Annotated in this window: 53 protein-coding genes and 1 tRNA gene (1 of these 54 only partly in view); 23 read left to right on the top strand and 31 right to left on the bottom strand. The window is 68.8% G+C overall.

Annotated features, from left to right (window positions below):
- The 3 genes from K0817_RS02465 to K0817_RS02455 all read right to left on the bottom strand — a co-directional run.
- Positions 1–536: the 5' end (the start) of an amidohydrolase gene (locus tag K0817_RS02465; protein WP_219979777.1), read on the bottom strand. It extends 937 nt beyond the left edge of the window; the window shows 536 of its 1,473 coding nt (coding positions 1–536); the start codon lies at positions 534–536; its stop codon lies beyond the left edge, outside the window.
- Positions 537–546: 10 nt separating this feature from the next.
- Complete coding sequence (locus K0817_RS02460) at positions 547–1,575, bottom strand: ornithine cyclodeaminase (RefSeq protein ID WP_219979776.1); 1,029 nt, start codon at positions 1,573–1,575, stop codon at positions 547–549.
- 65 nt (positions 1,576–1,640) lie between these two features.
- Entirely contained in the window at positions 1,641–5,087 is a 3,447-nt protein-coding gene (locus K0817_RS02455) for a bifunctional proline dehydrogenase/L-glutamate gamma-semialdehyde dehydrogenase (RefSeq protein ID WP_219979775.1), read from the bottom strand.
- Positions 5,088–5,215: 128 nt separating this feature from the next.
- Between K0817_RS02455 and K0817_RS02450 the strand changes: the two genes are divergently transcribed.
- Positions 5,216–6,106 carry a LysR family transcriptional regulator gene (locus K0817_RS02450; RefSeq protein ID WP_219979904.1) on the top strand — a complete coding sequence of 297 codons (891 nt, stop codon included), beginning with the start codon at positions 5,216–5,218 and terminating at the stop codon, positions 6,104–6,106.
- 8 nt (positions 6,107–6,114) lie between these two features.
- On the opposite strand, the gene K0817_RS02445 is transcribed toward K0817_RS02450, so the two are convergent.
- The 4 genes from K0817_RS02445 to K0817_RS02430 are packed head-to-tail and all read right to left on the bottom strand — an operon-like array spanning position 6,115 to position 10,410.
- The gene (locus K0817_RS02445) at positions 6,115–6,933 is read right to left on the bottom strand and encodes a MaoC family dehydratase N-terminal domain-containing protein (RefSeq protein WP_219979774.1); all 819 of its coding nucleotides are present in this window, start codon (positions 6,931–6,933) and stop codon (positions 6,115–6,117) included.
- Complete coding sequence (locus K0817_RS02440) at positions 6,930–8,159, bottom strand: CaiB/BaiF CoA-transferase family protein (RefSeq protein ID WP_219979773.1); 1,230 nt, start codon at positions 8,157–8,159, stop codon at positions 6,930–6,932. Before K0817_RS02440 ends, K0817_RS02445 begins: the two co-directional genes overlap by 4 nt.
- Positions 8,156–9,133 (bottom strand): hydroxymethylglutaryl-CoA lyase, encoded by a 978-nt coding sequence (locus tag K0817_RS02435; RefSeq protein ID WP_253735131.1) that lies wholly within the window; start codon positions 9,131–9,133, stop codon positions 8,156–8,158. Before K0817_RS02435 ends, K0817_RS02440 begins: the two co-directional genes overlap by 4 nt.
- The gene (locus K0817_RS02430) at positions 9,130–10,410 is read right to left on the bottom strand and encodes a hydroxymethylglutaryl-CoA reductase, degradative (protein WP_219979772.1); all 1,281 of its coding nucleotides are present in this window, start codon (positions 10,408–10,410) and stop codon (positions 9,130–9,132) included. The genes K0817_RS02435 and K0817_RS02430 overlap by 4 nt, the downstream gene beginning before the upstream one ends.
- Before the next feature lie 177 nt (positions 10,411–10,587).
- Here K0817_RS02430 and K0817_RS02425 point away from each other — a divergent pair, with 177 nt between their 5' ends.
- The 4 genes from K0817_RS02425 to K0817_RS02410 all read left to right on the top strand — a co-directional run bounded on the left by K0817_RS02425 (position 10,588) and on the right by K0817_RS02410 (position 15,153).
- Positions 10,588–11,442, top strand: coding sequence for an alpha/beta fold hydrolase (locus tag K0817_RS02425; RefSeq protein WP_219979771.1), 855 nt, complete (start codon positions 10,588–10,590; stop codon positions 11,440–11,442).
- 25 nt (positions 11,443–11,467) lie between these two features.
- The gene (locus tag K0817_RS02420; RefSeq protein ID WP_219979770.1) at positions 11,468–13,375 is read left to right on the top strand and encodes a GAF domain-containing protein; all 1,908 of its coding nucleotides are present in this window, start codon (positions 11,468–11,470) and stop codon (positions 13,373–13,375) included.
- A gap of 185 nt (positions 13,376–13,560) precedes the next feature.
- Complete coding sequence (locus K0817_RS02415; protein WP_219979769.1) at positions 13,561–14,208, top strand: MSMEG_1061 family FMN-dependent PPOX-type flavoprotein; 648 nt, start codon at positions 13,561–13,563, stop codon at positions 14,206–14,208.
- Positions 14,209–15,153: a PDR/VanB family oxidoreductase gene (locus K0817_RS02410; protein WP_219979768.1), complete on the top strand. Its 945-nt coding sequence runs from the start codon at positions 14,209–14,211 to the stop codon at positions 15,151–15,153.
- A gap of 30 nt (positions 15,154–15,183) precedes the next feature.
- Here K0817_RS02410 and K0817_RS02405 read toward each other — a convergent pair whose 3' ends face one another.
- Complete coding sequence (locus K0817_RS02405; protein ID WP_219979767.1) at positions 15,184–16,119, bottom strand: LysR family transcriptional regulator; 936 nt, start codon at positions 16,117–16,119, stop codon at positions 15,184–15,186.
- Positions 16,120–16,195: 76 nt separating this feature from the next.
- On the opposite strand from K0817_RS02405, the gene K0817_RS02400 reads away from it, so the two are divergent.
- Entirely contained in the window at positions 16,196–17,929 is a 1,734-nt protein-coding gene (locus tag K0817_RS02400) for an FAD-dependent oxidoreductase (RefSeq protein ID WP_219979766.1), read from the top strand.
- Between the two features lie 52 nt (positions 17,930–17,981).
- Here K0817_RS02400 and K0817_RS02395 read toward each other — a convergent pair whose 3' ends face one another.
- On the bottom strand, positions 17,982–18,947 hold the full coding sequence (locus K0817_RS02395) for a squalene cyclase (RefSeq protein WP_219979765.1): 966 nt from the start codon (positions 18,945–18,947) through the stop codon (positions 17,982–17,984).
- 63 nt (positions 18,948–19,010) lie between these two features.
- Positions 19,011–20,444 carry an MFS transporter gene (locus K0817_RS02390; RefSeq protein ID WP_253735130.1) on the bottom strand — a complete coding sequence of 478 codons (1,434 nt, stop codon included), beginning with the start codon at positions 20,442–20,444 and terminating at the stop codon, positions 19,011–19,013.
- A 93-nt stretch (positions 20,445–20,537) separates the two neighbouring features.
- Here K0817_RS02390 and K0817_RS02385 point away from each other — a divergent pair, with 93 nt between their 5' ends.
- The gene (locus K0817_RS02385) at positions 20,538–20,906 is read left to right on the top strand and encodes a MarR family winged helix-turn-helix transcriptional regulator (protein WP_219979763.1); all 369 of its coding nucleotides are present in this window, start codon (positions 20,538–20,540) and stop codon (positions 20,904–20,906) included.
- A 3-nt stretch (positions 20,907–20,909) separates the two neighbouring features.
- Here K0817_RS02385 and K0817_RS02380 read toward each other — a convergent pair whose 3' ends face one another.
- Genes K0817_RS02380 through K0817_RS02370 form a run of 3 tightly spaced genes read right to left on the bottom strand, consistent with a single transcriptional unit; the run spans position 20,910 to position 22,807 of the window.
- Entirely contained in the window at positions 20,910–21,410 is a 501-nt protein-coding gene (locus K0817_RS02380; protein WP_253735129.1) for a nucleoside deaminase, read from the bottom strand.
- 37 nt (positions 21,411–21,447) lie between these two features.
- Positions 21,448–21,918 carry a MerR family transcriptional regulator gene (locus tag K0817_RS02375; protein ID WP_219979762.1) on the bottom strand — a complete coding sequence of 157 codons (471 nt, stop codon included), beginning with the start codon at positions 21,916–21,918 and terminating at the stop codon, positions 21,448–21,450.
- Between the two features lie 19 nt (positions 21,919–21,937).
- Complete coding sequence (locus K0817_RS02370) at positions 21,938–22,807, bottom strand: SDR family NAD(P)-dependent oxidoreductase (RefSeq protein ID WP_219979761.1); 870 nt, start codon at positions 22,805–22,807, stop codon at positions 21,938–21,940.
- A gap of 145 nt (positions 22,808–22,952) precedes the next feature.
- On the opposite strand from K0817_RS02370, the gene K0817_RS02365 reads away from it, so the two are divergent.
- On the top strand, positions 22,953–24,161 hold the full coding sequence (locus K0817_RS02365) for an MFS transporter (protein ID WP_219979760.1): 1,209 nt from the start codon (positions 22,953–22,955) through the stop codon (positions 24,159–24,161).
- A 42-nt stretch (positions 24,162–24,203) separates the two neighbouring features.
- Positions 24,204–25,121 carry a helix-turn-helix domain-containing protein gene (locus tag K0817_RS02360; protein WP_219979759.1) on the top strand — a complete coding sequence of 306 codons (918 nt, stop codon included), beginning with the start codon at positions 24,204–24,206 and terminating at the stop codon, positions 25,119–25,121.
- Positions 25,122–25,129: 8 nt separating this feature from the next.
- On the opposite strand, the gene K0817_RS02355 is transcribed toward K0817_RS02360, so the two are convergent.
- A complete protein-coding gene (locus tag K0817_RS02355) occupies positions 25,130–26,227 on the bottom strand; it encodes an acyl-CoA desaturase (protein ID WP_219979758.1) in 1,098 nt (365 codons plus the stop codon).
- A 283-nt stretch (positions 26,228–26,510) separates the two neighbouring features.
- Here K0817_RS02355 and K0817_RS02350 point away from each other — a divergent pair, with 283 nt between their 5' ends.
- On the top strand, positions 26,511–27,380 hold the full coding sequence (locus tag K0817_RS02350; protein WP_253735128.1) for a TIGR03620 family F420-dependent LLM class oxidoreductase: 870 nt from the start codon (positions 26,511–26,513) through the stop codon (positions 27,378–27,380).
- Between the two features lie 9 nt (positions 27,381–27,389).
- Positions 27,390–27,581, top strand: a complete 192-nt coding sequence (locus tag K0817_RS02345) for a hypothetical protein (protein WP_253735127.1) — start codon at positions 27,390–27,392, stop codon at positions 27,579–27,581.
- A gap of 20 nt (positions 27,582–27,601) precedes the next feature.
- Here K0817_RS02345 and K0817_RS02340 read toward each other — a convergent pair whose 3' ends face one another.
- Positions 27,602–28,000, bottom strand: coding sequence for a nuclear transport factor 2 family protein (locus K0817_RS02340; RefSeq protein ID WP_219979756.1), 399 nt, complete (start codon positions 27,998–28,000; stop codon positions 27,602–27,604).
- A 75-nt stretch (positions 28,001–28,075) separates the two neighbouring features.
- Here K0817_RS02340 and K0817_RS02335 point away from each other — a divergent pair, with 75 nt between their 5' ends.
- The gene (locus K0817_RS02335) at positions 28,076–28,453 is read left to right on the top strand and encodes a helix-turn-helix domain-containing protein (RefSeq protein ID WP_219979755.1); all 378 of its coding nucleotides are present in this window, start codon (positions 28,076–28,078) and stop codon (positions 28,451–28,453) included.
- Between the two features lie 276 nt (positions 28,454–28,729).
- Here K0817_RS02335 and K0817_RS02325 read toward each other — a convergent pair whose 3' ends face one another.
- The 4 genes from K0817_RS02325 to K0817_RS02310 all read right to left on the bottom strand — a co-directional run bounded on the left by K0817_RS02325 (position 28,730) and on the right by K0817_RS02310 (position 33,975).
- On the bottom strand, positions 28,730–30,583 hold the full coding sequence (locus tag K0817_RS02325) for an ice-binding family protein (protein WP_219979754.1): 1,854 nt from the start codon (positions 30,581–30,583) through the stop codon (positions 28,730–28,732).
- 657 nt (positions 30,584–31,240) lie between these two features.
- Complete coding sequence (locus tag K0817_RS02320) at positions 31,241–31,816, bottom strand: dihydrofolate reductase family protein (RefSeq protein ID WP_219979753.1); 576 nt, start codon at positions 31,814–31,816, stop codon at positions 31,241–31,243.
- A gap of 126 nt (positions 31,817–31,942) precedes the next feature.
- Positions 31,943–32,890 carry an RNA polymerase subunit sigma-70 gene (locus K0817_RS02315; protein WP_219979752.1) on the bottom strand — a complete coding sequence of 316 codons (948 nt, stop codon included), beginning with the start codon at positions 32,888–32,890 and terminating at the stop codon, positions 31,943–31,945.
- Positions 32,891–32,988: 98 nt separating this feature from the next.
- Positions 32,989–33,975, bottom strand: a complete 987-nt coding sequence (locus tag K0817_RS02310) for a LacI family DNA-binding transcriptional regulator (protein ID WP_253735126.1) — start codon at positions 33,973–33,975, stop codon at positions 32,989–32,991.
- Positions 33,976–34,191: 216 nt separating this feature from the next.
- Here K0817_RS02310 and K0817_RS02305 point away from each other — a divergent pair, with 216 nt between their 5' ends.
- From K0817_RS02305 to K0817_RS02295, 3 genes are all read left to right on the top strand, one after another.
- Complete coding sequence (locus K0817_RS02305; RefSeq protein WP_219979750.1) at positions 34,192–35,127, top strand: dihydrodipicolinate synthase family protein; 936 nt, start codon at positions 34,192–34,194, stop codon at positions 35,125–35,127.
- A gap of 118 nt (positions 35,128–35,245) precedes the next feature.
- Complete coding sequence (locus tag K0817_RS02300) at positions 35,246–36,556, top strand: Nramp family divalent metal transporter (protein ID WP_219979749.1); 1,311 nt, start codon at positions 35,246–35,248, stop codon at positions 36,554–36,556.
- Positions 36,557–36,619: 63 nt separating this feature from the next.
- Positions 36,620–36,829: a hypothetical protein gene (locus K0817_RS02295; protein WP_219979748.1), complete on the top strand. Its 210-nt coding sequence runs from the start codon at positions 36,620–36,622 to the stop codon at positions 36,827–36,829.
- A 24-nt stretch (positions 36,830–36,853) separates the two neighbouring features.
- Here the strand turns inward: K0817_RS02295 and K0817_RS18445 are convergent, their stop codons facing one another.
- Positions 36,854–36,982, bottom strand: coding sequence for a hypothetical protein (locus K0817_RS18445; RefSeq protein ID WP_301339624.1), 129 nt, complete (start codon positions 36,980–36,982; stop codon positions 36,854–36,856).
- Between the two features lie 49 nt (positions 36,983–37,031).
- Positions 37,032–37,122, bottom strand: a tRNA-Ser gene (locus K0817_RS02290).
- A 150-nt stretch (positions 37,123–37,272) separates the two neighbouring features.
- Here K0817_RS02290 and K0817_RS02285 point away from each other — a divergent pair.
- The 4 genes from K0817_RS02285 (at position 37,273) to radA (ending at position 42,468) form a co-directional block, all read left to right on the top strand.
- On the top strand, positions 37,273–38,643 hold the full coding sequence (locus K0817_RS02285) for an MFS transporter (protein ID WP_253735148.1): 1,371 nt from the start codon (positions 37,273–37,275) through the stop codon (positions 38,641–38,643).
- Between the two features lie 75 nt (positions 38,644–38,718).
- Positions 38,719–39,672 (top strand): L-lactate dehydrogenase, encoded by a 954-nt coding sequence (locus tag K0817_RS02280; RefSeq protein ID WP_219979746.1) that lies wholly within the window; start codon positions 38,719–38,721, stop codon positions 39,670–39,672.
- 159 nt (positions 39,673–39,831) lie between these two features.
- Complete coding sequence (locus K0817_RS02275) at positions 39,832–41,010, top strand: serine hydrolase domain-containing protein (RefSeq protein WP_219979745.1); 1,179 nt, start codon at positions 39,832–39,834, stop codon at positions 41,008–41,010.
- A gap of 87 nt (positions 41,011–41,097) precedes the next feature.
- Entirely contained in the window at positions 41,098–42,468 is a 1,371-nt protein-coding gene (radA, locus tag K0817_RS02270) for a DNA repair protein RadA (protein WP_219979744.1), read from the top strand.
- A 205-nt stretch (positions 42,469–42,673) separates the two neighbouring features.
- Here the strand turns inward: radA and K0817_RS02265 are convergent, their stop codons facing one another.
- The 6 genes from K0817_RS02265 to K0817_RS02240 all read right to left on the bottom strand — a co-directional run bounded on the left by K0817_RS02265 (position 42,674) and on the right by K0817_RS02240 (position 48,527).
- Positions 42,674–43,078: a dehydrogenase gene (locus K0817_RS02265; RefSeq protein ID WP_219979743.1), complete on the bottom strand. Its 405-nt coding sequence runs from the start codon at positions 43,076–43,078 to the stop codon at positions 42,674–42,676.
- 177 nt (positions 43,079–43,255) lie between these two features.
- Complete coding sequence (locus K0817_RS02260; protein WP_219979742.1) at positions 43,256–43,972, bottom strand: FadR/GntR family transcriptional regulator; 717 nt, start codon at positions 43,970–43,972, stop codon at positions 43,256–43,258.
- Positions 43,973–44,102: 130 nt separating this feature from the next.
- Entirely contained in the window at positions 44,103–44,876 is a 774-nt protein-coding gene (locus K0817_RS02255) for a 3-oxoacyl-ACP reductase (RefSeq protein WP_219979741.1), read from the bottom strand.
- A gap of 123 nt (positions 44,877–44,999) precedes the next feature.
- Positions 45,000–46,376 (bottom strand): aldehyde dehydrogenase, encoded by a 1,377-nt coding sequence (locus tag K0817_RS02250; protein ID WP_219979740.1) that lies wholly within the window; start codon positions 46,374–46,376, stop codon positions 45,000–45,002.
- Positions 46,373–47,104 carry a gamma-glutamyl-gamma-aminobutyrate hydrolase family protein gene (locus K0817_RS02245; RefSeq protein ID WP_219979739.1) on the bottom strand — a complete coding sequence of 244 codons (732 nt, stop codon included), beginning with the start codon at positions 47,102–47,104 and terminating at the stop codon, positions 46,373–46,375. The genes K0817_RS02250 and K0817_RS02245 overlap by 4 nt, the downstream gene beginning before the upstream one ends.
- Before the next feature lie 67 nt (positions 47,105–47,171).
- On the bottom strand, positions 47,172–48,527 hold the full coding sequence (locus K0817_RS02240) for a glutamine synthetase family protein (protein WP_219979738.1): 1,356 nt from the start codon (positions 48,525–48,527) through the stop codon (positions 47,172–47,174).
- 185 nt (positions 48,528–48,712) lie between these two features.
- Between K0817_RS02240 and K0817_RS02235 the strand changes: the two genes are divergently transcribed.
- Entirely contained in the window at positions 48,713–50,281 is a 1,569-nt protein-coding gene (locus K0817_RS02235; protein ID WP_219979737.1) for an amino acid permease, read from the top strand.
- Positions 50,282–50,345: 64 nt separating this feature from the next.
- Here the strand turns inward: K0817_RS02235 and K0817_RS02230 are convergent, their stop codons facing one another.
- Both K0817_RS02230 and K0817_RS02225 read right to left on the bottom strand, forming a co-directional pair.
- Positions 50,346–51,071 carry an SGNH/GDSL hydrolase family protein gene (locus tag K0817_RS02230; protein ID WP_219979736.1) on the bottom strand — a complete coding sequence of 242 codons (726 nt, stop codon included), beginning with the start codon at positions 51,069–51,071 and terminating at the stop codon, positions 50,346–50,348.
- 41 nt (positions 51,072–51,112) lie between these two features.
- Positions 51,113–51,832, bottom strand: coding sequence for a hypothetical protein (locus tag K0817_RS02225; protein WP_219979735.1), 720 nt, complete (start codon positions 51,830–51,832; stop codon positions 51,113–51,115).
- Between the two features lie 116 nt (positions 51,833–51,948).
- Between K0817_RS02225 and K0817_RS02220 the strand changes: the two genes are divergently transcribed.
- Positions 51,949–52,329: a zf-TFIIB domain-containing protein gene (locus K0817_RS02220; RefSeq protein WP_219979734.1), complete on the top strand. Its 381-nt coding sequence runs from the start codon at positions 51,949–51,951 to the stop codon at positions 52,327–52,329.
- A 14-nt stretch (positions 52,330–52,343) separates the two neighbouring features.
- On the opposite strand, the gene K0817_RS02215 is transcribed toward K0817_RS02220, so the two are convergent.
- Together K0817_RS02215 and K0817_RS02210 are read right to left on the bottom strand one after the other, a co-directional pair.
- Positions 52,344–52,847 carry an amino-acid N-acetyltransferase gene (locus K0817_RS02215; protein ID WP_219979733.1) on the bottom strand — a complete coding sequence of 168 codons (504 nt, stop codon included), beginning with the start codon at positions 52,845–52,847 and terminating at the stop codon, positions 52,344–52,346.
- Between the two features lie 81 nt (positions 52,848–52,928).
- Positions 52,929–55,451 carry an ATP-dependent Clp protease ATP-binding subunit gene (locus tag K0817_RS02210; RefSeq protein WP_219979732.1) on the bottom strand — a complete coding sequence of 841 codons (2,523 nt, stop codon included), beginning with the start codon at positions 55,449–55,451 and terminating at the stop codon, positions 52,929–52,931.
- Positions 55,452–55,651: 200 nt separating this feature from the next.
- On the opposite strand from K0817_RS02210, the gene K0817_RS02205 reads away from it, so the two are divergent.
- Positions 55,652–56,278, top strand: a complete 627-nt coding sequence (locus K0817_RS02205) for a hypothetical protein (RefSeq protein ID WP_219979731.1) — start codon at positions 55,652–55,654, stop codon at positions 56,276–56,278.
- Positions 56,275–56,508: a helix-turn-helix transcriptional regulator gene (locus K0817_RS02200; RefSeq protein ID WP_219979730.1), complete on the top strand. Its 234-nt coding sequence runs from the start codon at positions 56,275–56,277 to the stop codon at positions 56,506–56,508. The genes K0817_RS02205 and K0817_RS02200 overlap by 4 nt, the downstream gene beginning before the upstream one ends.
- The last annotated feature ends 60 nt before the right edge of the window (positions 56,509–56,568 follow it).

The following is a 56,568-nucleotide window of genomic DNA, read 5'->3' as shown; positions in this document are numbered from 1 at the left end:
AGCTCGACAGACGCATCGAGCGACTGCAGGAGACTAATCCATGGCCCCTCCCGCAACAGCCCGGTCGCGTCGATCTGGATCCCCAGGCGCCCGGCCGCCGCTCGGTTGATCCACGCGCAATGCAGATCCCCGCTCACGAGGACGACCGGCACGTCACGGATCGCCGCGTCGAGCGATTCCAGCGAGGCCGGCTCGCGCCACAGGGCGTCGCGGAAGCCGTAGCCCATCAGCATCCCCGCGGTCAGCGGCCATCCCGCCGCCCGCGCCTGCACCGTCGCGGCGATGACGTCGGCGGCGCTGCGGGTTGCCGACAGGTCGATACGCCGACGCCGTATGACGTGCTGGGTGAAGTGGACGTGAGCATCCCACAGCCCTGGCCCCACCCATCGCCCTCCGCCGTCGACGACTTCGCCGGCGGCTTCCACCGCGCCAGTAGGCGCCACTCCGGCGATCACACCGGCCTGGATGCGGATGTCGACCGGCTCGCCGGCGCCGTAGGGACGGACGTTTCGCAGTGTCACGGGAGGCGTCGTCATGGAGTACCGATCAGCTGACAGGGACGGGCGACACCGCGAATCCGAACAGATCCTTCGGGTCGTCGGGAGCCGCGATGAGGTCGATGTCATGGGCCAGATCGGTCCCGGCGACGTCGCTACGAAGGTGCCGAAGCGCAGAGAAGTCCTCGATCGCGAAGCCGACCGAGTCGAAGACCGTGATCTGCTCGACCGCCGTGCGACCCGGCGCCAGACCGGCGAGCACCTCCCAGAACTCGGTCACGGGGAAGTCTGCGGGCACATTCTGGATCTCGCCTTCGATCCGGGTCTGGGGGGCGTACTCGACGAACACGGGCCCGCGCTCCAGGATCAGGGGATCCAGCTCGGTCTTGCCGGGGCAGTCGCCGCCGATGGTGTTGATGTGCATTCCCGGCACCACATCGGCATCCTTCAGCACCTGCGCGATCGCCTTGTCGGCCGTGCAGGTGGTGACGATGTCGGCACCGGCCGCCGCCTCGGATGCCGTGTCGCACACCGTGATGTCGAAACCGCGTGCGGCGAGGTTGCGCACGAACTTCGCCGTCGCCATGCGGTCCACATCGAAGACACGCAGGCGCGTGATCCCCATCACCGCCCGGAACGCGAGCGCCTGGAACTCGGCCTGGCTGCCGGCACCGATCATCGCCATGACCTGCGAGTCGGAACGGGCGAGATGCCGCGCCACCATCGCCGACGTGGCTGCGGTGCGCAGGGCGGTGAGCAGCGTCATCTCGGCCAGGAACACCGGATAGCCGTTGTGGACGTCGGCGAGCACGCCGAACGCCGTGACGGTCTGGAACCCTCGCGCGGGGTTGAACGGATGCCCGTTGACGTACTTGAACGCGTAGAGCTCGGCATCGCTGATGGGCATCAGCTCGATGACGCCGAACGGCGTATGGCTGGCCATCCGGTGGGTCTTGTCGAACGACCTCCAGCGGCGGAAGTCGTCCTCGATGGTGTCCGCCATCTCGGCCATGATGGTCTCCGCGCCACGGCGGCCGATCCACCGCACCGTGTCGGAGACGCCGACGAAGGCCGTCACGAGGCCGCCTCCGTGCGTTCGGCATCGCCGCGTAGGTCGTCGGGGATGGGTCTCATCGCTGCCTCCTAGGCCGAAAACGGGGGGATCTCGTAGCGGCGCGGTGTGCCGAACCGGTGGGCCGAGATCGAGACGGCCTGCTCGCGCAGGAAGGTCAGCATCTCGATCCTGCCGGCCGACAGCACCGGGCCGGTGTATATCGCGACCGCAGGGGATCCTCCGGTGCGGGCCGCGGTCTCGTCGGCGCTTCCCCCGACGAGCCGGATCCGGCCGCCGGTGGCGGCCAGGCGCGCGGCGCGGACGCTCCAGGCCGATCCGCCCTCCACGGCGACGTGGACGCCCGCAGAACGCAGCCACGACTGCACTGCCGGCGGCAGGTCTCGCGCCGTGCTCACCGTGAGCGTGGCCCCGCTTCGCAGACCGGCCGCCACCACGCGGATGGCCTCGACGTCGCTCCCCCGCTCCAGGCGGATCGTGACCGGGACGGGCTGGTAGCGCAGGGCGTTCTGCTCCATCTCGAGTCCGGTGACGTCGCGGACGACTCCGAACTCGTCGTGCCAGGCTGCCACGTCGGTGGACAGGGCGCCGGCGAGCCAGCCCAGGTCGGCTGCCGGCAGACCGGCGGCGGCGAGCACCGCACGGGACAGCTCGTCCGCCGGCGGGGATGCGGTCACTGGTGCGTCGTCCCAGTCGGACAGGCCGATGAGATAACTCGGCCCACCTGCCTTGGTGCCGGTGCCCACCGCCGCCTTCTTCCAGCCGCCGAACGGCTGCCGCTGCACGATGGCACCGGTCGTGCCCCGATTGACGTACAGATTGCCGGCCTGAACGGAGGCGAGCCACTGTGCGATCTCGTCATCGTCCAGCGAGTGCAGGCCGGACGTGAGCCCGTACTCGATGGCGTTGACCAGCGCCGTCGCTTCGGCGAGCGTCTTCGCGCTCATGATGCCGAGAACAGGCCCGAAATACTCGGTGAGATGGAACGGGCTCCCCGGCGCGACGCCGTCGCGGATGCCGGGACGCCAGAGCCTGCCCTCGTCGTCGAGCCGCTGCGGCTCGAGCACCCAGGATTCGCCCGGCTCCAGGCTCGTCAGGGCGTGCCGCAGCTTTCCGTCGGCCGGGCCGATGAGCGGCCCGATGCGGCTGGATCCGTCGCTCGGCTCACCGACCTGGTACGCGGTGACGGCATCGACGAGCTGGCGACGGAACCGGTCGCTCGTCGCGACGGTGCCGACGAGGATCACCAGCGAGGCGGCCGAGCACTTCTGGCCCGCGTGACCGAAGGCCGAGTACGCCACGTCCTTGGCCGCCAGGTCGAGGTCTGCGCTGGGAGTGACGATGATGGCGTTCTTGCCGCTCGTCTCGGCCAGCAGCGGAAGGTCCGGCCGGAAGCTGCGGAACAACTCGGCGGTCTCGTACCCGCCGGTGAGGATGACGCGTTCGACGGCCGGATCGCTCACGAGCTGCGCGCCCAGCTCCCGGCCTTCGAGCTGCACGTACTGCAGCACGTCGCGGGGGACACCCGCCTCCCACAGCGCCTCGACGAGAACGGCGCCGCAGCGACGGGCCTGGCGGGCGGGCTTGATGATGACCGGCGAGCCGGCGGCGAGAGCTGCCAAGGCGGAGCCGGCGGGGATGGCGACGGGGAAGTTCCACGGCGGGGTGACGACGGTCAGCCCGACGGGCCGGTGTGCGGCGCCTTCGATCGCCGCCATGTGCTTGGCGCTCTCGGCGTAATAGTGGGCGAAGTCCACGGCCTCGGAGACCTCCGGGTCGCCCTGCTCGAGCACCTTGCCTGCTTCGGACCCCATGACCTCGAGCAGGTCGGCGCGGCGCGCTTCGAGCACGTCGCCCGCTCGGTGGAGAATCGCGGCCCTGCCGTCGGCGCCGAGCGCCTGCCAAGCGTCGCCGGCGGACGTCGCGCGGGCGATGACCTCCCCCAGGCCGGCGGAGTCCGAGACGGTGTGCACCCTGACGGTCTCGAGTCCGAGCTCGGATGCCGACATCCGGGCGCGGATCGCGTCGCCCCAGCTGCGGTTGGCCGCCAGGCTCGGATCGGTGTCGGGTGTGTTGCGGAAGCCATCGAGCGGGGCGGGCGGCTGCGGACGACCGCGATCCTGCGTGCGGTTCGGTCCCGGTACGGCCGATGGCATGGCGGCGATGGAGGCGAGGAATCGATCGCGTTCGCGCTGGAAGAGCGCCGGGTCGGCGTCCAGATCGAACACGGCGGACATGAAGTTCTCGGCGGATGCCCCTTCCTCGAGACGACGGATCAGATAGGCGATCGCGACGTCGAACTCCGCAGGATGGACGACCGGCGTGTACAGCAGGAGCGCGCCGACCGTGCGCCGCACGACCGCCGCCTGGGCGGTCGCCATGCCGAGCAGCATCTCGAACTCGACCGCAGGGCTCGATCCGGTCGACGCGATGCCGCGGCGCGAGGCGAGGAGCCACGCGAGAGCGATGTCGAAGAGGTTGTGGCCCGCGACGCCGATGCGGACAGCGGCGACATGCTCCGGTCGCAGCGCGAAGTCGAGCACCGCCTTGTAGGAGGCATCCGAGGCTTCCTTGCTGTGCCACGTCGCCAGCGGCCAGTCGTGCAGCTCGGCGTCCACCCGCTCCATCGGCAGGTTCGCGCCCTTCACGACTCGCACCTTGATGGGGGCGCCACCGGCGGCGACCCTCGAGGCGGCCCACTCCTGCAGGCGGATCATGGCGCCGAGGGCATCGGGAAGGTAGGCCTGCAGGACGATGCCGGCCTCGAGCGTACGGAACTCCTCGCGATCCAGCAGCACGGTGAAGACGGCGATGGTGAGATCGAGGTCCTTGTACTCCTCCATGTCGAGGTTGATGAACTTCCGGTCCCGCAACGCGATCCGATAGAGCGGCGCGAGCGCCTCGACCGCGTGGCCCACGGCGTCGTCGAACGCCCAGGGGCTGTGCGGGGCGACCGTGGAGGAGACTTTGATCGATACGTAGTCCACGTCGGGACGCTCCAGGAGCCGTCGCGTGCCCGCCAGTCGTCGCGCCGCCTCTTCTTCGCCCAGAATGGCCTCACCCAGCAGGTTCAGGTTCAGCTTCACCCCGTCGGACGCCCGGATGCGCCGGATCGCCTTGCCCAGCTCGGCATCGGTGGCATCCACGATGAGGTGGCGGACCATGCGTCGCAGCACACGCCGGCTTGCCGGCACCACGATTCCGGGAAACAGGGGCGCCAAGGCTCCGCCGAGGCCGATGAGAGCGCGCAGCGGGGCGGGCAGGAATCTCGGGATCAGGGGGACCAGGCCGCGCAGGTTGCGGGCGGCAACCGTCGTATCCTCGGGGCGGACGACGCCGTCGATGAAGCCGACGGTGAAGTCGAGACCGCGCGGGTCGCTGAGGACTCCGGCGAGTCGCCGGGCTGCGGCGTCGATCGGCACCTGGCGGCTCTCCGCCAGCCAGCGCTGCACGAGGGAGACGGCTTCGTCGGCGAGCGCCGCGATCGGAGTGGTGTCGGTGGTGATCGGCTGTGTCATCGTGCTTCCTCACATGAGAGCGCGGCAAGACGGCACGCGCTGGGTTCAGTGTGAGGTCGCGCGACACTTCGCGAAAAGCGAGCGTTTACGATGGATACCGTTCGGGATTCTCGATGAAAGTGATCTGCGTGTTCGAACTGCGACGACTGCGCCTGCTGCATGAGCTGCTCCTGCGCGGCACCATCGCCGAAGTGGCGACCGCTCTCGCCTACAGTCCCTCGACGGTGTCGCAGCAACTGGCGCTGCTCGAACGTGAAGCGGGTGTCGCGCTGCTCGAGCCGGACGGACGCCGGGTGCGGCTCACCGCGCACGGCCGACTGCTCGCCGCGCACGCCGCGCGCGCCCTCGAGCTGGACGAAGCGGTCCGCGCCGAGCTCTCGGGGCTGCAGAGCGAGGCCGGTCCGGTGAAGATCGCCGTCATGCCGACCGCCGCCGAGGCGTTGCTCCCCCCGGCCCTGACACTGCTGGCACGACGACTGCCCGGGCTCCGCGTCGAGGCGGTGGAGATGGCACCGGAGGAGGGTCTGTTCGAGCTGAGGGCGCGCGGCTTCGATCTCGTCGTGGCCGAGCAGTACCCCGGCCACAGCCGCGAACTGCACGACGGCATGGACCGCGTGGTGCTGGGCGGTGATCCGATACGCCTCGCCCTGCCGCCCGGCGACGGGGCGCGGAGCCTCGCAGACCTTCGGGATCGGGCGTGGGTTCTCGAACCAGAGGGCGCCGCGGTTCGGCAATGGGCCGTGCAGCAATGTCGCGCCGCGGGTTTCGAGCCGGACGTGCGCTACGAGGCCACCGATCTGATCGCTCACGCGAGGCTCGTCGCGGCCGGCCATGCCGTCGCGATGCTGCCCGACCTGGTGTGGACGGGAGATCGCTCCACCGTGCGTCTGCTGGATCTGCCTGGAACGCCCGTGCGCGAGATCTTCGCGGCGACGCGCTCGTCGTCGCGCGACGCTGCCGCGATCGCGGCGGTGCTCGCCGCGCTCACCGAGGCTCTTCGCGCGCACCGTCCCCGCTGAACTCGCCGTCACGCCCACGTGATCTCTGCCGTCGTCACCACGACGTCGTCGGGGTCCACGCCGGTCACACGCGTGGTGTCCCCTGCCGTGCGGCCGAAGATGCGCAGCCCGCGGTCGACGAGGACCGGAGCGATCGCCCGGATGTCGAGTCGTCTCGCACGTCGCCCGGGCACATTCCTCCGTGCCGCGTCCATGAGCAGGATGCGGGTGAGCGGGCCGTGGACCAGCAGGTCGGGCAGCCCCTCCACCTCTCGCGCCCACGCGCGGTCGTAGTGGATGAGGTGCGTGTTGAACGTGAGTGCCGAGAACCGGAACAGCTGGCGAGCATCCAGCGTGACCTCCTCGCTCCACTCGGCGCCGGCTGCCGCAGCCGGGTCGGGCCGCGGCGGCCGGGCCGCGGCATCCGGATCTGCCGCCTCCAGGAACACGTCGTGCCACACGCTGCGGATCGCGACCTCTCCCCCGACGGCGAAGTCCCGCTCGATGTCGACGAACACCAGACGTCCGCGCGAGCCGTTCTTCTCGGCGACATCGCCGAGCGACGTCGTCTGCACCACGTCATCGCCCACGTGGACGGGTCTCAGAAACTCCGTGGTCTCTCCCGCGTACATCCGGCGAGGAAGGTCGATCGCCGGGATCACACCGTCGTGCGCCGGTGTGCCGTCGGGCCTCAGATCGGCCAGCGGCGCCGAGAACGGAAACAGCAGCCCCTCCCACGCAGGCGGCAGCTCGGCTCCCGCCGCGCGAACAGGTTCCGAAGCCGCGAACGTGCCGCGGTAGGCCTCGACGGCCGCCGGCGCGACGGGCTCGGTACGCACGACGCTCACGGCAGGGCTCCCGATTCTCGCAGTCGCGCGATCCGGTCGGCGTCATAGCCGGCGAGCTCGGTGAGCACCTGGTCGGCGTGCTCCGCGAAGCGATTGGCCGTGCGAGCGGCAACGGCGGGCGTCGCCGAGAGCTTGATGGGCTGTCCGAACATGCGCAGCTCACCCAGGGCGCCATAGTCGGCGGTGACGATCATCTCCCGTTCCGCCGTGCCCGGATCGTCGACGACCTCGCCGATGTTCTTCACCGCAGTCAGCGGCACGACATCTCCTGCCAGCGCCTCGAGCTCGGCCTTGGTGCGGCCGGCGAGCCAGCCGGCGACGATGGGGTGCACACGACGGCGGTAGATCTCGGGCTGGAACCGCTTGCGCATCGTGTCGATCTCGGGGTCGGCCTTGTGCTGCGGAGTGCCGAACAGATCACAGCTCGCGTTCCAGAGCTTGTCGGTGTAGGCGCCGAAGAACACCTGCCCGTCCGCGCAGTCGAACAGCTCGTACGGCCGCACCCACGCGTGCTCGTTGCCGGCAGGAGAGGCGACCGTGCCGGTGACGGTGTAGTCCACGACGGCGGTCTCGGTCAGCGCCAGGATGCTGTCGACCTGCGCGACGTCGACCAGCTGGCCCTCGCCGGTGGTTTCGGCGTGCCGCAGCGCGGCGAGCGTGCCCACGACGGCGAACAGCGTCGCCGAGAGGTCTCCGATCGTGACGCCCACGCGAACGGGCGGCTGGTCGGGGTACCCGTTCATCGACCACATCCCGCCCGCGGCCTGCGCGGTGTTGTCGAACGCGGGACGCCGGGACCGGGATCCGGTCTGGCCGTAGCCCGAGATGGCGGTGTACACCAGACGAGGGTTGACCTCGTGCAGCACGTCGAAACCGAGGCCCAGCTTCGCCATGGTGCCGGGACGGAAGTTCTCGACGAGGACGTCCGCCGCGCGGACGAGGTCCTTCAGGACCTCCTTGCCGTCTTCCGTCGCAAGGTCGAGGCCGAGGCCGAGCTTTCCGCGGTTGTACTGGGCGTAGTAGGCACTGAACTCCTCCTCGCCGTCGGTGAGGTACGGCGGGAAGCCGCGTGAGACATCGGGGTCGCGGGGGTTCTCGATCTTGATGACCGTGGCGCCCAGGTCTGCGAGCATCTGCGCCGCGTAGGGGCCGGCGAGCACGCGGGAGAGGTCGAGCACGGTGACGCCGCGAAGAGCTCCCGCGGCGGGAAGCGTGATGTCTGTCATGCGGATTCTGCCTCCTGTGCGCGCCGGGACATATCGGCTGCGGCGAGCGCGCGCGCCACGTTCGAGGGTGCGGGCACCCCGCGGATCCGGGAGAGCCATCGGGTGGTCGCCGCGAGAGCCGTGAGGTCGAGACCGGTCTCGATGCCGAGACCGTGCAGCATCCACACGAGATCCTCCGTGGCGAGGTTACCGGTGGCTCCCGCGGCGTACGGGCACCGGCCGAGTCCGCCGATCGCGGCATCGAACTCGGCGACGCCCAGGCGGAGGGCGGCGTGCACGTTGGCGAGCGACTGCCCGTAGGTGTCGTGGAGGTGCAGCGCGAGCGCAGTCACCGGCACGCCCGCGGACAGCGTCTCGGACACCAATCGGACGGTCAGCCCCGGCGTGCCGACCCCGATCGTGTCGCCGAGGGCGATCGTGCGTGCACCCGCGGCGTGCAGCTGCGCGGCGGCCGATGTCACGACGGCGGGGTCCACCGCCCCCTCCCAGGGGTCGCCGAAGGCCATCGAGACATAGCCGCGCACCGGGATGCCGGCCGCTGTCGCGGCGAGGATCACCTCGACCGCGCGGTCGAGCGCGCCGGCCATGGTGGTGTTGAGGTTGGCTTTCGCGAACGACTCCGAGGCGCTGACGACCACCGAGACCTCTCGGACGCCCGCATCGATGGCCCGCTGCAGTCCCTGCATATTGGGGACCAGGGCGACGGCTCTGGCTCCAGGCGGGACGTCGAGCTCGGCGACGAGCTCGGCGGCATCGGCCAGCTGAGGGATCCAGGTCGGCGGCACGAAGCTGGTCACCTCGAGGTCGCGGGTGCCCGCGGCGTAGAGCCGCTCGCACAGCTCCGCCTTCACGGCGGTCGGCACGATGTCGGACTCGGCCTGCAGTCCATCGCGCGGCCCCACCTCGAACACGGTCACGCGCGAGGGCAGTCCGGGCTCGGACTGGGTGCGGGGCGACGGCATGCGGGGCGTCATGGCGTGTGCTTCTCGTTGCGCAGCTCGGCGAGCACTTCGCGCGCGTACTCCACGCGGATGCGGCGCTCGGCGACGATGCGGGCCGCGACGGCGCCGACCTCGTCCACCGACGCGCCCGCGCTGGCGGCGACGGTGCGTGCGTGCAGGGTCATGTGCCCGCGCTGGATCCCCTCCGCGGCGAGCGCCCGGCACGCGGCGAGGTTCTGTGCCAGTCCGACCGAGGCGATGACGCCGGCCAGCTCCTGGGCGGTGCGCACCCCGAGCAGGGTCACGGCAGCCTGGGCGGTGGGGTGCGCGCGAGTGGCGCCGCCGACGAGGCCGACGGCGAGCGGCACCTCGAGCGTTCCGACGAGGTTGCCCTCGGCATCCTTCTCGAACTGCGACAGCGCGGCGTACCGGCCGTCGCGCGCGGCGTGCGAATGGCAGCCCGACTCGACCGCTCTGGTGTCGTTGCCGGTGGCGAGCACGACCGCGGTGATGCCGTTCATGATGCCCTTGTTGTGGGTGGCGGCGCGGTAGGGGTCCGCCTCGGCGAAGGCGGCCGCGGCGACGATGTCGTCGACGACCTGGGCGCCGCCGAGCAGCTCGCCGTCGAAGACCGCTCGTGCCCTGGTGATGCGCAGGTCGGCCTTGTTCGTCAGGATCCGCAGCAGCGTGCGCGAATGCGCGAGCTCGGCCACGCGCGGCGCGATCGCCTCGGCCATGGTGTTCACCGCATTGGCCCCCATCGCGTCGCGCACATCGACGTGCAGGTGGAGGATCACCTGAACGCCGGCGCGAGTGGGCAGAACGCGGACCGAGACGTCGAAGGCGCCGCCGCCCAGTGAGACGAGCGTCGGATCCTGCTCGTTGGCGAGGGCGATGAGCTCGTCTCGGGCCTCGAGCAGCGCGAACCTCGTGCCGTGCGGGTCGACGGCATCGAGCACTTGAATCTGTGCCACCATGACGTCGCCCGTGTACGAGGTGGAGAATCCGCCGTGGCTGCGGGCGATCCGCGCCGCGTTCGATGCTGCCGCGACCACGCTGGGCTCTTCCGTGGCCATCGGGATCAGTCGGTCGATCCCGTCGACCGTGAAGTTCGTGGCGATGCCGATCGGGATGCCGATCAGGCCCACGACGTTCTCGATCATGTGATCGGCGTGCGCGAGCGATAACCCGTCGCCGGGCAGGAGAGCCTGGAGCGCGGTCGGGTCGACGTCGGCGCTCTCGGCCACCATCGCAAGGCGCTCCTGCGGGGTGTGGTCGCGCAGACCCGGGATTCGGCTGTTCGTGGCCATCGGCCGCCTTCCGTCGCAAGCGGGGATCGTCCCGCGTCGATGACGACACTACGAGCGAAACCGACCGCCTTCGATGGATGCCTCACCCACCTTCTTCCTTGCAACATGTGCGTTTGATACATCAGCCTGGTCGAGAGCCCGCCCTAGACTCGCAGAACCCCGAGGAGGATGCTGCCGATGCCCTTTACCGACTCTGCCGACGTGCGGCTGTACTACGAGGTGTTCGGCTCCGAGGACCGCCCGGTGCTGGTCCTCGTGTCGGGTGGCGGTGCGCAGCTGCTCAGCTGGGACGAGGCGTTCATCTCACTTCTGACCGACGGAGGGCTCCGGGTCGTGCGGTTCGACAATCGCGACACCGGTCTCTCGCAGCGGTTCGGGAGCGAGGACGACCTCGACGGCGGATACCAGCTCTCCGACATGGCCGACGACATCCTGCGCATCCTCGACGACCTCGGGGTGGAATCGGCCCACGTCGCCGGTCACTCCATGGGTGGCATGATGGCGCAGATGGCAGCGATCCAGAACCCCGAGCGGGTGCGCAGCCTCGGCCTGCTATCGACGATCCCCGGACGCGACCCCCGCTACATCCTGCACGGCGAGCGTCCCGAGCTGCTGAGCGCGCCGGTGCGGGTGAGCCGCGAACAGGCCGTCGCCTTCGCCGAGGCCGCGGTGCTCGCCACGCCGCTGCGGCGCTACGACCCGCAGGCGGCGTGGCATCGCGAGCAGGCGGGCATCGCGTATGACCGCGGGTATGCGCCCGAGGGGTTCGCCCGGCAATGGGCCGCGCTCCTGCGCGCTCCCGAACGCGGTGAAGCGCTGCACAAGGTGACGGTGCCGACGGTGGTGTTCCACGGCCGCGAAGACGAGGTGCTGCACTGGAGCGCTGCCGTGGACATCGCCGATGCCATCGCGGGCGCCGAGCTGCAGATTCACGCCGACATGGGGCACTTGGTCCCGCATGAGCTGTGGCCGGAGCTGGCGGCCGCCCTGCTGCGAACCGCGCGCCGCGCCGACTCGCCACCCGAGTGGTGACGTCGCCCATCGGGAGGAAGCCGAGATGAAGCCCGAGGCCGAAGCGATCGCCGCGCTGCTGGACGCCGCCTTCTCGGGGGATCTTGTCGGGCCGACCGCGGTGAGCGATGCCCTTCAGCTGCTCGGAGCAGGAGAGCGCGCTGCCGGGGAGCTCGCCGAACGCGTGCACCGTTCGCAGCGGGAGCTGTCTCGCCTTCGCCGACGCGAGCACGAACTGTCCGCCCTCTTCTCGAGCGCGCGGGAGCTGGCCGAGCTGCGCGAGAGCGACGCTGTGCTGGCTCGGCTGGTGCAGCGTGCTCACGAGATGATGGGGGTCGATGTCGCGTACCTGTCCGAGTTCGACACCGATACCCGTGAACTGCGGGTGCGAGAGACCAGCGGTTCAGTGAGCGGAGCGTTCCAGGCGCTCCGGGTGCCGCCCGGGCGGGGTCTTGCCAGCGTCGTCGTCGAGACGCGCAGCCCGCAGTGGGTGGCGGACTACTCGGAGTACGCGCGCGAGCGGCACGACTCCGACATCGACGATGCCGTCTCGTCGGAGGGACTGGTGTCGCTGCTGGGCGTACCCATGGTCACGCATGACGATGTGCTCGGGGTGCTGTTCGTCGCGAACCGCGAGGTGAAGAGCTTCAGTCCCGACGAGGTCGCGCTGCTCTCGGCCGTCGCCGACCACGCGTCGGTGATTCTTCAGACGACGCAGACGCTGCGCGAGCTGCAGCGATCCGAAGAGGAGAGCCGGCGCAACCTCGAAAGCCTGACCGCCCACCTGTCGGAACGCGACCGGGCAAACTCCGTTCACCAAGAGCTCGTGCACGCGGTCCTCGCCGGCGGCGGGTTCGCCCCGGTGGCAGAGACGCTGGCGTCGGCGCTCGGTCGCGCCGTCGCCATCGTCGACGCGCAGGAGCAGCTGATCGCGGCGGCCGGCCTGCCGCTGCCGCCGGCGATGCTGGAGCCGGATGCCGCGGTGCGCGAGGCCACCGCCGACAGTCGCCGATCAGGCCATTGCGTACCTCTCCCCGGGCCGGGCGTCCGCGCGGTGGCGGCGCTGACCGCCGGCAGCCGTCACTTCGGGGCACTCCTGCTCGGCGAGGGCGATTTCGAGCTCGGGGCGGTGGATCTGCGCACCGTCGAGCGCGCCGCGCAGGTCGGGGCGCTGCTGGAGCTTCAGCAGGAGGCGGCATCGAGCGCCGACCACCGCATCCGCAGCGAGCTCATCGCCGATCTGCTCGACGATGTGCCCGAGCGCCGCGCCGATGTGGTGCGACGCGGCCGACGGCTGGGGGTCGACCTCGCCGCGCTGGAGGCGCTGCTGCTGCTGTCGGTTCCTGGCGATCAGCAGACAGCCGCGGCACGGGCGCTGAGCCGCCGGCTCGATGACGATGCGCTGGTCGGAGAGTACCGCGGCTACGTGGTCGCCGCGCTCGCCCGCGCACCCGACGAAGGCGACGTCGAGCGGCTCCGGGTGCACGTGTCGAGCTCGATCCGGCATCCCGTGTCGGCGGTCTTGCCGAGGGCGAACCCCAGTGGCCTGCCGGCGGCTTTCGAGGCGGCGATGCGCACGGCGCGCCTGCTGACGGCGCTGGAGATCGACGACCTCACGGCCCGGGTCGAGGACTTCCTGCCCTACTCGGCGATTCTCGACAGTGACGCCCACGCGCTCAGTGCCTTCCTTCGTGAGACGATCGGCGCGGTCCGGCAGTATGACGCCGAGCGCAATGCCGATCTGCTCGGGACTCTGCGCGCGTTCGTGCGCAACAACGCCAGCCCGACCCGGACGGCACGCGCGCTCAACTTCCACACCAACACGATCCTGCAGCGCCTGGACCGCCTCGACCACGTCCTAGGCCCCTCGTGGCGCGAAGATGAGCGGATGTTCCGGCTGAGCATCGCGGTGCGACTGGACGAGCTGCGCGAACGCCTGCAGACGCGGCGCTGAGGCTGCGCGCCCGGCCCCGCCCCCCGCGGTCAGACGGCACCCGCCGGTGAGGGTGCGGCGAACGGAATCAGTATGGATCCATCACCCATACGAGGCCCGCGCAGCTGTGGCCGATGCACGCCGCCGCCGTCGCGCGAATGCGGTGGAATGGCAGTGCGGGCTCACGAGAGGGAAGGACCGGACGCATGACAGATCGCACGTCGCTGCTCGCCGTGGACGATATGCGTGCTCTCGACCTTGCGCAGATCCGCTCGGCGCTGGGCGAGGCGACCCCCGCTGCCTACGCGAAGATCACCGACCACCTCGACGAGAACTGCCTCAGATTCCTCGCGCACTCCCCGTTCTGCTGCCTCTCGACGTCGGACGCGTCCGGTGCCTGCGACTGCTCGCCGCGCGGCGACTACCCGGGGTTCGTGCGGCCCCTCGACAGCCGCACGATCGCGATCCCCGACCGACTCGGCAACAAGCTCGCTGACTCGATGCAGAACATCGTGTCCAACGGCCACGTCGGACTCCTGTGCTTCGTCCCGGGCATGAGCGAGACGCTGCGCATCAACGGCAGCGCGTTCATCACCGATGACCCGGGCCTGCTGTCGATGCTCGAGCAGGACCATTCGATCCCCGACCTCGCGATCGTGGTGCGCACCGAGCAGGTGTACCTCCACTGCGGACGCGCACTCCTGCGGGCCGGTCTCTGGGACCCCGAAATGCAGGATCTGGCCGCAGAGGTTCCTCACGCCGGCCAGATCTGGGCGAGCACGTCCGGCCTGGACGAGCAGGTGGGCGAGCTGATCGATCAGAACGTTCGACTCGGCTATCGAGAGCTCTACTGAATGCACAGCCGGCAAGGGATGCTGCCGCTCGTGGTGCGTGAGCTGACAGCCCAGACCCCGACGATCGTCAGCATCCGCCTCGAGAGCGAGCGCCGCGAACCGCTTCCGCCGTGGGAGCCTGGCGCCCACATCGACGTGCAGCTGCTCACTCGGCACGAGCGACAGTACTCCCTGTGCGGCGACCCGCACGATGACCGCAGCTACCGCATCGCCGTCCTTCGCGAAGAGCTCTCACGCGGCGCGTCGCACTACATCCACTCGTTCCTCCGGGTCGGCGCGCGCGTGTACGCCAGGCCCCCGCGCAACCTGTTCCCCCTCGCCGGCGCTGCGTCCTACCTCCTGATCGCGGCCGGCATCGGCATCACCCCGATCCTCGCGATGGCGCGTCACCTGGCTTCTCGCGGCGAAGACTGGCGGCTGGTATACCTCGTGCGCCGCAGCGAAGACGTCGCGTTCGCCACGGAACTCGCAGCCCTCGGAGAGGGCGTGCGAATCCACGCGAGCAGCGAGGAGGGGCGGCTGGACACCGCTGAGCTCTTGACCGCCGTCCGTCCCGGCACCGATGTCTATGCGTGCGGGCCCCAACGCCTGCTCGACTCGCTGGACGATCACGCCGTTCTGCTGCCGTCGGATTCCACGCTGCGCACCGAGAGGTTCGAACCCGTGCGGAAGGACTTCCTCCCCGACACGCCGTTCACCGTGACCTGCGCTCGCTCCGAGAAGACGGTGGAGGTTCCCACCGATTCCACGCTGCTCCTCGCTCTGGCGAAGGCCGATATCGAAGTGCCGGCCTCCTGTCTGCGGGGCGTATGCGGAACCTGCGCCGTCCCGCTTCTCGGGGGGCGCGCGGAGCACCGGGACTCGCTCGGCACCGACGATGGGTCGGGACTCATCTATCCCTGCGTCTCGCGTGCCATCGACACGACGCTCACGCTCGACGTGTGATGTTCGCCTCGCAGGCTCAGTGAGGGGAGCTCAGGCGGGGGCATCCGCGAGTCTCATGGTCGCTCCGGCACGCGCCGCGAGCGCGGTCGCGGTGCGAGCGATCGTCTGGCGCATCACTTCGACCGCGGCCGACGGCGCCATGTCGGCCATGCGCGCGATGCTGATCGTGCGGGTGAGAGTGGGCTCCGTCAGCCGCACCGACCGCAGGCCGGGCCGATCGATGAGCACCATCGCGGGGACGATCGCCACACCGATCCCCCGCTCGACGAACCGCAGGACGGCGTCCATCTCCGCGCCCTCGATGACGGTCTCGGGCGTGAGCCCGGCAGCGCGGAAGGCGGCATCGGTCGTGCGCCGCAGGTCGTAGGTCGAGCTGAAGACGATCTGCGGCAACCGAGCGACCTGCTTCAGCCGCATGGCATCACCAGACGTCACCGGCGCGGCAGTGCTCGACGAGACGACGACGAGCTCTTCCACGAGCAGCGGCTCCACGACGAAGCGATCGACGGATGCCCCGCCCGACGTCGTGATCAGGGCCAGGTCGAGCTCGCCGCCGGCCAGCTCCTCGAGCAGGCGACGCGATCCCTGCTCGGACAGGTGCAGGTCGATCCCCGGGTAGGCGGAGTGGAATGCGCTGAGAGCCTCGGCGACGAGGCTGACGCACAGCGTGGGCGTCGCACCGAGGCGTACTCGCCCGCGCTCCAGGCCCGCGATCTCGGCGAGCTCGCGGCGCACGGATTCCGCATCGGCGAGCATGCGGCGCGCCAGGGGCAGGAGTGACTCGCCGGCGGGGGTCAGTGTGCTGCCGCCACGCGCACGATGCAGCAGCGCGGCCCCCAAGTCGTGTTCCAGCGCCGAGATCTGGCGGCTCAAGGACGGCTGCGCCAGATGCAGCTGCTCTGCCGCGCGCGTGAAGTTGCCGAGGTCGGCCACGGTGACGAAGCTCTGCAGCTGCTCGAGGTTCACATCGATAGCCTATTCGCATCGTTTGCACGACAAAGATGCATTGGAGTTATCGACCGTCGCTGCTTAGCGTGGAGAGGTGACCAACTCAGAGCGTCAGCTGTCCACCACCGTCCTCGTGATCGGCACCGGGGGATCAGGACTGCGAGCCGCCATCGAACTGGCCGAAGCCGGTGTCGACGTGCTGGCCCTCGGCAAGCGACCCAAGTCCGATGCGCACACATCGCTGGCCGCCGGCGGCATCAACGCGGCCCTCGGCACGATGGATGCCGCCGACAGCTGGCAGCAGCACGCAGCCGACACCCTCAAAGAGAGCTACCTGCTCGCCAATCCGCACACGGTCGAGACCGTGACCTCGGGTGCTGCCCGCGGCATCGCCGACCTCGAGCGATACGGAATGCCGTTCGCACGCGAGGAGGACGGCCGCATCTCGCAGCGATTCTTCGGCGCCCACACCTACCGCCGCACCGCCTTCGCCGGCGACTACACGGGGCTCGAGATCCAGCGGACGCTGATCAACCGCGCCGCCCAGCTGCAGGTGCCCATCCTCGACACCGTGTACGTCACCCGCATCCTCGTGAACGACGACGGTGCCGTCTTCGGCGCGTACGGCTTCGATCTCGAGGACGGCACGCGCTACCTCATCCACGCGGATGCCGTGATCCTCGCGGCAGGCGGACACAACCGCATCTGGCGCCGGACGTCGTCGCGACGAGACGAGAACACGGGTGACTCGTTCCGGCTCGCCGTCGAAGCAGGCGGGAGACTGCGCGACCCCGAGCTCGTGCAGTTCCACCCGAGCGGCATCATCGAGCCGGAGAACGCCGCCGGCACTCTGATCTCGGAGGCAGCACGCGGGGAGGGCGGCATTCTGCGCAACGGGCTCGGCGAGCGCTTCATGCACCGGTACGACCCCGAGCGGCTGGAGCTGTCGACCCGCGACCGCGTCGCACTCGCGTGCTACACCGAGATCAAGGAAGGCCGTGGCACGCCGAACGGCGGGGTGTGGCTGGACGTGTCGCACCTGCCGCGCGAGGTGATCATGACCCGCTTGCCCCGCGTGTACCAGACGATGCTCGAGTTGCAGATGCTCGACATCACCCAGGAGCCGATCGAGATCGCGCCGACCGCGCACTACTCGATGGGCGGAGTGTGGGTGCGCTCGTCCGACCACTCCACCGACGTGCCCGGTCTCTACGCGATCGGCGAGGCGTCCTCCGGTCTTCACGGAGCCAACCGCCTCGGCGGCAACTCCCTCATCGAGCTGCTCGTCTTCGGACGCATCGTCGGTGAGGCCGCCGCCGAGTACTCGGCGTCACTTCCCGCGCAGACCCGGTCGAAGGCCGCAGTCGAGAACGCCCGCGCCGAGATCGCGGACCTGCTCGCGGCATCCGGAACCGAGAACGTACGCGCCCTGCAGCGCGCCATCCGCGACACCATGACCGAGCACGCCGGCGTGGTGCGCGACGAACAGGGGCTGCTCACCGGGCTCGCCGAGCTCGACGCGATCGAGGCGCGCATGGCCGACATCGGCGTGCACCCCGACATCGCCGGCTACCACGACCTCGCGCACGCGCTCGATCTGAAGTCCGCGGCCCTGGCGGCGCGCGCCACCCTCGAGGCCGCGCTGGAACGGCGCGAGACACGAGGCTGCCACAACCGCAGCGACTATCCCGACCTCGATCCCGAACTGCAGGTGAACCTCGTGTGGTCGCCTGCGACGGGTGTCGTACGCGAAGAGATCCCGCCGATCCCCGCCCACATCGCCGAGCTCATGCACGAGGTGTCGGTCGCCGGCAAGCTCGTGGAGTAGCTCTTCACGGGCGGTGATGCCGGATGCCGCCACCCGTGGCAGCGGGTCGGCGTCAGGCCGCGGCATCCCACCAGTCCAGCACCCGCGTGCCGATCAGCGTGAGCCAGCGCGACGGCTGCCTCTCGGGGACGTCGACGTCGAACCACGTGCGGCCGGGGAGCGGTGTCGTCTGCAGCCACGTGCCGTCGGCCTGCCGTGCCGCCCGCACGAGCTCGACCGCCTCGGACAGGCGCGGATCGGGAACCGTCTTCTCGACCAGCGAGACGTCGCGGAAGTGATCCAGCGCGGTGAGGGCGCTGTAGCGGTGGCGGTTCGGGTAGACGAAGCGGCTCACGAAGTCACCCACGGGCTGCCCCGTCGTCGCACGGAACATCAAGCGGCGTGAGAGCAGGTACTCCTCGCCGCCGTGGCGGGCATCGCGCATCGAGGTGTCGCCGGTGATCCGCTCGTAGGCGAGGATGCCACGCGCGGCGTTCAGGGTGGAGTGGAAGGACGAGCGCACCGAGTCGCCCTCCTCGGCCTCGCAGTTCCAGCCGCCGTCGGCCAGGCGATGCTCGGGGAACCAGCCGACGAGCCGCGAGACGTCGGCGCCCAGCCACGCCCCGCTCGCGAGCGTGTAGGAGTTGATGCAGACGTCGACCTCGCCGCCCCAGTACGGCAGGTCTTCGTACTCCCACCGGCTGTTCGCGGCGAGCTTGTCGGCGGTTCCGGTGAGGGTTGCGGCATCCACTCCCCACTCGCGGAGGTCCTTCAGCACCCACGTCGTCGCCACCCACGGCTGCCCGGGCTCGTCGGCCTCGGGGCTGCCGAAGAATCCCGCCGGGAAGAACGCACCGCCCGCCCATTGGCCGTCGTCGCCCTGTTCGGCGAGCAGCCGCGCGCCGAAGCCTTCCGTCGCCACCCGCGCCTTGGTCGCCTGCCACACGTCGGGCCCCGCGCCGGCGAGGTCTCGTTCGACCTGCCAGCGCAGGGCGGGGTCCGAGTCGAGCAGCCAGTCGAGCACGCGCTGATCGGTCATGGCGGCAGGGTACCCGCGTGCGCCGACATACGGCATCCCGACGTCGGGGCGGCCTGGGCCTGCCTAAGCGCGGCGGGCAGCCCGCCGACGCGGCGCGAGGGCGACCGCGAACCCGGCGAGGGCGACCGCCGTAGACAGCACGAGCCCCGGGCGGAACGCGTCCAGCATCTGCGCGGCGCTTGCGTCGGCGGTGTGCCCGCCGCCCGCGATGAGCGCCGTCGTCACGGCGAGGACCAGGGCCGCGCCCACCTGCGAGCTGCTCTGCACCAGACCCGCCGCCAGACCCTGCTCGTCGTTGGAGATGCCCGCGGTCGCGCGTTCCTGGATGGCGGGGAAGCCCAGCGCGAACCCGGCGCCCAGCAGCAGCACCGACGGCAGGATGTCGACCACGTAGACCGGGTCTGTTCCCACGCGCAAGAAGAGCAGGTAGCCGAGCGAGAGCGCGCCGAGCGCGACCGTGATGAGCAGCCGCGATCCGATTCGAGCGATCATCCGGTCCGCGAACGGTGCCGTCGCGACCACCACGAGCCCCGCGGGCAGCAGCGCAAGGGCCATGTTCAGGGGCGGCCAGCCGAGCACGGACTGCAGGTAGATCGTGAGGATGAACTGGAAGCTCACGTAGGAGCCGAACAGCGCGATCGCACTGATGTTCGCCCTGGCGACGAAGCCCTCGCGCAGGATGCCGAAGCGGATGAGGGGATGCCGCACCCTCAGCTCGATGATCGCGAACGCGGCGAGCACCAGTGCGGCAGCGGCCAGCCCGACGATCGTCTGGACCGAGCCCCACCCGACCTCGGGCGCTGAGACGACGGTGTAGACGAGGGTGAGCATGCCCACGGCGAGGGTCACGGCACCCCAGACGTCGTGGCCACCGGTCTTCGCGACGCGATCGCGGGGGATGAAGAACATGCCGAGCACCAGCGCTGCGACGGCGAACGGGACCGAGAACAGGAACGTCCAGCGCCAGCTGAGCGAGGTCATGAGACCTCCCACGATGAGGCCGAGCGAGAATCCGCTCGCCGCGAAGGTCGTGAAGATCGAGATGGCGCGGTTGCGCGACGGACCTTCCGCGAAATTGGTCGTGATGAGCGAGAACGCGGCCGGCGCGGTGAAGGCGGCCGCGATGCCCTTGATGAACCTCGAGGCGATCACGATCGACGGATCGCTCACGAGTCCGCCGGCGAGGGATGCCGCGGCGAAGACGGCGAGGGCGATGAGCAGGATCCGCCGGCGGCCGAAGAGATCGGCCAGACGCCCGCCGAGCAGCAGCAGGCTGCCGTAACCGAGTACGTATGCCGACACCATCCACTGCAGCGTGCCGGTCTCGAGCGACAGCTCGGTGCCGATGGCGGGCAGCGCGACGCCGACCATCGAGACGTCGAGCCCATCGAGAGCGATGACGATGCACACGACCAGGAGCAGCAGCCACGTGCGCGTCGTCCAGCGCTGGGAGTCGGGGGCGAGGGTGGGGACCACCCGGAGAGTCGTTGAAGTCACTCGGTCAAGATACATGCTTCGTCATAGGTTGTGTCAACATTGAATTCTTACGCATGCAATGCCACAACATGCGTTTCCGGGTACGATGACGGTATGGCTCAGAGCGATGTGGTGGAGCGATGGCGCTCGCTGCAATCCACCTACCTTTCGACGGCGTCGGCATTGGAGCGGGCCCTCGATGAGCGATGCGATCTGGGGCTGAGCGAGTTCGAGATCCTCGACCTGGTCGCCGCCGACCGGCAGGACCAGTGCTTGATGCGGGATCTCGTGCAGCGCACTCCGATGACCCAGAGCGCGCTGTCGCGCATCGTCGACCGTCTTCAGAAGGCCGGTCTGGTCGAACGCATGGAGTGCGGGTTCGATCGCCGTTCGATGGTCGTCGAGATGACCGACAAGGGCTCCGAGGTGCACGCCGAGGCGCAGCAGGTCTACCGCTCACTGCTCGCCGACGAGCTCGGCTGAGCCTCAGCCTTCCTGGCTCCGCCGCGCGGCACGCTCATGCAGAGCGCGCATCTGCTGCTCGAACGCGGGCACCGGCGCGATCACGTGCACGGCGGGGGCGACGAAGGCGGCGGGGAGCGCGCGCACCGGGCCCACCGGCAGACCCCACGACGCCCGCCAGTCCGCCAGCTGCTCGCTCGATACGGCCGCGACGATCCGGCCGAGTCCGGCCCAGGCGTGTGCCGCCGCGCACATCGGGCAGTGCTCGCCCGAGGTGTAGACCGTCGTCGCGGCGCGCTGCTCGGGCGTCAGGTTCGCGATCGCCCATTGCGCGAGGTGGAGTTCAGGGTGCGCGGTCGGATCGCGGTCGGTCGTCTCGCGGTTCATCGCCTCGGCGAGCGCGACCCCCTCGTCGTCCACCAGCACCGAGCCGAAGGGATCATCGCCCGCTTCGAGCGCACGTTCCGCGAGCTCGACGCACCGCCGGAGGTACTCGTCATCCGGCGGCGTGGTCAGTGGTTCCACAATCGGCCCTTTCTCTTCCTCATGCGCCGTGCCGCGCTCAGTCTTCGGGGTGACCGTCGTAGACGCGGAGCTTGTACTCGGTCGTCTCGAGCGCGACGGTGAGTTCGCGGATCGTTCGCGTGAGTCGGTCGCGCTGGGCGCGCATGATCTGCCGGCGCTCCGGGATGGTCGAAGCCCCTTCCTCGACGAGAGCGATATAGCGGGTGAGATCCCTCATCGTCATGCCGGAGAGCCGCATGCGTGTGAGAAAGACCAGCCGTCGCAGATCGGCCGCACCGTACTCGCGATGCCCGGACGCATTGCGCGGCGGTCGCACCAGGCCCTGCTGCTCGTAGTACCTGAGCGTGTGAGGCGAGACTCCCACGCACTGCGCCGCCGCACCCACCGTCATCGGCGCCGAGACGTCCGCCGCCACATCTTCGAGCGATGTCAGGAGCGCGTCGAGGCCGGCATCCGCAGGCTCGCCCGTGGCGTCGAGAAGGCGTTCGAGGAGGGTTTCGGTGGCCATGGGCGTCATGCTACGGGGGTCAGAACGCGCGTGCGGCAGGAGGCATCCCCGGAAAGTCGGCCGACTCACTCACGCGCGCCCATCTCTCGACGTCGGCAAGGGAACGCGTGTAGGTCCGGGTGAGGTTGCGGACAGCCTCGGCCCCGAGCGGCAGACGCAACGGCGCCTCCGGCCGGGCGAGCATCTCGCGGATCGCCGTCGCCGCGCGCGTCGGGTCTCCTTCCTGTGCACCGTCGGCGTCCGCCATGTTGGCGCGAACCGCCCCGATGACGCCGTCGTATTCGGCGTGCGGGTCGGCGGTGTTCAGCACGCCGGCGGCGTTGAACGCCGTGCGGAAACGACTGGGCTCGACGATCAGCACGCGGATCCCGAACGGGGCGACCTCTCCGGCAAGCGCCTCCGACCACCCCTCGAGGGCGAACTTGCCGGCCGAGTAGCTCCCGACGCCGGGGAACGACATCCGCCCTCCCTGGCTGCTCATCTGCACGATCGCGCCCGAACGCTGCGCGCGCAGGTGCGGAAGGACTGCCCGCACGTAGGCCGCCGGACCGAAGAGGTGCTGGTCGAGCATGTCGCGCAATGCCGCATCCGTCACCTCTTCCGCGGCACCCACCTGGCCGGTGCCCGCGTTGTTGACGAGCACGTCGATGCGGCCGAACGCGTCCATCGCCCGCTCCACCACGGACGCCGCGTCTGCGGAATCGCGCACATCGTGCTCAACCGCGACCATTCGATCCCCGAACCGGCCGATGAGCCCGTCGAACCGGTCGACGCGACGCGCGGTTCCGACGACCCGCTCGCCCGCCGCCAGGGCGGCCTCGGCCAGGGACAGACCCAAGCCTGAGCTCGCACCCGTGATGATCCAGGTCTTCGTCTCGTCGCTCGTCATGCCCCACACGGTAGGGGTTCGAGCGCACTCGAACGCAAGCCGGCGTACTGCCTCGTGGCCGGCGGTCCCTCTCCTTCGGACGATCGGTCGGATGCCGCGGACGGCCGGTCGGGCACAGGCCCCGTCTCGATGCGACGGTGGAACCATGTCCACGACCGCGTCCCTCCCCGTCGTCCCCGCGTCGTCCGTCGAGAAGCTGCGTTACGGCGCGCTGATCGCCATGATGCTGATGAGCTTCCTGCTCGTCACCGCGGAGTTCCTTCCCAACGGCGTGCTCACCGAAATGGCGTCGGGCCTCGGCGTGAGCCCCGGGATGGCCGGGCAGACCGTCACGGTCACGGCCCTGGTCGGTCTCGTCGTGGCCCCGACCGTCGGATTGGTCTTCCCGCGCCTGGATCGCCGTTCGCTGCTCGCGTGGATGGCCGTTGCCGCCGCCGTGTCCAACCTCGTCGTCGCGATCGCCCCGAACCTGGTGATCGTCCTGCTGGCGCGCTTCTTCCTGGGCGCTGCGATCAGTGCGTTCTGGGCGATGTCGATCACGGTCGCGGCGCGCATCGCGGGCCCCGACCGACTCGGACGCGCCGTGATGTTCTCGTCGGCCGGGGCATCGCTCGCCACCGTCGCGGGCGTACCCATCGGCGTCATGCTCAGCACGATGCTCGATTGGCGCGTCGTGTTCGCGCTCGCCGGTGTGGTGACCGGCCTGCTCGCCATCGCGATGCGCCTGCTGCTGCCCTCGGTGCCGCCTGCGCCGGCGTCGAGCTTCGCGATCCTCGCCGACACCGCCCGCAGGCCCGGGATCACGCTCGGCCTCATCGGCCACATCCTCGTCGTGCTCGGCCACTTCCTGGCGTACACCTACATTCGGCTCGCACTCGAGCGCATGCAGATCGGGCAGGAAGCAGCATCGGTGGATGCCGGGACCGTCGTGCTGCTGCTGGCACTGTTCGGCGCCGGCGGGCTGATCGGCAACATCGTCATCGGCATGGTCGTCGACCGATCCTTCGCGTTCTTCGCGGTGCTCACGCCGCTGGTGATCGCCGCCTCGGTGCTGGCGATGCTGCTGCTCTCGGGTTCGGTGGCAGCGATCGCCGTCGTCGCGTTCGTGTGGGGGTTCTTCTTCGCCTCGTGGCTGATCGTGGTCAACACGTGGATCGGGCATCGCATGCCCGACCGCCTCGAGGCCGGCGGCAGCCTCGTCGTGGTGGGCTTCCAGGGCGCCATCGCCATCGCCGCGGCCGTCGGCGGGTTCCTGGTCGACAACGTCGGCGTCGAGCTGGTCTACGTGATCGGCGCGGCGATGCTGGTCGTCGGCGCAGGGCTCTTCGGGGTGTCGAACCGCACCAGAAGCTGACCTTCTGGAATAGGCGCCACCGACCGCACGTTGCGCCTTCGCATGGCGATGGTCGATTCGGATGCCCTGACTCAGGTGCTCTCCTCCGTCGACGTGCGCATGAGCGTGGCCCGTCGTATCGAGCTCGAGCCCGCGGCCGTGCTGCCGATCTCGTCGACCGCGGTGACGCTCGTCTACGTCGCCGAGGGGATCGTGCGCGGGCACCCCCCGTTGGGCGCAGGATGCCGTCTGGACGTCGATCGCTCGTCGCAGCAGATCTCCGCCACGGCCAAGGGCGATCGATCGCGCCTCGTCACGGGGGATGCGCTCATCACGCTCGGCGGACGGCAGTTCCTGCTGGAGCCGGATGCCTCGGCGTCGCTCGTCGTCTTCGAGCTCGAGCTGTCGGACACCGCACGCGGACTGGCCACGGTGCTGCCCGATGTCATCACGGTCACCGACTTCGTCGGCCTCGAGCCGGCCGCGGCCGCTCTCGCGGCCAACATGGGGATGGACGACCCCGCCGCATGCGCGCTGCGCTCGGGCGACCCCGTCATCTGCCGCATGATGGCGACCACCGTCCTCCTCTCGGTGATCCGCGCCTGGGCCGAGAACGGCTGCGCGCCCGAGGGCTGGCCCGCCGGCGCGAAGGATCCGTTCCTCGACCGCGTCGTCGAAGCGATCCACGAACAGCCGGGCCGGGACTGGACCGTCGAGCTGCTCGCGTCGGTAGGGGCCATGTCGCGCTCGGTGTTCGCCGCGCGCTTCCGCGCAACGCTGGGGAGCACACCGGGCAGCTACGTCACCGAGGTGCGGATGAACACCGCCAAGCGGATGCTCGAGTCGGGCTTGCCCGTATCGGCGATCGCGCGCGAGCTCGGGTACGCCTCGGACGAGGGCTTCAGCCGCGCTTTCCGCCGCAGCGTCGGGATGCCACCCTCGATGTGGCGCCAGACTCACAGCGCGCCGGCCCTCGCGTAGACCTTCGTTCACACAGCCTGACGGGTCTGCAGCAGCGGGCATTCGAAGGGATCGCGCTCACCGAGCCCCACCCGGTTGATGTACCGCGTGACGATGGCGTACGACTCCCACAGTCCGGTCTCGGTGTATCGCACGCCGTGGTCGAGGCAGTACTCCTTGATGGTGCGGGATGCCGCCCGCAGGTGCGGGCGCGGCATCGAGGGGAACAGGTGGTGCTCGATCTGGTAGTTCAGCCCGCCCATCCCCACGTCGAGCAGCCGGCTGCCCCGGATGTTGCGACTCATCAGCACCTGTCGGCGAAGGAAATCGAGCTTGACGTCCGCGGGGACGAGCGGCATCCCCTTGTGATTCGGTGCGAATGCCATGCCCATGTAGACGCCGAAGACGCCGAGCTGGACGGCGAGGAACGCGGCCGCGATCCCCGGCGAGAGCACGAGGAACACCAGGACGAGGTATCCGCCGATGCGCAGGGCCAGGAAGACCATCTCGACCGCCCGCCGCCGCAGGGGCGCGCGCTCGAAAACGCGGCGAACGCTCGACGCGTGCAGCGAGAGCCCCTCCAGCAGCAGGATCGGGAAGAAGAAGAGCCCCTGATGCGCCATCACCCACGCCAGTGCTCGTCCGTGTCTGCGCGCGCGCTCGTTCACCTGGTCGGGAGTGAAGGACACGACGGGCAGCTCGATGTCAGGATCGGCCCCGATCTTGTTGGGATTCGCATGATGCCGGGTGTGCTTGTGCTGCCACCACCCGTAGCTCATGCCCACGAGCAGGTTCCCCAGGATCAACGACGTCCAGTCGTTCCATCGACCTGAGACGAAGATCTGCCGGTGAGCAGCGTCATGGCCCAGCATCGCGATCTGCGTGAACAGGACCGCCAATCCCCCCGCGGTCAGCAGCTGCCACCACGTGTCGCCGATCATGATGAAGGCCGAGATCGCAGCCGCCAGCACCACGACCGCACCGATGAGCTTGGTCCAGTAGTAGCCGTAGCGGCGTCGCATCAGCCCGCTCTCACCGATGACCTTCGCGAGTTCGGTGAAGTCGTTGACACCTCGGTCACGACGTGGCGTAACGGGGCGGACGCCCCGGGAGAGTTGGTCGGTCATCGTCTCAGCCCCGATCTTCCGGCCGCACGAGCGTGCGATCCGACGATGCCGGGTCTGGGACATCCCTGTTGCTCAGGCTACGCCCGTGAACCTCAGAAGCAACGGGCTATCGGCGACTTCCCAGTCGACGGGCTGGCGCGGCCGACGGATGCCGGGTGCTCTGGCCTTTCGACCCCAGACCGCGTCTTCGGAAGCTCCGTCCTCTGAGCACGGGGCGTTGCTGATGCGCGAGACTGGATTCCGCCCTGACCCGCGAACGCCCTACCTCGATCGGAAATCCCACATGAGCTGGACGGAACGTCTCGGAGCCTACGGAGTATGGCGAGGAAAGAACGGAATCGACGTCCCGCTCGCACGGACCATCGAACAACTCGGATTCGGCACCATCTGGCAAGGCAGTTCACCAGGATCCGATCTCCGCGCTGCCGAAGACCTGCTTGACGGCACCGAATCCGTCGTCGTCGCGACCGGAATCGTAAACATCTGGAAGTCCGACCCCTCCGAACTCGCCGACTCCTACCACCGGATCGTCTCGCGCCACCCTGGACGCCTCCTCCTGGGTATCGGATCGGGCCACCGAGAGGCGACGCCGCAGCGCACCCGTCCGCTGGACGCGATCTCCCGCTACCTCGACGTTCTCGACGCGGGCGCGGTCCCATCCCATGACCGCGTGATTTCGGCTCTCGGGCCGAAGATGCTCGCCATCGCAGCGGACCGTAGCGCGGGCACGCACCCCTATCTGACCGTGCCGCCCCAAACGCGCGAGGCGAGGGAGGCGCTCGGACCCGGGTCGCTCATCGCGCCGGAGCAGACGGTGGTGGTCGACCCGGATCCGGTCGCGGCCCGGCGAGCGGCGCGCGACTTCTTGCAGGGCTACCTCAGCCTCAGCAATTACAGCCGCACCATGCGGCGGGCCGGCTTCTCGGACGATGACTTCGCAGGCGGAGGCAGTGACCGGCTTGTCGATGCCATCGTCCTGCACGGCGATCCCGCGAGCATCGCCCGGGGCATCCGGGCGCACATCGACGCCGGGGCAGACCATGTCTGCGTGCAGGTGCAACCCATCGAGGGCATCGTCGCCGCGCTGAGCAAGCTCGCCGTCGAACTTCGGCTCACGGGACCCGCCGCCCATCGGTCAATTCCGGAAGGGTGAGGGGACTCCGTGCTCGCCGTCGGGTTCCGGCCACCGACACGACCGAAAGACCTCGAGCTCGATCGCCCCGGCGCGATGGCGCGACACCTCTCGGACCACACGCACGGCTCGCCCCTCGAACCGGTCTGGGATGAGTGGGCCGAGCGTGCCCAGGAGCCGGTGACCAGGCATGCGGCAATGGTCGAGGCTGCCGACGCCTGAAGGTCTTCCCGTCCGGTGACTCAGCGACCCCAGAACGTGTCTTCGGAAGCGCCGTCCTCCGAGAACAGGTGGACCTCGACGATCTTGCCGTCACGGACGGTGAGAAGGTCGATGCCGGCCATATCCATGGCGGCATCCGAGCGGCTTCCGGTGAACCGAACCGGCACCGCGACAAGCTCCCCGTTGACCATCGAGGGCCCCGAGGCGGCGAGTTGGAAGCTCCCCTCGCTGGCCGTCATCATTCCGCTGAGGAGGGCGCCCACTCCCCGGATGCCCCGATGCACGCCCGAGAACTGGTTGGCCCCGGGCTGGTGCCAGATGACCGAGTCGTCGAACTGGGCCATGACGGTCGGGATGTCGCCGCTGGCGAGCGCGTCGAAATAGGTGGCGGCAACGGATGCCGGGGTGTGGTCGGTCATATCGACTCCTTTGGGTTGGTTCTCCTATGGTTCCAATTGGTAACCTGTTACCTCAACGTAACTGTGGAGGTTCGGATGGAGTCGACCACACCGGTCTGGAACGTGATGCTGGCCACGTGCCCGTCGCGCACCTCGCTGGCCAGGATCGCCAACAAGTGGACGGCGATGATCGTCATCGCCCTCAGCGACGGACCCGCCCGCTTCGGGACCATCCGCGACGTCGTCGCCGGAATCAGCGGCAAAGTGCTCTCGTCCACGTTGCGCGACCTCGAGCGCGACGGAATCGTCACACGCACCGCGTACGACGAGATGCCCCCTCGAGTGGAATACGAACTGACTGCACTCGGGCAGACCCTACGTGAGCCCTTGACCGCCCTGGGCGTCTGGGCGGAGCAGCACATCGAGGAAGTGCTGGCTGCTCGAGATTCCTACGACGATCGACCGGTGGCGTAGGGCGGCGGATGCCGGCGCCTGCTTCCGAGGACGCATCGACGCCTGCCCGGGCGCCGGGCGGCGGATGCCGGCGAACGAGCAGCAGGCTCGCGGCGGCGGCGAGGATGACGGTGGCGACGGTGACGATGCCCAGCGGCAGGATGCTGAGAGCGCCGGCGACTCCGACGAACGGGGCGGCGACACCGCCGAATCCGAACCGGACCATGCCCAGCAGGGACGAGCGGCGCGCGTGACCGGTGTGTGGCCACCAGAGCGGGGCCACACACCGGCATCACATCAGCGCGCGGTACGCGTCGGCCGCTTCAGCACGAGGAAGGCTCCCGCCGTCAGGAGAAGAGCTCCTAGTGGCACCATCCACAGCGCCTGGCTCGCACCCGTGGCCGGCAGCATCTTGTCGCCGGTCGCGTCATTCCATCCCGTGGGAGCATCGACGCCGGTCCCGGTGCCGGGCCCTCCTGTGACGGCGTCCGCATCAGCGTCGGTATCTGCACCGGCGTCCGCAGCAGTATTGGCGTCGGTATCCAGGTTGGCGTCGGCGTCCGCATCTGTGTTGACGTCGGCATCTGTGTTGACGTCGGTGTCCGCATTGGCGTCGGTATCCGCATCGGCATCCGCTGCGTCGAGCCCATCAGTTGAACCGTCCGCATCAGTCCCGCTGTCCGCATCCGCATCGGCGTCGGTATCCGCATCGGCATCAGCTGCGTCGAGCCCATCAGTTGAGCCGTCCGCATCTGACGCATCCGCGCCAGCGTCAACGGAGCCATCCGCATCAGTCCCAGCATCAGCATCCGCAGCATCCACGGCACCATCGACAGAACCATCCGCATCAGTCCCACCATCGGCATCCGCAGCATCCACGGCACCATCGACAGAACCATCCGCATCAGTCCCACCATCGGCATCCGCAGCATCCGCAGCATCCACGGCACCATCGACAGAACCATCCGCATCAGTCCCACCATCGGCATCCGCAGCATCCACGGCACCATCGACAGAACCATCCGCATCAGTCCCACCATCGGCATCAGTGGCGCCATCAACAGAACCATCCGCATCGGCATCCGCAGCATCCACGGCACCATCGACAGAACCATCCGCATCAGTCCCACCATCGGCATCCGTGGCGCCATCAACAGAACCATCCGCATCGGCATCCGTTGCCCCATCGGAGTCGGCGTCTGTGGCGTCCGCATCAACTGCGGCATCCGCATCCGTTGCCCCATCGGAATCGGCGTCTGTGGCATCCGCATCAACTGCGGCATCGGCATCCGTTGCCCCATCGGAATCGGCGTCTGTGGCATCCGCATCAACTGCGGCATCCGCATCAACTGCGGCGTCAGCGTCCCCATCGGCCTCTGCATCCACGCCCGGATCGACATCTTCACACCCAGGGAGAGTGAAGATGTTGGTGTCGAGGGTGACGGCTCCGTTGATTGCGAGCGCGCGCCCCTCGACGGTAGTCCCGGTGACGAGGCTGATGGAGGTCAGGGCCATGATGGTTCCGACAAAGTCGGTGCTCGTCCCCAGGGTCGCGGAACTTCCCACCTGCCAGAAGACATTGCACGCCTGCGCCTGATTGATCAGATTCACGGAACTGTCGGTGCCTGTTGTGAGCGTGGATCCGATCTGGAACAGCCATACCGCATCGGGATCGTTCTGGCCGTCCAGCGTCAAGGCGCCGGTCAGCCCGGCCGAGGTCTCAGCGCTATATGCTCCGGCCACGAGCGTCTGCCCGCCCAAGTCGCCCACGATGTCGAAATCCGAGGGTTGACCGGCGGCAACGTTATAGGCGTTGGTCAGGTTGGCTCTGGCGCCCTGCGCGACAGCATCGTTCGCGTGGATCTCCCCGCCTTCCACCAGGCCGGGAGGGAAGCCGGTGATCTCCGTGCCGGGGGCGACACCGAGATCCCCGTAGAGAACACTCGTGCCGGTGTTGGTCACGGTCGAGCCGCCGAGGACGACGAAAGACGCGGCAACACCCAAGCCGGGCGCGGTGGCGGCGTAGGCACTCGGCACCGACACAGCGAATGCTGTGAGCGTGAGACCGATCACCCCGATCGCGGCAGCGGGAGTTCGAAAGCGACGCCCTGGAGTGATCCGGCGGGAGTCAATGGTCGTGTGGGTTCCCATGGGAACCACCTATTCATCCTCCGAGATGCGGAGGAACACAGCCCGAAATGAGCCATCTCAACCGTAGGCGGCGGGCCACGTCACCTCTACGGGCTATCGCCACCGGCCCCGATGCCGTACCGTTGGTCAGCCGCCGGAACGATCCTGAGCGCAGATCCGCAACCGGCGAGCCGGAATCCTCGCGCAGGGGCCTAGGCTCAGAGAGGACGACGACGGAGTCAGTCCGGAAGCTCTCGCCGGGAGCCACGCTCCCAGGGCGTCGGAATGCCCGACACTGCCGCGAAGGAGCACCCATCAAACCGAGGACTCCACTCACCGACGAAGAGCGCACCGTGCTCAACCGAATCAAGCAGAGAAATGATCGGGCAAGACGAGCGGCTCGCACCCCCGCCGAGATCGCTCACGCCCAACGTGAACGCCACCCTGACGGCACCAAACGTTGCCCCGGATGCGCACAAACCCTCTCGCTCGACAGCTTTGCTACCGCGGTCCGCGAGCCCGACGGACTCCGCACCCGCTGCCTCGACTGCCAGCCGAGCCCGCCGGCGGACGCGGCGCCCTGACACGCCTCACGCAAAGCCACCCAGACGGTGGATCAAGGCTCAGAAGAGGCGCAGCGCTGTGCCGAGCGGGCGGCCAGCGACCCCGGTGACCCCGTCAGCGGTTCACGCGGTATCGCACGTGGAGCGCCGTCGCCGTGTCGACGACGCTCAGCCGCTCGAGGGGCAGTTGGCGTTCGGGGGCACCATCGAACAAGGCGGTTCCCGCGCCCAGCAGCACGGGCGCCACATGTAGGGAGATCTCGTCGACGAGTCCAGCGTTCAGGTACTGGCGGATCACGTCGGCTCCTCCCATCACGCAGACAACGTCTCCCGCGGCAGCCATACGAGCTTGGTCGAGAGCCTCTACGATGCCGGTCGTGACGAACTGATACACGCCGCCCTCCGGTGCAGCCGGCGGTGCTTCGTGAGTGATCACGATCACCGGGCGGCGTGCCGGCCCGGTGGGTCCGTCCGCGCCCCACCAGGGGAGGGAGTCATCGAATGTCCGGCGGCCGGTGATGACGGCGCCCAGCCCACCGATGTATTGACCCAGCAGGTTCTGTCCTTCGTCGGATCCCATCCACTCATGCAGGCGCTCGCCACCGGGGCCCATCGGCTCGTCCGGTGTCCGGCCGGCGGCAGCGACGTAGCCGTCGAGAGAGATGCTGATGTCAGCGACCAGGATGCTCATGTTGTGTCCTTTCGAAGCCGCGCAGGCCTATCCCGCGCGTCTCCTGATACAACGTCGACGGTGTGGTGAACTCATCGGTCCTACGGATTGTTGTTCGCGACCTGCCCCCGTTTCTCGCTAGGACCCTCAGAGTTCGAGCGGGAGGTCGAGCCAGGCGAACACGACGCGCTCGAACGTCGTGATCTCCGCGACGAGGTCGTCCTCGACTCTCAAGACGTCGAGCTTGAAGGCCTTGAATCGTTCTTCGCCGGGCGGACGTAGGTAGCAGGCGGCCGCCGGCATGCGGTTCACCGACGTCGGGAGCAGCTTCCACTCGCCCAGGCCACCCGGCCCGAAGGCCTTCTCATGCAGGGGCGCGAGTGCCTCCCAGCCCTCGAAGCAGATGGGCTGGGGAGGCATCGTCACACGGACGTCGTCCCGGACCAGAGCGGCCATTGCTGCCGGATCCGGGTTCTCGTGGAGAGCGATGTACCGACCCAGCAGGGCGCGCTCCTCCGCGCTTAGACCGGCCCGTCGCTCGTTGTCCGGCTCCGGCCGATGCCGTTGCATGGTCGCCCGCGCACGCTGGAGCGCGCTGTTCACGGCGGGAACGCTGGTGTCGAGGATGTCGGCGGCTTCGGCCGCGGACCATCCGATGACGTCACGCATGATCAGGACTGCCCGCTGTTGCGCCGGCAGCAATTGGAGCGCGGCGACGAAGGCCAACTCGATCGTGTCGCGCGCGGCGACAATCTCATCGGGTGTCCGCTCCGACGGGGCGAGGGCGTCCAGAAGGTGATCCGGGTACGGCTGGAGCCACGGGGTGTCGGCGAGCGAGTGGATCTGCGGTGTGCGCTTCCGGCGCCGCAGCTCGTCCAGGCAGACGTTGGTCGCGATGCGGTAAAGCCAGGCGCGCAGGTTGTCGCCGCGATCGAACGAAGCGCGATTGACCCAGGCCCGGACTATGGCGTCCTGGACGGCGTCCTCGGCCTCCTCGAATGATCCGAGCAGCCGGTAGCAGTGGACGTGCAGTTCTCGCCGGTGTCGTTCGACGGCACGTTCCAACCCGGCTTGATCGACGAGATCGGTCGCCATGACTACCTTCCTCAAGTCGGATCGTCGTTGGCCGTGTTGCCCGTGGGAGGGACAGCGGTCCTCATATGGAACTCGATCCACCGGCGCCTGACTGGCACTCAGCGAACCCGTGTCGTCGAGGCCCGGGGTACCAGGCTGGGAAATGCGAGCCGTACGGCCGCATTCCCGCTCGATGGCTCGTGAAGTAGATCGAAGGCCGTCGCGGCGATCTGGTCGAAGGGCACTCGGACGGACGTCAACGGAACGGATAGGCGACTGGCGAGTGGGATGTCGTTGTAGCCGACGATCGACACATCCGCACCGATCGTCAAGCCGACGCTGTTGGCCGCGGTGATCACGCCTAGTGCGATGTTGTCGTTGGCGGCGAAGATCGCCGTAGGCGGGCTTGTCTGGCCGAAAAGGTACGCACCTGCGACCACACCGTCGTCGACACCGTAGCCACCGGACACAACCCGCCGCGGATCGAGCTCCAGGCCTGCTTCGGCTACGGCGCGCCGAGCGCCTGCGAGGCGGGATCGTGCGCTGGAGGTGAAGTCCGGCCCCGTGACGACGGCGATCTCGCGGTGGCCGAGATCGACGAGATGCCGCACGGCGAGGTACCCGCCCATCTCGTCATCTCCGAGCGATGAAGGGCTCACCCCGTCGGTGCGGAGGACGAGTACATGAGGGATGCCACGTTCCCGCAGCGACGCGGGCAGCTTGTCGTCGAGACGGGCGGTGGCGAGCACGACGGCGTCCACTCCCCGGTCGAGCAGAGTCTCTGTCGCACGCCGCTCGTCGTCCGGTTCGTCGCCGGCCGTGGCGACGACGGCGAAGTACCCGCGTGATCGGGCGACGCGTTCGATCGCCTCGAACATGAGCGCCATCACCGTGTCCGACAGTCGGGGCACGAGAACGCCGATCGTGCCCGTCGCACCGCGGCGGAGGCCGGAGGCGGCGGCGTTGCGGCGATAGCCCAGCGAGTCGGCGGTCTGCCTCACCCGATCGGCCGTTGCCGAGCGCGAGTTCGGCGTGCGGTCGTCGAGGATCCGGCTGACGGTCGAGATGCTCACTCCCGCGGCTTCCGCGACGTCGCGAAGGGTCACTGAGCGCCTCTCCGCCACTGTCACCTCCGATACATGCTGTGGCGAGTCTATTGCGCTGGCTCGTTGCGCACCGCGGGCGGCGTCCAGAACCAATTTCGCTGGAGGAGTTGACATAGGCGCATCTTGTTCGCATACTTGCAATCGTTCCTGCAAACGTTCCCGATAACGTTCTCATCTGCGTTGGACCCCGACGAAGCGAAACTAGGAAGGCAGATCATGACTCTCGACATCCGCGGACTGAACCCCGCTCCCGTCACCCCGTTCACCGAAGACGGCGACGTCGACTACGCGGCCATCGAGCGGCTGGGCTCCTGGCTGGGCTCGATCGCCGGCGTCAAGAGCCTCGTCGTGCTCGGCCACGCCGGCGAGGGGACCTTTCTCACCGACGACGAGCAGCTCGATGTCATCCGCGCGTTCGTCGCGTCGACCGATGGCCGCGTGCCCGTCATCGCCGGAATCACCAAAGAGGGCAACAAGACTGCGGCGCTCGAGGCGAAGGCCGCTGTCGGTGCCGGAGCCGCGGCCGGTCTCGTCTACCCCTCGCACGGCTGGCTCCGCTTCGGGTATCAGAAGGGTGCCCCACAGACCCGGTACCAGGAGATCTACGACGAATCCGGGCTGCCCCTCATCCTGTTTCAGTACCCCGACAACACCAAGGCCAGCTACGACCTCGATACGCAGATCGAGATCGCCGGGCAGGAGGGCGTGTTCGCCACGAAGAACGGCGTCCGCAACATGCGCCGCTGGTACACCGATATCCCCGCGCTCCGTGCCGCGTACCCCGACCTGCAGATCCTTTCGTGCCATGACGAGTATCTCCTTCCCACGATGTTCGATGTCGACGGGCTCCTGGTCGGGTACGGCAACATTGCGCCTGAACCGCTGGTCGAGCTCATCGCCGCCGGCAAGTCCAAGGACTACGCAGCGGCGCATGCGATCCATGAGCGCCTGCTGCCAGTGACCAAGAGCGTCTACCACCGCGGGTCTCACATGGAGGGGACTGTCGCACTCAAGTGGGGCCTGGTCAACCGCGGCATCCTCGACCACGCGACCGTCCGCACCCCGCTGCTCCCGCTGCCCGACGGCGCGCCGGCCGAGATCGCCGCGGCGTTCGCGTCGGCCGGCCTCGGCACGGTCGCCGTGCCGGCCTGACGATTCGACGGGGCGGCGGCCGAGGTGGCCGCCGCCCCCTGTGCACCACCCGCCACCGAGCGGTACCCAGTCAATGACGACTGGCGGCCCTGCCGCCCTCCAATGAAGGAGACCCACCATGAGCGAGCGCACCACCCGTCACACCTCCACAACCCCCGGCACTGGCTACGGCCGCGTCTCGACTGAGACGATGAAGAGCATCGTCGACACGCGTAGGACACGCCGCAGCTTCTGGCAGCACCTGGCCCTCATCGGGCCCGCCTTCGTCGCGGGGGCCTGGCAGTTCGGCCCCGGCAACCTCACCACCGCCGTCCAGGCGGGAAGCGGCTACCAGTTCGCCTTGATCTGGGTCATCGTCGTCTCGACGATCCTCATGATCTTCCTCACGGACATGAGCGTCAGGCTCGGCATCAGATCCCCGGTGTCACTGATCGCCTCGATCAAGGACCACCTTGGAAAGTGGGTCGGGGTCCTCGCCGGAGTCGGCATCTTCCTCATCACCCTCTGCTTCTCCGTCGGCAACGCGGTCGGATCCGGCCTCGGTCTGTCGATGCTCTTCGGCGGCAGCCCTGTCATGTGGACGATCGTCTGCACGGTCGCCGTTGCCACGCTGCTGCTCCTGCGCAACGTCTATCGGGTCATCGAGAAGGTCCTCGTCGCGATGGTGGCGCTGATGGCGATCGCGTTCATCGTTTCGGCGTTCCTCTCCAACCCGTCGTGGGCGGCTGCGGCATCGGGTCTCATCCCGACCGTCCCTGACGGCTCCTGGCTGCTGGTTGTCGCGCTGGTCGGAACGAACTTCTCGATCAATGCTGCGTTCTACACGTCGTACGGGACCAAAGAGCGTGGCCGCACTAAGGCCGACTACCGCGACGTCACAATCGTCGACACCATCCCGGGCATCGTCGCCCCGGGGATAATGACGGCGCTCGTGATCGTTGTCGCCGCGGCCGTCCTCGGCAAGACCGGCGAAGCCGCATCCACGATCGTCGCCCTCGCGGGAGTGTTCGAGCCCCTCGCGGGGCCGATCGGGTCCACGATCTTCGCCATCGGATTCTTCGGTGCCGCCTTCTCCTCCATGATCGCCAACGCGACCGCCGGCGGCACGATGCTCTCGGATGGACTCGGGCGCGGCGCCTCATCGAGCTCGCCGACCGCGAAGGTCATCAGCGCCAGCATCCTTGCCTTCGGCATCATCGTCACACTCATCTTCCAGGCGTCCCCCATTGAGCTGATCGTCATCGCTCAAGCGCTCACGATCTTCGTTGCGCCGGTTCTCGCGGCGCTCATCATCATCATGGCCAACCGGCCCTCGCTGATGGGCGACATGAAGAACCATTGGTGGCAGAACGCGCTGGGGATCGTCGGCCTCATGGCTGTGCTCGCACTGTCGATTCGCCTGTTCGTCACGCTGTTCCTCGTCGGCTGAGAACCCGGCTCACGATCGGCCCCTCGGATGCCACCCGTCCGAGGGGCTCATCGATCTTGCGCCATGATCAACACACCGACGTCAGCGCGCGATCTCGCCGAACGGGTGCTGAACGGCCTCCTCGTGCGTAACGTCCGCATGGATGAAAACGGGAGGATTCGCAGGCCGTGGATCCGCGCCCGCCGTCGGTCCGCCGGCGAGGTGAAATCGATCGTCATTGGCTTCATCGGTTTGGTATGCGTGGTAATGGCGGCGTCAGCGAGTGCGACGTAGTGAAGGCGACGTCACGCTCGCTGCTCAGAAGGGGTAGCGAGCGATGCCGGCCTGCACAGTCACCCACTGCGTCTCGGTGAACGCCTCGATGTTCGCCTCGTGTCCACCGAAGCGCGCCCCGTGCCCGAGCACCCCGCGCGTCCGAGCGGTCACTGTCGATGACCGGCTAATGGAAAAACCCCTGATGAATCAGGGGTTTCTCTGGCGGTGACGGTGGGATTTGAACCCACGGTAGGGGGTTACCCTACACAACTTTTCGAGAGTTGCACCTTCGGCCGCTCGGACACGTCACCGCCGTCGAGTTTACGACACACCGCGCGATGCCGCGAATCCGGGGCGGCGCGGTCGATGGGCGCCTCGAATTCGGTCGCAACGACCCCGGGGTCGGAGGGCGGGTCTACGGTGATCCCGTGGCCGAAAACCCCCTCGCGACGACGTCGCGCATGACGGCGACGCAGCGCTCCGTGCTGTGGATCGCGATCCTGGCCTCGTTCGTGGCGTTCCTCGACGGCACCGTCGTGAACGTCGCGCTGCCCGCGATCAGCGATGAGCTCGGCGGCGGCCTCACCACACAGCAGTGGGTCGTCGACGCCTACCTGATCACCCTCGGCGCGCTCATCCTCGTCGCGGGATCGGTGAGCGACGCCTACGGACGCGTCCTGGTGCTGCGCATCGGGCTGATCGGATTCGGCATCGCGTCGGTGGCGATCGCGGCTGCCCCGACGGCGGAGTTCCTCATCGTCGCGCGCGCGGTGCAAGGCGCAGCCGGCGCGTTCCTGGTCCCGAGCTCACTCGCCCTCATCACCTCGAACTTCACCGGGGCGGCGCAGGGCCGCGCGATCGGCACCTGGACCGCGATGACCACGACCGCGATGATCGTCGGGCCGCTCATCGGCGGCGTCTTCGTCGACCTGCTGTCGTGGCGGCTGGTGTTCCTCATCAACGTCCTCCCGATCGCGGCGACACTGGTGCTCCTGGCACGGGGCGGCATCCGCGACGTTCGCCAACCGGATGCCTCGATCGACTGGCTCGGGGCGATCCTCTGCACGCTCGGCCTCGGGGCAATGGTGTTCGCGCTCATCGAGCAGCCGAACCTCGGCTGGGGCTCCCCCGCGATCTGGATCCCCCTCCTCGCCGGCATCGCCCTGTTCGCCGGCTTCATCCTGCGGCAGCGGTTCGCGCGCAGCCCGATCCTGCCGCTCGACCTGTTCCGTGTGCGCAACTTCTGGACGGGCAACATCGCGACGCTCTTCATCTACGCCGCACTGTCGCTCAACGGCTTCGTGGTGGTCGTGTACCTGCAGCAGGGCGCCGGGCTGCCCGCGACACTAGCCGGCCTCGCGAGTCTTCCGATGACGATCCTCCTCATCCTCTTCAGTTCCAGAGCCGGCGCGCTCAGCGGCCGCTGGGGTCCACGTCTGTTCATGACGATCGGCCCGATCACGATGGGCATCGGCGCCCTGCTCCTGCTCACCGTGGCCGGTGACTTCTCCTACTGGTGGCAGGTGCTGCCCAGCATGATCGTCATGGGCATCGGTTTGGCGCTCACGGTGGCGCCGCTGACATCCGCGATCCTCGGCGCGATCGAATCCGAGCGATCCGGCATCGCCTCTGCCGTCAACAACGCCGTCGCGCGCGTCGCGGGCCTGGTGGCGATCGCGGCGCTCGCGGCCATCGTCGGCGGTTCACTCGACCTCGACGGCTTCCACCGGGCCGCCATCGTCACGGCGGTGCTCATGATCGCGGGCGGGATCACGAGCTTCTTCGGGATTCGCAATCCAGCGCGCACGGACGCCGACGATCGCCAGCCCTGACCAACGGTGACGGATGCCGCGACCGCAGCGCGACCGGTCGTCCGAGATCATCGAAACCACTGCGAGACTTGCAGCATGCCCGTGATCGAGAACTCCAAAGTCACCATCGTCGGAGCCGGCAGCGTCGGATCCAGCGCGGCGTACGCGGCGCTGATCCGCGGATCGGCCCGGCACGTCGCGCTGTACGACATCGCTACCGAGAAGGTCGATGCCGAGGTGCTCGACCTCGCCCACGGCACGCAGTTCACCGGCTCGAGCGACATCACAGGCGGCAGCGACCTCTCGGTCGTCCAGGGCTCGCATGTTGTCGTGATCACGGCGGGTGCCAAGCAGGATCCGGGCCAGACCCGCATCGAGCTGGCCGGCGTCAACGCGGGGATCATGCGCAAGATGATGCCGCAGCTGCTCGAGGCCGCCCCCGACGCCGTGTTCGTCATCGTCACCAACCCGTGCGATGTGCTGACGGTCCTCGCCCAGGAGGAGACTGGGCTGCCGCCAGAGCGCATCTTCGCGTCGGGTACCGTGCTCGACACGTCGCGGCTGCGGTGGAAGCTCGCCGAGCGCGCCGGCGTCTCGACGTCGAGCGTTCATGCCTACATCGTCGGCGAGCATGGCGACACCGAGTTTCCGCTGTGGTCCAAAGCGACGATCGGCACCGTGCCGATCCTCGACTGGGTGACACCGCGCGGCGACCGTATGACGGCGGACGAGCTCGACCAGATCGCGGTCGACGTGCGCGACGCCGCCTACAAGGTGATCCAGGGCAAGGGCGCGACCAATTACGCGATCGGACTCTCGAGCGCCCGCATCATCGAGGCCATCCTGAACGACGAGCACGCGGTCATGCCGGTCTCGCCAGTGCTGCGCGACTTCCATGGTGTCGACGGCGTCGCACTGTCGGTGCCGTCGGTGGTCAGCGCCACCGGGGCGGTGCCGGTGCGCGAGACGCAGTTCGACGAGCAGGAGCTCGAGCTGTTCCACCGCTCGGCAACGGCATTGCGTGAGGTCGCCGCGTCGCTGCGGCACTGACCGGCTCGGCGCCAGGGGCGCCCGGGAGCGCCCGGGAGCGCCCGGATCTCGCGCGTGTACCTGCGCGCCCTTCTGCCGCATAGACCGGCGACCTAGGTCCCCTGTGCCGCCGACGTGCGCGCGATAGCATCGCCTGGAATCCACGACTCGGGGGTCCTCGTGCGCACACACACTCTTACATCCGGCATGCGTCTCGGCGCGCTCGCGCTCGCACTGGCAGCGGCGATGGCGGTGACCGGATGCTCCGGCGCCGCGCCGGCAGCCACGCCCGCGCCCACCGCGACCGGGGCAGCCCCGGACTTTCCCGCGGACACCGCAGCGGCGCTCCAGGCCGCCTTGGACGACACCCGTGGCGACGAGTTCGCCGGGGTGATCGCCCGGGTCATCACACCGGAGGGCACGTGGACGGGCACGTCGGGGACGGCCGCCCCCGACGGCGAGACCGCACCGTCACCCGACGACCGCACGCGCATCGGCAGTCTGACCAAGACGATGACCGCCACCATCCTCCTGCAGCTCGTCGAGGAAGGTCTCGTGTCCCTCGACGACCCGATCTCGCAGTACGTTCCCGACTCACCCAACGGCGCGGCGACGCTGCGGCAGCTCGCCGACATGACCAGCGGCATCCCGTCGTACTCGCTCGACCCCGACTGGCAGGACAAGTACTTCGGCGACCCGTTCCTCCTCTTCGCCCCGCAGGAGCTGGTGGACGCTGCCAAGACGCTCCCGGTGGACGGTGCACCGGGCGAGGTGTGGAAGTACTCGAACACGAACTATGTGCTGCTGGGGATGGTGATCGAGCAGGTTCTCGAGCAGCCGATCGCCGAAGTGTTCGCCGAGCGACTGTTCGAGCCGCTGAGCATGGTCGACACGGTGTACCCCGGCAGCTCGGCCGGGATCGACCAACCCCACCTCGTCGGACTGACGAACCAGCGCAATCCGGGCGGACCGGCGGAGGATGCCACCGAGTGGAGCCCGTCCTTCGCATCGACAGCCGGCGAGGTGGTGTCGACCCTCGATGACCTCACCCTCTGGGCCCACGCACTCTTCACCGGGGAGGGCGTCCTCGACGATGAGACCCAGCAGCTGCGCCGTGACTCGATCCTGTCGTCGCCTGCACCGAACGACGCCGAGTCCGGCTACGGCATCGGCTGGGGCGAGCGCGCTGACGGCTGGTGGGGTCACTCGGGCACCATCCCCGGATTCACGACCTCGGTCTTCCACAGCTACGACGAGAACGCCACGATCGTGGTGGTCGCGAACACCGATGCGCCCCTCGCTTCGGGCGAGGTACCGGCGCCTGCCGTGTTCGAGGCTCTCGCAGCGGCGCTGGGCTGACGCGCACCCCGCGATGAGAGTGGACGGATGCCGTCGCCGGCGGCCGTGGCATCCGCCGGTGTCACACCTCGCCCGTAGGCTGATCCCATGCCCTCCGCGCGCCGATCCGCCCACGCCGCGCCCTACAAGTGCACCGAGTGCGGGTGGACCACGATCAAGTGGGTGGGGCGGTGCGGCGAGTGCCAGCAGTGGGGCTCCGTGGTCGAGGCATCCGAACCCACCGGACTCACCCGCTCGGTCACGCCGGTCGCGCCCGGCGCCGGGCGGGCGGCCCAGCCGATCACCCGCATCGACACGACCGACGCGCCGCGGCGTACCACCGGAGTGGGCGAGTTCGACCGCGTCCTGGGCGGCGGACTCGTGGCCGGCGCGGCCATCCTGTTGTCGGGCGAACCGGGCGTCGGCAAGTCCACGCTGCTGCTCGAGGTCGCCGCACAGGCCGCGCGGGCTGGGCGACGCGTCCTGTACGCCAGCGCCGAGGAGTCCACGAGTCAGGTCCGATTGCGGGCAGAGCGCACCGGCGCCCTCCACGACGAGCTGTATCTCGCGAGCGAGACCGACCTCGCGACCATCCTCGGGCACGTCGACGAAGTGAAGCCCGAACTGCTGATCGTCGACTCCGTGCAGACGGTGTCGTCAGCCCTGTCCGAGGGTATGGCGGGGCATCCGTCGCAAGTGCGAGAGGTCGCTGCCACCCTCATCCGCGTCGCCAAGGACCGCGGACTGCCGACCATCATCGTCGGACATGTCACGAAGGACGGGTCGATCGCGGGTCCGCGCATCCTCGAGCATCTCGTCGACGTGGTCTGCCAGTTCGAAGGCGACCGGCAGACCTCTCTGAGGTTCGTGCGGGCGCTCAAGAACCGGTTCGGGCCGACGGACGAGGTCGGATGCTTCGACATGACGGGGGCCGGAATCGCCGAGGTCGCTGATCCCAGCGCACTGTTCCTCGGTCACGGCAGCACCGAACCCGGCACCTGCGTCGCCATCGCTCTGGAAGGCCGCCGCGCACTGCCCGTCGAGGTGCAGGCGCTGACGATCGACACCAAGGCGCCGAACCCGCGCCGCATCGTGAACGGAGTCGACGCGGCACGCGTCGCGATGGTGCTCGCGGTGCTCGAGAAGAAGGGCGACATCAAGACCTCCGACAAGGACGTCTACGTCTCCACCGTCGGTGGCGTCCGCTTCATCGAGCCGGCCGCCGACCTTGCGATCGCGCTCGCCGTCGCAGGAGCGGTGACGGGCCGTGCGATTCCGCGCCACATCGCCGCGGTCGGCGAGCTGAGCCTCGCCGGCGAGATCCGGCCGGTGACGCAGGCACCGCAGCGCCGTTCCGAGGCCGCACGTCTCGGCTATCGCGACGTCATAGACGACCGGTCGCGCGAGCTGCGCAGCGCGCTCGCCGATGTGCGAGTCCGCATGAGAAGCCGGCCCGGCGACGACGCCCCCGACTTCTGACCCGCTGGCCCAACGAGAGGCTCAGCGACCCCGCGGGCGACGATCTCGCGCGCTGGCGAACGCAAGAGCCAGCGGGATGACCAGACCGGCGGCGCACACGACGCCCACGACGAGGTAGTCCATTCGGCGAGCGTGCCACAGTCGGCGGCGCCGACGCGACCCGCGACCGGAGTTTCGCCGATCCGCTTCGGCGAAACCGGCCGGCTCAGGCGTCGAGGGCGGCGATGAGGTCGGTGGGTGAAGCCTGCATCGGGTGCGGACCGGCGATGTCGAAGAACACGGTGGTGATCTCGTCCTCGTGGGCGCCGAGGAAGGCCCGCAGCCACGCCGGCGACTGCAGCGCGACGCCCGGCGGCAGTGTCGCAGGCTTGTGCGCGGCGTCGCTGAACAGCAGCAGGGCGACATCGCCGGTCTTGGGATCGCGATAGGTCCACACCTCGCCCGCGTCCCGCGGGTCGTCACGCTGACCCGGCCGCATCAGCGGCGCCACGGTCGGCCCGTGCCGCAGCGCGAAGGCCACGGCCGCCATGTCCTGCGTCTGCAGTGCGTCACTCAGCAGCGGGTTGCGGAACTCCAGCGGTTCCTTGTTCGCGCGCTTCTTTCCTGCCACCCCTCCAGGGTATCGAGTACCCGCCCGGGCCCGCCGCCCCGCTCTTCGCAGCGCCCACCCACCGCGAAAAGGTCGCAAACGGCCGGGCGCGGGCGGTGCAAGCGGCCATTCGCGACGGCTCGGCTCTCTCTGCGCCGACGGCTCAGAGCCCACCGCGCCGGGGCGCAGCGGGCGGGGTCAGGCGAGGAAGCCGCGCAGCAGGGCCTCCGAACCGGCGAGGTGTTCGAGGATGGCTGCTTCCGCGGCATCCGGTCTGCCCGCGAGGATCGCGGTGACGATGCGTTCGTGCTGCGCGTTCGAGTGCTCGATGTTTCGGGGCAGCAGGGGGAACGTGTCGAGCCATTCGTTCACGCGGGCGCGGTTCTCTGCGGCGAGCGCGACGAGAGACGGGATGCCGGCGACCTCGGTGATCGCCAGGTGCAGCAGGGTGTCGAGTCGACGGTAGTCGGCTTCGGATGCCGCGGAGGCCGCCTCGTGCCGCGCCCACAGCTCGTCGCGCGCAGCGGGCTCGAGGGTGCGGGCGGCGGCGGCGCGGGCCGCCCCCGCCTCGATGACACGGCGCATGCCGAGCACGTCCTCGAGGTCGGTCGCGTCGACGTCGGCCGGGTGCGGTGGCTGGGGCAGCGGGTCTGCGACGAACGTGCCGCCGTAGCGGCCGCGGCGCCGCACCAGGTAGCCGGCGTCGGCGAGCTCGCGGATCGCCTCGCGCACGGTGTCGCGGCTGACGGCGTAGAGCACCGCGAGCTCCCGCTCCGACGGCAGCGACTCCCCCGGCGGCACGACACCGAGCCGAATGGTCTGCACGAGCCGGGCGATGGTGTCTTCGAGGGCATTGCCCTCGCGCACCGGCCGGTACACGGCCTTGCGCACCTCGTGCAGCGGCGCGTCGGTCATGGCTTGCACCCGGCACCCGTGCCGCAACTCCGGATGCCTCCGCCGTCACCGCGGAGGCTCAGCCGGAATCCCGCGGTGCGCGCCGGACAATGACGACGCGAATCCGGAGTCATGGCACGCATGACAGACCTCATAGCGGGGTGACGTAGGCGTTGGTGATGCCGCCGTCGACCACGAACGCGGTCGCGGTGATGAACGACGCGTCGTCCGACGCGAGGAACGCCACCGCGGCCGCCATCTCTTCGGGCTCGGCGAACCTTCCCATCGGCACGTGGACGAGCCGGCGTTGCGCGCGCTCCGGGTCCTTCGCGAAAAGCTCCTGCAGCAGCGGCGTGTTCACCGGCCCCGGGCAGAGGGCGTTCACCCGGATGCCCTGACGCGCGAACTGCACGCCGAGCTCGCGGGTCATCGCGAGCACGCCGCCTTTGGAGGCGGTGTACGAGATCTGCGACGTCGCCGAGCCGAGGAGAGCGACGAACGACGCGGTGTTGATGATCGAGCCCCTGCCGGCCGGCACCATGTGGCGCAGCGCGGCGCGCGAGCACAGGTACACGCTCTTGAGATTGACGTCCTGCACCTTGTCCCATGCCGGCAGCTCGGTGGTCTCGATCGAGTCGTCTTCGGCAGGCGAGATGCCGGCGTTGTTGAAGGCGATGTCGAGGCGGCCGAACTCCGCGGCGACGCCGTCGAACGCCTCATCGACCTGCGCCTCGTCTGCGACGTTCACACGGCGGAAGACACCGCCGACATCGGATGCCGCGGCCTCACCGGTCGCGGGATCGAGGTCGGCGATCACGACCTTCGCACCCTCCGCGGCGAAACGCCGCGCCGTGGCCAATCCGATCCCGGAAGCACCGCCGGTGATGATGGCGACCCGGTCCTGAAGTCGTGCCGTCAGATCCATGAGAGTGGGCTTCCTTTCCGGAGCATGTCCCGATTTCCGCCACTCCAGTGGCATGGGAGCGATCGGTTCTGGGACATGAAGGCGTGAGATCGGGACATGGTGACGTTGACCGGCGGCGTTGGGTTAGACATCCGTCGCGAAGAAGACGTTCTTGGTCTCGGTGAAGTGCTCGGCCGCGTCGGGGCCGAGCTCGCGGCCCAGGCCGGAGGCCTTCATGCCGCCGAACGGCGTCGAGTAGCGCACCGACGAGTGCGAGTTCACCGACAGCACGCCGCTCTTCACGCCGCGAGCGACGCGCACGGCGCGGCCGAGATTCTCGGTCCAGATCGAGCCGGCCAGGCCGTAGATGGTGTCGTTCGCGAGGCGGATCGCATCCGGCTCGTCGTCGAACGGAAGCACCGCGACCACGGGCCCGAACACCTCCTCGCGAGCGAGGCGGTGGCCGCGATCGGCCCGCACCACGGTCGGCGGCAGCCAGAAGCCTCCCGCCAGCGGGTCGTCGGCGGCCGGCGCCGAGCCGCGGAAGGCGACCTCTGCACCGTCGAGGAATCCCTCGACCGTGGAGCGATGGGATGCCGAGATCAGCGGTCCCATCTCGGTGCTCTCATCGGCGGGGTCACCCACGCGCCACGCCGCGACGGCGGGTTCGAGCAGTTCGAGGAAGCGGTCGTACACCGAGCGCTGGACGAGGATGCGGCTGCGCGCGCAGCAGTCCTGCCCGGCGTTGTCGAACACCGCGCCGGGCGCCGAAGCCGCCGCCTTCTCGAGATCGGCGTCGGCGAACACGATGTTCGCGCTCTTGCCGCCGAGCTCGAGCGTGACCGGCTTGAGCTCTCGCGCGCAGCCGGCTGCGACATCCGTTCCGACCGACGTCGATCCGGTGAAGACGACCTTGCGCACATCGGGGTGCGACACGAACCTCTGCCCCACGACCGAACCCGAGCCGGTCACGACCTGGAACAGCCCCTCCGGAAGCCCGGCTTCGAGCGCGAGCTCTCCGAGCCGGATGGCGGTGAGGGGAGTGAGCTCTGCGGGCTTGAGCACCACCGCATTGCCTGCGGCGAGCGCGGGCGCGAATCCCCACGACGCGATCGTCATCGGGAAGTTCCACGGCACGATGACCCCGACAACGCCGTACGGCTCGTGGAAGGTGACGTCGAGCCCACCGGCGACCGGGATCTGCCGCCCGCTCAGCCGTTCGGGCGCGCCCGCGTAGAAGTTCAGCACCTGGGCGACGTGTGAGGCCTCCCACCGAGCGGACCCGATCGGATGCCCCGAATTGCGCACCTCAAGTTGGGCGAGCTCTTCGACGTGGGCCTCGACGACGCGCGCGAACGACCGCAGCACGTCGGCACGGGCGACGGGCGCCAGCCCGGCCCACGCGCGCTGCGCGATGACCGCGCGGGCGACCGCCTCATCGACCTGCTCGACCGAGGCACGGGCGACCTCGCCGATCGGCTGCGCGGTCGCGGGATTGATGAGGGTGAAGGTGCCGCTCATGCCAGGGCTCCTTCGCGCCGGGATCCGGCATAGACGGATGCTTCGGCCACGAGTCCCGCGAACAGCCGGCGGTCCTCGCGGTTCTCTTCGGGGTGCCACTGCACGCCGACGAGGTAACCTTCCCCGTCCGACTCGAACGCCTGCACCAGACCGTCGTCGGTGCGCGCAGTGACCACGAGCCCGTCACCGAGCCGGTCGACGCCCTGGTGGTGGTAGCTGTGCACCTCGATCGGCCCGCGGCCCACCAGCCCGGCCAGCCTCGAACCATCCTGCACCTGCACCTCGTTGGTGGCGAACACACCGCCGCCGACGCGGTAGCGCTCGGTGCCCAGTGCTTCCGGAAGATGCTGGTGCAGCGTGCCGCCACGCGCGACGTTGACGAGCTGGAGCCCACGGCAGATCGCGAGTACCGGCATCCGTCGCTCCTCCGCTCCGCGAAACAGCGCGAGTTCCCACGCGTCCCTGTCGGGCCGACCCGGGTCGGTGGACGGATGCCGCTCCGCGCCGTACAGCGACGGCTCGACGTCGAGGCCCCCGGTGAGGATCAGGCCGTCCAGGCCGTCGAGCACCGCCGGGGCGGCGGCATCCGGTCCCGGCTGCGGCGGAAGAAGCACGGCGATGCCGCCCGACGCGGCCACGGCGTCGAAGTACTGCTCGGGCAGGAACGCGGCCCGCACGTCCCACACGCCCTGCTTGGCCTGCTCGAGGTACGTCGTCAGACCGATCACGGGCCGGGCGCGTTGCGCGGAGTCTCCGGTCGTCGAGGGAGCGAGGCGAGCCGAGTCGCTCGAAGCATCAGAGCCGCTCAAAGCCACGCACCCTCTCCCAATCGGTCACGGCGGCGTCGTAGGCCTCGATCTCGATGCGCGCCTGATTCAGATAGTGCTCGACCATGTCGTCGCCGAACGCGGCGCGGGCGATCGCCGACTCGTCGAAGAGCCGCGCCGCCTCGCGGAGCGTGGTGGGCAGGTGGTCGACGCCCGAGGTGTAGGCGTTGCCGGCGAGCGGATCGGGCAGCGGCAACTCGTGCTCGACACCGTGCAGGCCACCGGCGATGATCGCGGCGATCCCCAGGTACGGGTTGACATCACCGCCGGGCACGCGGTTCTCCACCCGCAGCGACGAGCCCTTGCCGATGACGCGCAGCGCGCACGTGCGGTTGTCGATCCCCCACGCGATACCGGTCGGTGCGAACGAACCCTTCGCGAAGCGCTTGTAGGAGTTGATGTTCGGCGCGTACAGCAGCGAGAACTCGCGCAGGGTGGCGAGGATGCCGGCGATCCAGTGCTCCATGAACGGGCTGAAGCCGTGGCGACCGTCACCGGCCATGACCGGCTCACCGTCCTCTGACCGCACCGACAGATGGATGTGGCAGCTGTTGCCCTCGCGCTCGTTGAACTTGGCCATGAACGTGAGCGACTTGCCGTGGGCGTCGGCGATGGCCTTCGCGCCGTTCTTGTAAAGGGCGTGCTGGTCGGCGGTCTCGAGCGCCTCGGCGTAGCGGAAGGCGATCTCCTGCTGGCCCAGGTTGCATTCGCCCTTGACGCCCTCGGTGTACAGGCCGGCGGCATCCATCGACCGTCGGATGTCACGCAGCAGCGGCTCGAGCCGTCCCGACGCGAGCAGGTCGTAGTCGACGTTGTAGTCGGTCGACGGCGTGAGGCCCTGATAGCCCTTGGCCCAGGCATCGCGATACGTGTCGTCGAAGATGATGAACTCCAGCTCGGTGCCCGAGTACGGCACGAGTCCTCGGTCGGCGAGACGCGAACGCTGGCGGTTGAGGATGTCACGCGGCGACTGGACGACAGGGTCGCCGTTCTCCCACGTGAGATCGGCCATCACGAAGGCGCTGCCGGGATGCCACGGCAGCTGGCGCAGCGTCGCGGGATCGGGTCGCAGCATCATGTCGCCGTAGCCGGTGTCCCAGCTGGACATCGCGTAGCCGTCGACGGTGTTCATGTCGACGTCGACCGAGAGCAGATAGTTGCAGGCTTCTGCCCCGTGCGGCAGCACCTCCTCCTGGAACAGCCGGGCCGAGACCCGCTTGCCGGAGAGACGGCCCTGCGCGTCGGCGAAAGCCACGACGACCGTGTCGATCTCGCCCGCCGCTATCCGGTCGTTCAGCTGCTCGACGGTGAGGTTGCCCGGCATCCGTCCTCCTCTTGTCGGCGTCCTGCGCGGCGCGAGCGCGGTTCGCCTGAACCGCGCTCACGCGATCACTCTAAAGGGAAATTGAACTCAAAGGTAGACACGGCCACCAATAGACGCCACAATCGGCGCAGGCGCACGGTCGCGTCGACCTGAGCGCACGTCCGTACCCGACTCCCGGAGGACCGATGTCCCAAGCGAGCAGTGCAGCACCGTCCGGAAATCCGCCCGCGACCAGAGCGGGCTCGAGCAAGGTCGGCGGCGCGACCTATACGCGCGCCGGTCAGGACTACTTCGACCGGCGAGGACTGAAGAGATCGGCGGGGGTCTGGGGGCTATGGGGGCTCGCGGTCGCCGCCGTCATCTCGGGCGACTTCTCGGGCTGGAACTTCGGAATCGACTTCGCCGGATTCGGCGGAATGCTGATCGCGTTCGTCATCCTCGTCGCGATGTACTACGGGATGATCTTCTCGATCGGCGAGATGGCGGCAGCCATGCCGCACACGGGGGGCGCGTATTCGTTTGCGCGGTCGGCGATGGGGCCCTGGGGAGGCCTCATCACCGGCGCCGCCGAGACCATCGAGTACGTGGCCACGACGGCGGTGATCGTCTTCTTCTCTGCGTCCTACGCCGACGCGATCACGTCTGAACTGCTCGGCATCTCGCTGCCGGGCTGGCTGTGGTGGGTCATCCTCTACGTCGCCTTCATCGCGCTGAACGCCGCTGGTGCGGCGATCTCGTTCAAATTCGCGATCGTGGTCTCGATCATCTCGATCGGCATCATCCTCGTCTTCTCGGTGATGGCGATCTTCTCCGGCGCGTTCTCGTGGGCGAACCTGTGGGACATCGCGCCCGACCCGGGCCAGACCGAGTTCCTGCCGCACGGCGTGCTGCCGATCCTGTTCGCCCTGCCGTTCGCGATGTGGTTCTTCCTCGGCATCGAGGAGCTGCCGTTGGCGGCGGAAGAGTCGCACGACCCGGTGCGCGACATCCCCCGTGCCGGATTCTGGGCCCGCGGGACGCTGATCGTGACCGGCCTTCTGGTGCTGTTCCTCAACACCGGCGTCCTCGGCGCCGAAGCGACGGGGGTTGCGGCCGAGCCGCTTCTCGACGGGTTCCGCGCGATCGTCGGCGACGGAGTCGCCGCGGTGCTGGCGCTGTTCGCCCTGGTCGGGCTGCTCGCCTCGCTGCAGGGCATCATGTTCGCGTACGGGCGCAACATGTACTCACTTTCGCGCGCCGGCTACTACCCGCGCTTCCTGTCGTTGACGGGCACGCGCAAGACGCCGTGGGTCGCGCTCGTCGTGGGCGCCGTGATCGGCTTCGTCGCGCTGCTGATCATCGAGTTCACCGGCGGTTCGGGCAGCGTCGCGGGAGCGATCGTGCTCAACATCGCGGTGTGGGGCGCGGTTCTGGCGTACTTCCTGCAGATGGTTTCTTTCATCATCCTGCGCCGCAAGTTCCCGAACGCCGAGCGCCCGTATCGGAGTCCGTGGGGTATCACCGGCGCCGTGATCGCCGCCGCGATCGCCCTGCTGATCTTCGTCGGCTTCCTGCTGAACCCGACGTTCCTGCCGGCGATCATCGCCATCGGCATCGTCTATATCGTGCTGCTGGCCGGGTTCGCCTTCTTCTTCCGCCACCGTCTCGTGCTCTCGCCCGAAGAGGAGTACGCCCTTTCGGGCGGCGAGCACCGCGACCCGCAGAAAGAGGGCTACGACGCGATGGAGAAAGAGGTCTTCGGCGACAAGCCGTAACGACGGGGACGCGGGGCGGGGTGGTCCGGGGGGACACCCTGCCCCGCACTTCTGCGCAGAGGCGTCAGGGCAGGTGCTGCTCGAGAACGCCGCGGATCTGATCGGCGAGGTACGCGTGTCCCTGGTCGTTCGGGTGGACGCCATCGAACCCGATGAGGTCGGGCATGCCGTCGAACCAGCCGGCCTCGATGGGGTCGATGAACGTCAATCCGGCGGCCTGCGCGGCATCCTGCGTCGCATCCCTCGCTTCGAGGTAGCTCTCGGGGACGGGCCAGATCGGGGAGGCGGGACCGATGACGAGGATCATCGCGTCGGGCCACTTCGCTTGGGCGTCCGAGAACGCTTCCTCTGCGCCGGCACGAGTGGCGTCGTAACCGTGCCAGCCGTCGTTGATCGAGCCGAAGAAGACGAGGTGGTCGATCCCCTCGTCGGGCATCCGCTCGACACGGGTCACGAAGTTGCTGGGGCCTTCGGGGGTATCCCACGTCGCCGCGTACCCGGTGCCGCTCCACGCATAGGCGGTGACGGCGAAGTCATCGGCTGAGAGGAGCGCCGGCCAGAGCGCGGACGGACCGGAATCCGCAGGGGATCCGGTCGTGAACGAGTCGCCGATGACCGCTATCGGTGTCGGCCGGACGACCCCTTCCGAGGGGCGCGCGGGAGAGGCTGTAGAGGGTGACGGCGGCTGGCCCTGGTTCGTCGGCTGGTCGGCAGGAGGCGCTGCGCACGCAGTCAGGATGGCAACCAGCAGACAGGCCAGTGGAAGCAAGCGTGTGCGACGCGCACTCATGAATCGAGCTTAAGAGTCCCGCGAAGCACGCTGCCGGGGCGTCAGTAGAGCAGGAACTGCTTCGACTGGGTCGAGGCGATCCCGCCGATCTCGACCGACAGATGGTACGAGGAACCGCCGCCCGGTGCACGAGGACGCGTCGGGTCGTCGCAGGTGCCGACGGCGGACCGGGTGCGGTCCCACGTCAGCGGGGCGGCGCTGGTGACTGTCTGGCCGGCGCCCAGCAGCACGACCATGTCGCTCGGCTCGCTCTGGCAGTCGGTCGAACGCCACCACGTGTCGCTGCCGCTCGTCACCGTGAACGACTGTGCACTCGTGCCGACGTTCAGCGTGCAGTCGGCGCCGCTGTTGGTGAGCGAGATCAGGAACTGCGGGCTCTGGTCGCCGGTGTACGAGTCCTGGGTCGTGACGGGCTCGACCACGATGTCGCCGGCGACGCACGGCTGTGCGGTCGGGGTCGCCCCGGGCGTGGCCGACGGGGTCGACGTGCCTTCCACGACAGAACCCTCGACGGCGCCATCGACGGCACCGGTTTCGGTGGGGTTGGGCTGCGGCGACGTCGGCACGGGCAGCGAGGTCGCGGTGTTCTGAGTCTGCGGCTGCGGGTCGCCACCGGTGCTCTCGGCGCCCCATCCTCGCCACGGCTGCGCGATGAGCAGCCAGATCACTCCCACGATCACGAGGAGGGCGATGATCAGCACCAGCCGGCGACGACGGTACACCGCCGGGGAGTGGCGTCGTCGGGCGGGCGTGCCGGTCATGACAACAGGGTACGGCCGCAGCATCCGTCAAACCCTGGTCGGCGCGCTGACAGCCGGTTTTCACAGGTGACGGAGAGCCCCGATCGCTAGGGTCGGATCGACCCCAGGAGGACCCCATGAACTGCCCCACCGATGGTTCCGTGCTCGTGATGAGCGAACGGTCCGGCGTCGAAATCGACTACTGCCCGACGTGCCGCGGCGTGTGGCTCGACCGCGGCGAGCTCGACAAGATCCTCGAGCGCGCCGAGCGCGAGACCGGCCGCGTCGCCCCCGCAGCTCCGGCCGCACCCGCGGCGCCGACGGCACCCGCGGCACCTCCGTACGGCGCGCAGCCGGCTTACGGGCAGCCCGGGTACGGGCGGCCCGATGGCGGCTACGCCGACCCGCGCTACCCCGCGCCGCAGTCGTACGACCCGCGCTACGGGCAGCAGGGGAACGACCAGGGTTACCACCGCAAGAAGAAGAAGGAGCACTGGCTCAGCGACCTCTTCGACTGAGCCCGCGGGCGTGCTCAGAGCTGCTTGATCATGCGCGTGTTCCCGAGCGTGTTCGGTTTCACGTGCGCGAGATCGAGGAACTCCGCCACGCCTTCGTCCGGCGAGCGGATCAGCTGCGAGTACACGTCGGGATCCACGATCTGCTCGCCGATCGGCGAAAAGCCACGGCGGGTGAAGAAGTCGACCTCGAACGTCAGGCAGAACAGGCGTGAGAGTCCGAGCGTGCGCGCGTTGTCTTCGAGAGCCTCGACGATCGCGCGACCGACGCCGTGGTGCAGCCACTCGTCGACGACGATGAGGGTGCGGATCTCGCCGAGGTCTTCCCACATGACGTGGAGCGCGCCGCATCCGACGAGGTTCCCCGAGGCGTCCTCGGCGACGACGAACTGCTGCGTGGCCTCGTAGAGCACGACGAGGTCCTTGCCGAGCAGGATCCGACGCTGTACGAACGGCTCGAGCATCGCCTGGATGCCGCGGACATCCCGTGTCGTCGCCGGACGGACAGTGAACTCGCTCATCGAACCAGCGTAGAGCCCGTGCCGGGCTGAGAAGACGAAGAGCGGATGCCGCAGCATCCGCTCTTCGTCTGTACCGGGTTGTTACGCGTTCGCCGCGAGGTCGGGCGTCGCGGTGATCTCGCCGTTGTGGACGATGCCGACCGCGACCTTGTCGCCGCGGGGGCCGTTCTCGAAGACGAACTCGCCGTTCTCGGCGTCGACGGTGACGTGGTCGCCGGAGTTCAGCTCGCCGTGGAGGATCTTCTCCGACAGGCGGTCCTCGACCTCACGCTGCATCGCACGACGCAATGGCCGGGCGCCGAGCGCCGGGTCGAAGCCGATCTCGATCAGTTTCTCCTTCGCGGCCTGCGACAGCTCGATCGTCATGTCGCGGTCGAGCAGCCGGTCGCCGAGGCGCTTGGTGAACAGATCCACGATCTGCACCAGCTCCTGCTTGTTGAGCTGCGGGAACACGATGACGTCGTCGACGCGGTTGAGGAACTCGGGCTTGAAGTTGCGCTTGAGCTCCTCGTCGACCTTGCCCTTCATCCGCTCGTACGACGTGGCCGCGTTGCCCTCGACCTGGAAGCCCACCGGGCCTCCCGCGATCGCCGACGAACCGAGGTTGGTCGTCATGATGATCACGGTGTTCTTGAAGTCGATGACACGACCCTGACCGTCGGTCAGCCGGCCCTCTTCGAGGATCTGCAGGAGCGAATTGAAGATGTCGGGGTGCGCCTTCTCGATCTCGTCGAACAGCACCACCGAGAACGGCTTGCGGCGCACCTTCTCGGTGAGCTGGCCGCCCTCTTCGAATCCGACGAATCCGGGAGGGGCACCGAACAGGCGCGAGACGGTGTGCTTCTCGCCGAACTCCGACATATCGAGCGAGATGAGCGCGGACTCGTCGTCGAAGAGGAACTCGGCGAGCGCCTTGGCGAGCTCGGTCTTTCCGACTCCGGTGGGGCCGGCGAAGATGAACGAGCCCGACGGGCGCTTGGGGTCCTTGAGCCCGGCGCGCTGACGGCGGATCGTCTTCGAGAGGGCGGCGATCGCCTCCTCCTGGCCGACGACACGCTGGTGCAGCGCCTTCTCCATGAAGACGAGACGGCTCGACTCCTCTTCGGTGAGCTTGAACACCGGGATGCCGGTGGCCTGAGCGAGCACCTCGGCGATCAGGCCCTCGTCGACCACCGCGTGGGTCGCGACATCGCCCGAGCGCCACTGCTTCTCGAGGCGCAGGCGCTCGGCGAGGAGAGACTTCTCTTCGTCGCGCAGGCCGGCGGCCTTCTCGAAGTCCTGATCCTCGGAGGCCTGCTCCTTGTCTTCGCGGACCTTGGCGATCTTGTCGTCGAACTCGCGCAGCTCGGGCGGGCTCGACAGGATCGACAGGCGCAGGCGTGCGCCGGCCTCGTCGATCAGGTCGATCGCCTTGTCGGGCAGGAAGCGGTCGGCGATGTAGCGGTCGGCGAGGTTCGCGGCGGCGACGATCGCGCCGTCGGTGATCTGCACCTTGTGGTGCGCCTCGTAGCGGTCGCGCAGCCCCTTCAGGATGTTGATCGCGTGGGGCAGGCTCGGCTCGGCGACCTGGATCGGCTGGAAGCGGCGCTCGAGCGCGGCATCCTTCTCGAAATGCTTGCGGTACTCGTCGAGAGTGGTCGCGCCGATCGTCTGCAGCTCACCCCGCGCGAGCAGGGGCTTGAGGATCGACGCGGCGTCGATCGCGCCCTCGGCGGCGCCGGCACCCACGAGGGTGTGGATCTCGTCGATGAAGACGATGATGTCGCCGCGCGTGCGGATCTCTTTGGTGACCTTCTTGAGGCGCTCCTCGAAGTCACCGCGGTAGCGGGAGCCGGCGATGAGCGAGCCGAGGTCGAGCGAGTAGACCTGCTTGTCCTTGAGCGTCTCGGGGACGTCGTTCTTCACGATCGCCTGCGCGAGACCTTCCACCACGGCGGTCTTGCCGACACCGGGCTCGCCGATCAGTACGGGGTTGTTCTTGGAGCGGCGCGACAGGATCTGCATGACGCGCTCGATCTCTTTCTCGCGCCCGATCACCGGGTCGAGCTTGTTGTCGCGCGCGGCCTGCGTGAGGTTGCGGCCGAACTGGTCGAGCACCTGGGAGCCGCCCTGCGCACCCGTGGCCGACTCGTTGGCGGCGCCTGACACGGCGGCCGGCTCCTTGCCCTGGTAGCCCGAGAGCAGCTGGATGACCTGCTGGCGCACCTTGTTCAGGTCGGCGCCGAGCTTGACGAGCACCTGCGCGGCGACGCCCTCACCCTCGCGGATGAGGCCGAGGAGGATGTGCTCCGTGCCGATGTAGTTGTGGCCGAGCTGCAACGCCTCGCGGAGGCTGAGCTCGAGCACCTTCTTGGCTCGCGGCGTGAACGGGATGTGCCCGGTCGGCTGCTGCTGGCCCTGGCCGATGATGTCCTGGACCTGCTCGCGGACGGCATCGAGCGAGATGCCGAGGGACTCCAACGCCTTCGCGGCGACACCCTCGCCTTCGTGGATCAGCCCGAGCAGGATGTGCTCGGTGCCGATGTAGTTGTGGTTGAGCATCTTCGCCTCTTCTTGGGCGAGCACAACCACACGACGGGCACGGTCGGTGAATCTCTCGAACATCGTTCTTCCTCCGGGGCGTATCGGTGCGGTGATGCACTCCTGGCGCCTTACATCGAGGGTAACGAGCGGGCGGATGCCGCATACCCGTGTTCGCCGTGGGCATAGCGGTCTGGACATCTGGCGAGACCTTGACCTACCGCATCCATCGGGTTTATCGTTTATCGATACCAACGTTTATCGATATGGAGAGGATGAATCCGATGTCTTCGACACCACGCCCACACGTCTCGCGCGGCGAGGGCTTCGCCCTCGGGCTGATCGCGACGGGAGCGATCAGCGTCGCGGTGGCGGCGCTCGTCGCGATCGTCCGCGCCGCCTTCGGGATCTTCGGGAGCGACCCCACGATCCGGATGCCGGTGACGGGCGGTGACGTGCAGGCGCTCTCGGACGTTCCTGAGATCGCGGCGGCGACCTATGCCTCGGCTGAGGTGACCTTCACCTCGCTTCCGGCCGGCGTGAGCTGGATGCTGCTGCTCGAGCAGGCCCTCCCCGCGATCGCCACCATCGGCGTCTGCATCGTTGCGTGGTGGCTGGGTGTCTCACTGATGCGAGCGCGCCCCTTCCGCCCCGCTATGTCGAACGCGATCGGCGTCGTCGCCTGCCTCGTGCTCGCAGGCGGCCTGTTCGGTCAGCTGCTCGGCGCCATCGGCCGCGCGATGCTGGTGGACGACCTCGCAGGGAGCTCGCCCGAGATCACGGACGTCTTCTGGACATTCCTCGTCGAGGTGGACCTCGCGCCCGTCGGCTGGAGCTTCGCGCTGGCGCTGGTCGCCGCGTCGTTCGCGATCGGCGCCCGTCTGCAACGCGAGACCGAGGGACTCGTATGAGCCCCGCCGACGACGAGGGGCCCAGCGGAGTCCACTGCCGGCTCGACGAACTGCTGATCGAGCGTGGCATGACGCTGACCCGGCTGTCCGAGCTCGTCGGAGTGTCGGTCGTGAACCTGTCGATCCTCAAGAACGACCGGGCCCGGGCGATCCGCTACTCCACGCTGTCGGCGATCTGCCGTGCACTCGATTGCGAGATCGGTGACCTGCTGGTCCGCGCCGACGCCTAGCCCTCGGCTCATTCCCCTGACCGTCCGCAGTCAGTTCGGCGCATGCCGGGCAGGGCCTCC

This window comes from Microbacterium sp. HD4P20 (assembly GCF_019449275.2).
Classification (GTDB): domain Bacteria; phylum Actinomycetota; class Actinomycetes; order Actinomycetales; family Microbacteriaceae; genus Microbacterium.
Note: the sequence above shows the minus strand (reverse complement) of the source record. Positions and strands in the feature narration are given on the sequence as shown.

Coding starts and splice junctions, on each gene's coding strand:
- K0817_RS02385 (WP_219979763.1), top strand. CDS start 20,538: ATGGCTCAGAGCGATGTGGTGGAGCGATGGCGCTCGCTGCAATCCACC.
- K0817_RS02455 (WP_219979775.1), bottom strand. CDS start 5,087: ATGACACAGCCGATCACCACCGACACCACTCCGATCGCGGCGCTCGCC.
- K0817_RS02420 (WP_219979770.1), top strand. CDS start 11,468: ATGAAGCCCGAGGCCGAAGCGATCGCCGCGCTGCTGGACGCCGCCTTC.
- K0817_RS02440 (WP_219979773.1), bottom strand. CDS start 8,159: ATGACAGACATCACGCTTCCCGCCGCGGGAGCTCTTCGCGGCGTCACC.
- K0817_RS02410 (WP_219979768.1), top strand. CDS start 14,209: ATGCACAGCCGGCAAGGGATGCTGCCGCTCGTGGTGCGTGAGCTGACA.
- K0817_RS02360 (WP_219979759.1), top strand. CDS start 24,204: ATGGCGATGGTCGATTCGGATGCCCTGACTCAGGTGCTCTCCTCCGTC.
- K0817_RS02305 (WP_219979750.1), top strand. CDS start 34,192: ATGACTCTCGACATCCGCGGACTGAACCCCGCTCCCGTCACCCCGTTC.
- K0817_RS02395 (WP_219979765.1), bottom strand. CDS start 18,947: ATGACCGATCAGCGCGTGCTCGACTGGCTGCTCGACTCGGACCCCGCC.
- K0817_RS02255 (WP_219979741.1), bottom strand. CDS start 44,876: ATGGATCTGACGGCACGACTTCAGGACCGGGTCGCCATCATCACCGGC.
- K0817_RS02240 (WP_219979738.1), bottom strand. CDS start 48,527: ATGCCGGGCAACCTCACCGTCGAGCAGCTGAACGACCGGATAGCGGCG.
- K0817_RS02300 (WP_219979749.1), top strand. CDS start 35,246: ATGAGCGAGCGCACCACCCGTCACACCTCCACAACCCCCGGCACTGGC.
- K0817_RS02320 (WP_219979753.1), bottom strand. CDS start 31,816: ATGAGCATCCTGGTCGCTGACATCAGCATCTCTCTCGACGGCTACGTC.
- K0817_RS02355 (WP_219979758.1), bottom strand. CDS start 26,227: ATGACCGACCAACTCTCCCGGGGCGTCCGCCCCGTTACGCCACGTCGT.
- K0817_RS02430 (WP_219979772.1), bottom strand. CDS start 10,410: ATGGCCACGAACAGCCGAATCCCGGGTCTGCGCGACCACACCCCGCAG.
- K0817_RS02425 (WP_219979771.1), top strand. CDS start 10,588: ATGCCCTTTACCGACTCTGCCGACGTGCGGCTGTACTACGAGGTGTTC.
- K0817_RS02375 (WP_219979762.1), bottom strand. CDS start 21,918: ATGGCCACCGAAACCCTCCTCGAACGCCTTCTCGACGCCACGGGCGAG.
- K0817_RS02335 (WP_219979755.1), top strand. CDS start 28,076: ATGGAGTCGACCACACCGGTCTGGAACGTGATGCTGGCCACGTGCCCG.
- K0817_RS02315 (WP_219979752.1), bottom strand. CDS start 32,890: ATGGCGACCGATCTCGTCGATCAAGCCGGGTTGGAACGTGCCGTCGAA.
- K0817_RS02205 (WP_219979731.1), top strand. CDS start 55,652: ATGTCTTCGACACCACGCCCACACGTCTCGCGCGGCGAGGGCTTCGCC.
- K0817_RS02415 (WP_219979769.1), top strand. CDS start 13,561: ATGACAGATCGCACGTCGCTGCTCGCCGTGGACGATATGCGTGCTCTC.
- K0817_RS02365 (WP_219979760.1), top strand. CDS start 22,953: ATGTCCACGACCGCGTCCCTCCCCGTCGTCCCCGCGTCGTCCGTCGAG.
- K0817_RS02285 (WP_253735148.1), top strand. CDS start 37,273: ATGACGGCGACGCAGCGCTCCGTGCTGTGGATCGCGATCCTGGCCTCG.
- K0817_RS02225 (WP_219979735.1), bottom strand. CDS start 51,832: ATGACCGGCACGCCCGCCCGACGACGCCACTCCCCGGCGGTGTACCGT.
- K0817_RS02260 (WP_219979742.1), bottom strand. CDS start 43,972: ATGACCGACGCGCCGCTGCACGAGGTGCGCAAGGCCGTGTACCGGCCG.
- K0817_RS02295 (WP_219979748.1), top strand. CDS start 36,620: ATGATCAACACACCGACGTCAGCGCGCGATCTCGCCGAACGGGTGCTG.
- K0817_RS02215 (WP_219979733.1), bottom strand. CDS start 52,847: ATGAGCGAGTTCACTGTCCGTCCGGCGACGACACGGGATGTCCGCGGC.
- radA (WP_219979744.1), top strand. CDS start 41,098: ATGCCCTCCGCGCGCCGATCCGCCCACGCCGCGCCCTACAAGTGCACC.
- K0817_RS02200 (WP_219979730.1), top strand. CDS start 56,275: ATGAGCCCCGCCGACGACGAGGGGCCCAGCGGAGTCCACTGCCGGCTC.
- K0817_RS02325 (WP_219979754.1), bottom strand. CDS start 30,583: ATGGGAACCCACACGACCATTGACTCCCGCCGGATCACTCCAGGGCGT.
- K0817_RS02370 (WP_219979761.1), bottom strand. CDS start 22,807: ATGACGAGCGACGAGACGAAGACCTGGATCATCACGGGTGCGAGCTCA.
- K0817_RS02435 (WP_253735131.1), bottom strand. CDS start 9,133: ATGACGCCCCGCATGCCGTCGCCCCGCACCCAGTCCGAGCCCGGACTG.
- K0817_RS02235 (WP_219979737.1), top strand. CDS start 48,713: ATGTCCCAAGCGAGCAGTGCAGCACCGTCCGGAAATCCGCCCGCGACC.
- K0817_RS02220 (WP_219979734.1), top strand. CDS start 51,949: ATGAACTGCCCCACCGATGGTTCCGTGCTCGTGATGAGCGAACGGTCC.
- K0817_RS02210 (WP_219979732.1), bottom strand. CDS start 55,451: ATGTTCGAGAGATTCACCGACCGTGCCCGTCGTGTGGTTGTGCTCGCC.
- K0817_RS02250 (WP_219979740.1), bottom strand. CDS start 46,376: ATGAGCGGCACCTTCACCCTCATCAATCCCGCGACCGCGCAGCCGATC.
- K0817_RS02230 (WP_219979736.1), bottom strand. CDS start 51,071: ATGAGTGCGCGTCGCACACGCTTGCTTCCACTGGCCTGTCTGCTGGTT.
- K0817_RS02340 (WP_219979756.1), bottom strand. CDS start 28,000: ATGACCGACCACACCCCGGCATCCGTTGCCGCCACCTATTTCGACGCG.
- K0817_RS02280 (WP_219979746.1), top strand. CDS start 38,719: ATGCCCGTGATCGAGAACTCCAAAGTCACCATCGTCGGAGCCGGCAGC.
- K0817_RS02350 (WP_253735128.1), top strand. CDS start 26,511: ATGAGCTGGACGGAACGTCTCGGAGCCTACGGAGTATGGCGAGGAAAG.